The organism is Acidobacteriota bacterium (assembly GCA_028874215.1).
Taxonomy (GTDB): Bacteria; Acidobacteriota; UBA6911; order RPQK01; family JAJDTT01; genus JAJDTT01.
In genome coordinates this window covers 1-57,671 of record JAPPLF010000063.1, presented here as the reverse complement: position 1 = coordinate 57,671, position 57,671 = coordinate 1, and the positions used below count along the sequence as shown (strand labels likewise).

Sequence of the window (57,671 nt, the reverse complement as noted above, 5' to 3'; positions counted from 1 at the left end):
CGGCACTATGCAGAAAAGTACTTCGACGACCTTCCCCGGCACTACGCGAGGGCGGTCGAAGCGGGAGTCGACTGGGTGATCTTCCCGGAGGCTCAGAACCCCTACCTGTTTACGGCAGACTCGGAATTCCGGACGTTCTGGCAGCGTCAGGTCCAGGCGGCGGGGGTTCCCCTGGTGATGAACGTCACCTCCATCGAACGGCCTCCCTCGAACCGCTATTTCAACAGCGCCTACCTCCTGGAGGGCGGGGAAACGGTCTCCTACCGCTACGACAAGATCCACCTGGTTCCATTTGGGGAGTACGTTCCGATGGCGGAGTGGCTGGCATTCGCCTCACCTCTGGTTCGGGAGGTGGGCGGATTCCAACCAGGACAGGAACATGTCCTGGGTCAGGTCTCCGGGGTCCGGTTCGCGACGCTGATCTGCTTCGAGGGCATTTTCCCCGAGTTGGCCCGGGACTTCGTCCGAAACGGGGCCGAGATCCTGGTCAACATCACCAACGACACCTGGTACGGAAGGACGGCGGCTCCGATGCAACACTTCCAGTTCGGCGCATTTCGCGCCATCGAGCAGCGCCGTCCCCTGCTGCGTTGCGCCAACAGCGGCTATTCTTCCCACATCGACGCCACGGGCGCCGTTCGCAGCCGGACCGGCCTCTTCGAGGAGAGACTTCTGATCGACACGGTGCAGTCCAGTTCCTACCGGTCCGTTTACTCCCGGGTGGGCGAATGGATTAATATGTGTCTGGCCGGTTTGGCGCTTCTCGTCTGTCTGGTTTTTCCGCGCGGACGGCGATAAGGCGCCGCCGTGAATTCCGACCGAACCGCACCGTCGGGAAGGCGCCGGCACCGGAATCCGGACGCTGAATGTAGGGAGGCCGTCGTCATGGAGGATTTCCAGGAGCGCTACCGCGATCTGAGAAACAGGATCGGCAACCTGTGGGAGTATCTTTGACGTCGAGGCCAAGGAAAAGGAACTCGAACAGATCGAGAAGGTGATCTCGGACCCGTCCTTCTGGACCCGGGCCCGGGAGTCCCAACACGTTCTCCGCCGCCGCCGTTACCTGCACCGCAGCCTGGAGTTGTCCCGGGAGTGTGGGAACGGGCTGGAGGATCTGGAGGTGTTGATCGAGCTGGAGCGGGAAGGGGAGGACGTCCTCGACGATATCCGGCAACAGGTGCGAGACCTGGAGGATCGGCTCTCCAAAGCCGAGATGAACACGCTTCTCTCGGGCCGGCACGACGCCTGCAACGCCATCGTCACCATCCACCCCGGCGCCGGCGGCACCGAAAGCCAGGATTGGGCTCAGATGCTCCTGCGCATGTACCTGAGATGGACCGAAAAGCAGGGCTACAAGGCGGAGATCGTGGACTTTCAGGAGGGTGAGGAAGCCGGGATCAAATCGGCGACCTTCCTGGCTCAGGGAGACTACGGGTATGGGTACCTGTTGAGCGAGATCGGCGTCCATCGCCTGGTCCGCATCTCGCCTTACGATGCCGCCGCCAGGCGCCACACCTCGTTCGCCTCGGTCTTCGTCTCACCGGAGATCGACGACAGCGTCGAGATTGTCATCGACGAGAAGGATCTCAAGATCGACACTTACCGGTCCTCCGGCAGCGGCGGGCAGCACGTGAACGTCACCGATTCGGCCGTCCGCATCACCCATTTGCCGACGGGAATCGTCGTGCAATGCCAGAACGAACGGTCCCAGCACCGGAACAAGGACACGGCAATGAAAGTCCTCCGCGCCAAGCTCTACGACTATGAAATGGAGAAGCGGCGGAAGGAACTGGACGAGGTCGAGGATTCCAAGGCCGACATCGCATGGGGCAGCCAGATTCGTTCGTATGTGCTGCACCCGTATCGCCTGGTCAAGGACCACCGGACCCGGATCGAAATCGGAGACGTGGATTCGGTGCTGGACGGGGGAATCGGCCTCTTCATCGAAGCCTACTTGAAACGGCGCAGCCGGGAGAAGAGCCGGCGCGGGAGAATCTCAGGTACAGAATCCAATAATAACGATTTCAAAGCCGTTTAAGGATCATAGGTGAAAGAAGACTCTGAATCCCTGGAGAACGACTCTCCGGAGGAGATTGCGGATTCCGAAAGTCAGGCTCCGGCCGAAGAGCTGCAGGAACAGGCCCGGAGACTCCGGGTAGCGGTTCGACGGGACAGAACCGGTCCATCGGGTCCGTCGGGTCCGTCCTTCCTCGGCAAAATCCTCTATCTGGCGTTCTTCATGGGGGTGATGGGAAGCACCATCTATCTCCTCATGTTCCCCGCGGTTCGTCATGATCTGGTCCGCCAGGTATCGGAGGTGTGGATCGCCGCTTCCCGCGACGTCACCAGGTCCCACATCTATCGCCTGCCTCCCCCGCCTCCCAAACCCGCCGAGCAGAGGGTGGTCTTTCAGGCGCCGGTCCCAATCGTGTCCGGTTCCAACGTTCCGGAGACTGGAACGGCCTCTTCCGGGGAGGACCCGGACGGAGGTCCCCGCCAAGCCCCGGCTCTGAAGAAGACTCGAGACTCCGAGACCGCCTACCGGCTGCTGCTGGAGAAGTCGGCCGCTGCCAAAGATCTTACGGAGGGAAAGATCCCCGGCCAGGCGTTCAAGGAGTGGCGGTTGATGAAGGACGATGTTCCTGTCTTGTGGATCGATCTCGTGGTGGCCGGGGATGCCGGCCCGGAAGTCCACTTCATCTGGTCGGTGGACCTGGAGACACGAACCGTGACCGCATTGAGCCAGGCGGCGCGGGATCTGGACCAGCCCCGGTCCGATTGAACTCTGCTCAGTCGATGGATTGCAGACCGCCGGCGGGGCTCGTTCCCCCGTCGCCGAGGTAACGCCGCCGGAGTTCCCGGGCCAGAACCCGTCCCGCGACCCGGTTTCCCTCGCCGGTGAGATGAGCGAAATCGAAATAGAGTTCCGGTCCGCCGGCCTGCCGCAGGTCGTGAGACGGATCCAGATACGGAATCCGCCGGGATCGACATTGCTCGATGGCTCGGTCCATCAGCTTTCGGGCAAAGAGGGCATGCTCCGGTGCCTCTTTCCGGAACACGAAACGGGAGGGGATCAACAGGAGCAGAAACGGAATCCGCTCTCGCTCAAGAAGATCCCGGATGCCTCCCAAGGCTCCGAAGAGCCTTTTCCAACCGGCCTCGATCCGATCCCGGTCCAGAAGAAACTTTTCGTAACCCATGGCGTAGTAGGTCAGTCCCCGGGCGCTGCGGAACGGCTCGCTGGGAATGATCCGGTACAACGACTCAAGTGATTTACGAAGTAGGACCGTGTAAGTATAGGTCTTTTCGAAGAAATAAGGTCCTCGAGACCAGGTCCCCAGAAGCTGGCCGTCCCAACCCACCACGTACCGGCCGCCGCGGACCCGTTCCGGCAGGCTCGCTTGGACTCCCGACGGCCAGCCGAGCAGCGCCTCGTCGGTGACGTCGTTGCAGAGTTCGATCTGGACCAGCACCAGATCGGGGTTCAGTTCCAGACCCTCCTGATAGAGGTAGGCCGCGTAACTGGAGGGGCTGTAACCTTGCCCCGAAGCATTGACGACCCGGAAGCGGAAGGCCCCCGGCGGATGATTGAGTTCCCGCTGCAAAACCCTTCCGTAGCGGTCCCGGGACGGGACGCCGAGGCCGAATCCGATGGAGTCTCCCAGAGAGAGGATTCGGAATTCACCCTCCGGGGGAACGGGATCCAACGGGGGCTCGTCCCGGAAACCGTAGGCGTTGGTGACGAAGGGAATGTCCCAGAAGACCCCCTCGTAGTCTCCCTTCATGCGAACCGGCAGGTACCAGGTTTCTTCGGCGTGATCCCGGGGTTCCGCGGATTCCCCGAGAAAGGAATGGCGGAGCCAGAATTCGACCGCGAGGAGAATCAGGACGGCCAGAAGGCCGAAGAAGATCAATGCCAGGAGAAGGAGTCGACTCCGCAATTCGTTTCCTGCCCTCGCCGGTGGGATTTCAGGCCTGGAAGTCCACTTTCGCTTACGAATAGTCAAGATAGGGCTTCCCCGGGGACGATTCAAGGCAACCCGCCGGGCGTCCCGTCGGCGTCAGCAGACGCTGATAAGATCCGGCCATGCAACGCAGATGGACGCTGTGCGAGCCGGAGGCGGAGGCGGTTCGGACGCTGAGTTCCGAGCTGGACATTTCGTCGCTGACGGCTCGCCTGCTGGTCAACCGCGGCCTTCAGGATCCGGATAAGGCCCACCGTTTTCTCCATCCCCGCTATGAGGATCTCCACGACCCCTATCTGATGAAGGACATGGACCGGGCGGTCCCGCTCCTCTGGCAGGCGCTGCAAGATAAGAAACGTATTGTGGTCCACGGCGACTACGACGTGGACGGCATCACCTCAAGCCTGATCCTGAAACGGGGGCTTGAAATGCTGGGCGGCCGCGTCGGCATCCATATCCCCGGACGGCTCACCGACGGATATGGAATTCAGACCGATTTCGTGGAACGGTGCCACCGGGACGGGGTGGACCTGCTGGTGACCTCGGACTGTGGAATTCGGGCCTTCGAAGCTTGTGGCCGGGCGCGCGAGTTGGGCCTCGACGTTCTGATTTGCGACCATCACCTGCCCTCCGCGGAACTTCCGCCGGCGCGGGCCATCCTCAATCCGCACCGGGCGGACTGTGACTACCCGGCCCGGAACCTGTCGGCGGCTGGCGTCGTTTTCAAGCTGGTGCAGGGACTCTTCGAAACAGCCGGGCGCACCCGGGTGCTTCCCCATTTCCTGAAGGTCGTGGCCTTGGGAACGGCGGCCGACATGGTCCCCCTGACCGGAGAGAACCGGATCCTGGTCAAGCTGGGGTTGGAGGGCCTGGCCCAACCGCACAACGTGGGCCTGCGGGCCCTGCTCCACGGCGCCGGAGTCTCCGGAGAGGTGGAGATCGAGGACGTGGCTTTCAGGATCGCTCCACGCATCAATGCGGTGACCCGCATGGGGGGCGGACCCGAGGTATTGGATCTCTTCGATACCCGCGACAGGTCGCGGGCCCAGGCGATCGTCCGGGACATGAATGCGAGGAACCGGGAGCGGCGGCGGCAGGAGGAGGCCATTCTGGCGGAGATCCACGAGTGGGAGGAGAACCGGCCGGAACTGTTCCGGAAAGCCTTCATCGTCCTGGCTGGGAGAAACTGGCACCGGGGGGTCATCGGGATCATTGCCTCGAGGGTGGCCAGGCGTTTCTTTCGCCCCACGCTGGTGTTCTCGATGGGAGAATCCGACTGCCAGGGTTCGGGGAGGAGCATCCCCGGCTTCCATCTGCTGGAAGCCCTCGAGGGGTGCGGAGACCTCCTGGATCGATATGGCGGGCATGCTCAGGCGGTGGGTTGCGCCATGGAGGGCAGCGATTCTCTGGAAGACCGCCTCCGGACCCTTTCGGATCGTCTCGATTCCCACGCCCAATCTGTCCTGTCCACAGAGGATCTGACTCCCGTGGTCCCATTGGACTCCTATTTGAGTCCGGGCCGCCTTTCGTTGTCGCTGTACCGGGAGATTCAACAGTTGGCGCCATTCGGGGTAGGGAATCCGGTTCCCGTATTCGCCAGCCGCGGGTTGGATGTGACCGGCGGTCCCTGGGTATTGAAGAACCGGCATCTGAAGGTCCGTCTCGGCGCCAACGGAGCCGGCGTCGACGCCATCTGGTGGAAGAACGGGGATGCCGCTGATACCATACCGAGAGGATCGAAGATCGATGTGGCGTACACCTTGAACCGGAACCAGTACCGGGGCGTGGAGAGTCTGCTCATGACGGTCCAGGATCTGCGCACGCACCCGGTCTCGACCGATTCCTGACGGCCTTCGACACGCGTCGTCACAGACCCGTGAACGATCCTTTCCGGCTTTCCGTCCAATTGGGAGACGGGCCGGCCGGCCTTTCGTCTCGTTGACCGGGGCGATTCGATGACCCCTCGGGGACGGCCTCGAATCGCGGCCGGAGCCGGGTAGCCCGCCGGCGCATTTCGACGGGCCGAAAGGACTGCTGCAGACCGGACTCTCTATGCGTCCCCGTTCCCTCAAGCTCATCCGGCTGTTCCTGATCGTGGTCCTGGTGACGGCCCTGGGAGCCGTGGTCTGGAGCTTCCTGACCCGGCGGGACGCCCGGCCCCCCTTGGCGCGGGAACGCCTCCTCTCTCCCGAGTTGCTCCAGCAGAGCACCGAATTCGAGCATACCCATCACGAGGAAGGACGAACCGTCTACAAGGTGGAGGCCGGGACCAGCACCGAAACGGTCAAGAAAATCCATCGTCTTTTCGGCGTGAAACTGACCCACTTCGGTCCGGATGGGAGCTCCGTGGAGGAGATCTCGGGAGACGAAGCGATTTACCGGGTTGTCGACAACCGGATCGAGTTCACCGGCAAGGTTCGCATCGAGCTATCGGATGGAACGACCATTGACGCGGATCGGCTGAAGGCCGACCTGGCCCGGAACGTAGTGGCCATCGAGGAGGGTTTTCGCTTCGGAATGGAGAAGCTCTCCGGTCACGGCCGGTCTCTCAGCTACGAGATCCGGCAGAGCCGGCTTCGGGTCGACGACGAGTTCGAGCTGAACATCACCCAAGGCGCCGATCGCCTCCAGGTGACGGCGTCGCGGGCTTTGTACGATCTGGAGGACCGCAGGGTCGATCTGTTGGACGGGGCCCGGATTCAAGGTCCCCAGGGGGACCTCACCGCCGGGTACGTCCGTGTCTTTCTGACCGACGACCGGGCCGTGGAGAGGATGTTCACCTCGCGCGGCGTGCGACTGGTGCTGGATTCGGACCGGACCTTCACCGGTGAGTCCATCCATCTGTTCGCGGCTGCCGATGGAGGGAGGATCCAAAGCTTCTATGTCTACTCGGGCAAAGCCACTCCCGATTCTCCCGAACAGCGCGCTGTGTACGAAGACCCCGAGACCTATCTGGAAGCGGATCGCATCGATGGGTTGGCCGGATCTCCTGACGCGGATGAGACGCGGTTTCTGGCGCACCGGCGCGTCATCGTCCGTTCCCGGACTCTGGGTCTGGAAGAAGGACGCGCCGACGAGTTGACAGCTCATCTGAGTCTTGAACATCAGCGTCTCAAGTGGTTGGAAATGCGGGGAAAGACGAGACTGGTCGGTCGGCTTCGAGACCTCGAAGATTCTCGCGAGTCGATCCAAGGAGACCTGCTGGTTCTGGATCTTGGCGCTGACGGAGTCTTGGATCGTGCGACCGTTTCAGGAAACACCGTGGCCTGGACTCGAACCGGAGAGGGGACTTCAGCCCAGCTTCGAGCCGGACGAATGGACGCGTTTTACCGGGGTGGAATACTGAAGAGGCTCGTGGCCACGCACGACCCGGTTCTGCGCCAGCAAGTTCCCGAGGGGGAACGGACTGTGGAGTCGGACCGCATGGAGGCTGTTTTCGAGGATGGGGGCGTGCTGAGGGTTGCGGCGGTGGGCGGGGTCCGTTGGACCATGAATTCGGAAACCACGAAGCGGGACGGGGAAAGCGGGCGGCTCGATCTTGGATTCCTCGGCGAGCAAATCCACGAAGCCCGGGGGGAGGGCCAGGTGGTCTACCGGGAAGAAAGTTCTTCCGGACGCGTCACCCTGAAGGCGAGCAACGCTGAGTTCGACGCCGGACAAAACTTGTTTTCCTTTTCGGACCCGGACGGCGCCCACCTTTACTACTCCGAAGATACGATGGAAGGCGCAGGCGGGGTGGAGTCGCGGACCCGGGCGGACGGTTTTCAGGTGGACGCGGGCGGGGAAGAACTGTCTGCGGCCGGGAGAGTCCAGACCCTCTTCAGTCGTCCCGGAAAAGAACCGGTTCTGATCCAGGCCGATCGCCTGGTGTTGGATTCCGGTGCCAAATCCCTCTCCTATGCCGGCAATCCGCGGATCCTCCGGGATTCCCACCTGATCGCGGGAACGATGATTCGCTTGGACTCGGCCGGTGAACGGCTGGAGGTCCAGGACGTGGACAGCACCTTTTGGGACCCTGGGGAAGTGTCGGGCCGCCAATACCGGATCCAGGCGCCCCAGCTCGTCTACCAGCGGAGCTCCGGAAGGGCGGCCTACCGAGGCGGCGTCCGGATGCAGTCCGGTCACTTCCAGGTGAAATCCTCCCATGTGGACTTCCAGCTGGAGGATTCCCCTGCGAGCACCATTCAGAGCATTGCCGCGGGAGGAGAAGTCGAGATCCGGCAGGGAGATCGAAGGGCCCGGGGCGATCATGCCGTGTATCATCCCCGGGAGGGCCGAGTGGAGCTGACCGGAGAACTCGCCGAGGTGACGGAGCCGCTTCGCGGCAGCGCGTCCGGGCGGAGGGTGACGTTGTTCGTGGAAACCGACAAGATCGTCATCGATTAGCCGGCCCCGCCAACGGCGCCGTGACCCGTTGTCGCCGGGCCCGGAACCGGCGGTTGTGCCGGTCTGGCGTCGGTTACCGTCGTCCGCAGTCTTTTGCTTGACATGGGGAATCCCGGGCCGAGTTGGACACGGTCCGATACCGTCTTGTTTTCCCGTTTCAAATGAGCAAGGGGGACATTCTGGAGAAGGTTCTCGAGGCACGGAGCCTCTATAAATCATATCGGAGCAGGCAGGTGGTCGGTGACGTGAGCCTCACCATCTCATCGGGTGAGGTCGTTGGCCTGCTGGGTCCCAACGGCGCCGGAAAGACCACCACCTTCTACATGATCGTCGGTTTGCTGGATCCGGACAGGGGCGAGGTATTTCTGGACGGCGAGGACATCACTCCCCTGCCCATGTACGTTCGGGCGCGAAGAGGGATCAGCTACCTCTCCCAGGAACCTTCCGTGTTTCGCCGGCTCTCGGTGGAGGACAATCTGTACGCCATCGCCGAAACCCTGGATCTTCCCCACGGGGAATCGGACCAGTTGGTCAGCGAGCTGCTGGAGGAATTTGGGATCGCTGCCCTGAGGGACCGTCCGGCCTATACCCTTTCCGGCGGCGAGAGGCGGCGTCTGGAAATCGCACGCGCGCTGGTGATCCGGCCCGATTTCATCTTGCTGGACGAGCCGTTCGCCGGAATCGATCCCATTGCCGTCCTGGATATCCAACGCATGGTCACCCGGCTCCAGGCGCGGAATATCGGTGTGTTGATCACGGATCACAACGTTCGCGAAACTCTTCGGATCACGGATCGGGCCTACATCATCACCGAAGGCAGGATCTTTCGAGCAGGCACCCCGGACCTGCTCTCCGCCGATCCGGACGTCCGCAAAGTTTACCTGGGAGATCACTTCCAGCTATACTGAGTCCAGTGGGCGCCGGTTGGACTGGCCCGAAGCTTCCCGTCGTGCTGCAGGGATTCATCCGGACAAGACGGCGCCAGGAAGCATTCTCGTTCGGAGGGAAACGAGGGCCAGCGAAGTCCAACGGGATGCTGGCCGGGCCAAATCCGGACCAAATGACGTGCCGACTTTTGCTTCGGGCCGCCAAGGGACCCTGAACCGGAACACTCCGGAGTGCCATGAGTCGACGCGCTCAATTGAAACCCTCCCTGGTACTCGGCCTGTCGCAACGGCTGGCCATCACCCCCTCGCTCCTCCAGAAGATTGAACTCCTCTCCGTAAACCAGTTGGAACTCTCGGAGATTCTCCAACAGGAGCTGGAGGAGAACCCCTTGTTGGACGACGTTTCGGATCATTTCGAAGCCGGCCCGGAGGTTTCGGAACCGGCCCGGGAATCGGAGCAGGACGCGGACCCGCCGGAGGAGGGAAGCCACCTGGAAGACCTGGACTTCGATTATTTCTTCGGAGACTACCTGGGATCGAGTTACGAGCGCCAGGAATTCGAACCGGTGGAACAGAAGGCTACATTCGAGCAGTTCCTCTCATCCGCCGATACTTTGTGGGATTACCTGAATTGGCAGTTGAATCTGAACGGTATGGATCCGGACCTGCGGGAGATTGCCCATTTCATCGTGGGAAATCTGGACGAGGACGGTTACCTGACCCTCACCCCGAAGGAGATCTGCCGGCAGTTGCAGGTTCCTTCAGGTCGAGTCGACGATGCTCTGGCGGCGGTGCAGTCCCTCGATCCGGTGGGCGTCGCCTGCCGCGACCTGCGCGAATGCCTCTTGCTGCAGGCGAGAGCTGCGGGTCTGGAGGACTCTCTGGCCGGCGCACTGATTCGGGACTGCCTGCCGCTGATCGAAGGCAGGAAATATTCCAGGATTCTGAATCGCCTGGCATGCGATCCCAAGGATCTCTCCCGCGCTCTCGAACTGATTCGAGGCTTTTCGCCGCGCCCGGGGCAGAAATTTGCCTCCGCCCAACCGGTTTACGTCCGGCCGGACGTGCACATTCGAAAGGTCGAAGGCGAATACCAGGTCAGCCTCAATGACGATGGGTTGCCCAAGCTGAAAATCAACCGTGCCTACCGGAAGCTGCTTCGCAAGCACGGCGTCTCCAAGGAAACCAAGAGCTTCATCCGCGAGCGATTCCGGTCGGCCATCGAGTTGCTGCGAGGGGTGGATCAACGGCAGGAGACCATCTTTAGAGTCTGTCGCGTCATCGTCCGGCACCAGTACGACTTCATGGAATCGGGCATCCGGAAGTTGAAGCCGTTGTTGATCAAGGATGTGGCCGATGAACTGGGTGTTCATCCGTCCACCATCAGCCGCGTCGTCGCCAACAAGTATGCCCACACCCCGCAGGGCCTGATGGAGTTGCGCCGATTTTTCTCCGTGGGCGTGGGGCACGCCAATGGAGAGAACGTCTCCACCATGCAGGTGAAGGACCGGCTCAAGACCCTGATCCGGCGCGAGGATCCCAAAAAGCCCCTGTCCGACCAGAAACTCACCAACCTGTTGAACCGGGACGGGATCCGCATCACCCGTCGCACCGTCGCCAAGTATCGGGATCAGATGAGAATTCCCGGGTCGCTCGCCAGGAAGAAGGCGAACTTGTTGTAGCCCTCGCTCTGAGGGTCGCAGGCGAGGCGTGAACCATGCAGAATCATTCCATCCCCCCGGTGACGGTCCGGCAGTTCTACGAGTCCATGGACCCGGCCCTGAACCTGGCGCTAGCCTCCAGCGGGGCGGGTCTGGACAACTCCATCTCGTCTCCCAGAATTCAGAAGTTGGGCCTGGCCCTTTCGGGATACACGCGCTATCTGCACCGGGGTCGGGTGCAGTTCGTCGGCCGCACCGAGATCTACTACATGGAGGAGTTGTCTCCGGAACGTCGCCGCAAGGTTTTCGCCGATGCCTTCGACGTTGGACTCTGTTGCGTTCTGGTAACGACCGGCTTGGCGCCGCCGCCCGATTTTCTGGCCGAGGCGGAAAGGGCCGCGACTCCGGTCCTCACGACGACGGCGCTCAGCTCCAAGGCCATCGTCGAGGTCACGGCCAATCTGCAGGAACACCTGGCCCTGACCCACACCATCCATGGAGTCCTGGTGGAGCTCTTGGGGCTTGGGGTCCTGCTGGTTGGGGAATCGGGGATTGGCAAGAGCGAGTGCGCACTGGACCTGATCCTGAGGGGCCACCGCCTGGTGAGCGACGATCTGGTGGTATTGAAGAGGGTCTCGGGCGAGAGCCTGGTGGGGTCGGGTCTTCCGGATGCCCCCTTTCACATGGAATTGCGGGGGTTGGGCATCATCAACGTCAGGGATCTGTTCGGGATCTCGGTGTTGAGCCCCGCCCGGCCCGTCGATCTGGTGATCAAGCTGGAAGAATGGCCGGAGCGGGATACCCGGGACCGGTTGGGACTGGAGGAAGAGAAGTATCGCGTCCTGGGAGTCGATCTTCCGCTGATCACGATTCCGGTGGCGCCTGGACGAACCCTGGCGACCCTGGTGGAGGTGGCCGTCAGAATCCAGAAACTGAAGATGCAGGGCTATAATCCCGCGCTGGAGTCGATTCGCCTCCTGGAACGGCGGATTCAAGTACCGTGGGGTCAAGGAGAACAACCCCGGGCAGGGGATGGAGACAATGAATGAAACGACAACGGACCCAAATCGGTGGACTTGTCGTCACTCACGGGAGACTGGGCCATGAGCTGGTCGCCGCCGCGGAGATGATCGTCGGCGAAATTCCCCACGTGCTGCCGGTCTCCATCGGATGGCATGACGACGTGGAACGGTCCCGGCAGGGGATCGAAGAAGCCATCAGCACCCTGGACCGGGGCGGCGGCGTCATCATCCTGACGGACATGTTCGGAGGGACGCCGTCCAACCTGACTCTCGCTCTGCTGAAGAAGGGAGAAGTGGAAATCGTCACCGGAGTGAACCTTCCCATGATCATCAAGCTGGCCAATCAAACGGGCAAGGAGGACCTGAGCGAACTCGCGCAACGGGTCCTGGAACAGGGGCAGAAACACATCGCGTTGGCCAGCGGGTTGCTGGGGGAATGATCCGGCGGGTCGTTCAAATACGAAATCGTCTGGGGTTGCACGCCCGCGCGGCAGCCAAGCTGGTCAGAACGGCATCCCACTATGACAGCGACGTGAAACTTTCCAGGGCCGGCGGGTCCCAGGAGATTGACGGCAAGAGCATACTGGGGATTCTCCTGTTGGCTGCCTCTTGCGGAACCGAGCTCGAATTCACCATTCGCGGGTCCGACGAGATCGAAGCGGCCGAGGCCATCGAGACTCTGGTCAGGAACCGGTTTGGAGAAGAGAAATGATTTCGCGGGCTTGATGCCCGGCGTGATCGACACGATTCGGTCCTGATAGGAAGACCCGGGTCTTTGCTGTATTTTCGAGGTAAATGGTGGAGAAGCTGCAACGCAACGAATCCGGCCGGAGATTGGTGGGCACACCCCTGTCTCCAGGAATCGGGGCTGGAAGAGCGTATCGGATCGAGCAACACGCGCCGGACTTCCATCGACTGTACCTTTCGGCGGCTGAAGCGCCTCGGGAGCTGGAGAGGCTGCAGGAAGCCCTGGCCAAGTCCCGGGAGCAACTGGTCCGGATCAAGGAACGATTCGAGCAGCAACTGGGCAAGGAACACTCCTATATCATCGATGCCCATCGCCTGATCCTTGAAGATCGGGAGTTCCTGGACCAGATCCGATCCAAGATCAGGGATCATCTGTACGGTCCCGAGCGGGCCGTCTGGGAAGCCACTGAGGAGTGGCTGGCCGTGTACCGCACCTTGACCGACCCCTTTTTCCGGGACCGGGGATCGGACCTGGAAGAAGTGGCGCGGCGAATCGTTGCCAATCTGGGTGAGTCCGGACCGCCCCGCCAGGAGGAACAATCGTCCGAAGACCTGATCCTCGTGGGGCCGGAAATCGGCCTCTCGGACCTGGCCAGTTTCCCGCTGGCCCAGGTCAAGGGACTCGTTTCGACGCGTGGGGGACAGACCTCGCATATCACCATCATCGCCCGCGTGCACCGCATACCGGCTGTTTCCGGCGTCCGGGAGGTGGAGGGGAACATTCGCACCGGCGACGAAATGATCGTCGACGGTTCCGAAGGTGTGGTGCTGGTGCAGCCGTCGGCGGGAGAGCGCCGGGATTTCCAGGTGTTGCTGCGGGAGGAGCAACGTCGCAGCTCAGAGTTGGAAGGGGACTTCAGACCGTCGTCTACGGCTGACGGGAGGGTCGTTTCCGTACTCGCAAACACCGATATGGAGGACGAAGCCACGGTGGCGTTCGATTTGGGTGCGGAAGGAATCGGACTGTTTCGTTCCGAGTTCGTCTACATGGGCGAAATGAGTGGTCCCGTCCGCTTCGAAGAGCAGTTGAGCATCTATCGGCGGTTGGCCCGCCTGACGGGCCCGCGGCCCGCCGTCATTCGAACGCTGGACATGGGAACGGAAGATCACCCTTACTTCACGCGGCTGGCCGGCGAGGGACCCGTACTGGGCCTCCGGGGGATTCGCCTGAGTCTGGACCGTCCCCAACTGTTTCGGGACCAGGCGAGGGCCATCGTCAGTGCCCGCAGAGAGGGGAACCTGCGAATCCTCCTCCCCATGATCTCAAGCGCCGACGAACTGGTCACCGCCCGCGAGCTGATTCGGGAAGTGGAGCGGGAGGTGTCGGAAAAAACCGGATTTGAACCGGAATCACCGATCCAGGTGGGCGCCATGATCGAGGTTCCTTCCGCCGTACTGGTGCTGGACGGAATCTGCCGGCATGCCGATTTCGTTTCGGTGGGCAGCAATGATCTGATCCAGTTCACGCTGGCGGTCGACCGATCCAGCGACCTCCTGTCCCCCCTCTTCAATCCCCTCCATCCGGCTATCCTGAAGAGCCTGGAACGGGTGGCCAGAGTCGCGTCCCGGAATCGCATACCCGCCTATGTCTGCGGAGAGGTGGCCGCGCAGCCGCTTTACGCATACCTCCTCATCGGCATGGGTTTCCAGCGGCTTTCCATGAACCCGTTCGCCATTCCGACGGTGAAGAAAAGAATTCGGGAGATGGTCTACGAGGAGGCCCGGGAGAGGATCCGGGAACTGTTGCGATTCTCCACGATTCAGGAAGTCGAACGGTTCGTGAAGCGTGAGATGCCGTCGTGGGAAACGGTAGGTCAGGAATCGGGTTCCCGGTTCGTCAAGAGTTGACCTGTTGAAGGCTCGACCGGTGCCGGAGGGAAATGGAACCGACTGGCGGTGAGTAGCCATGACCTCAGCAAACCAGCTCACGGTGCTTCGGATCCTCGCCGTTCCGCTATTTGTGGGGCTGGTCGTTTCCGGGTTTGTCGGCGCCGCTCTGACAGTGTTCATTCTGGCCGGGTTCACGGATCTCTTGGACGGGCTGATCGCCCGGAAATTCGGCCAGCGGACTGCTTTGGGCAGGTTTCTGGATCCCTTGGCCGACAAGCTCCTGATGGTCGGCGCTCTGGTGGTGCTCTCCCTGGAGAACCCGGCTCTGGAGGTCCGGATACCGCATTGGTTGACTCTGTCGGTGGTGGGGCGGGACCTGATTCTTGGAATCGGCGCCCTCTGGTCCTACGTCTTCACCGGCACGAAGGCGTTTCCGCCGTCCATCCTGGGGAAGTTGTCCACACTTGCCCAGTTCACAACCATCCTGGCGGTCCTCGTGGACAACGTGATCCCGTGGCGGATACCGTTTCACGCAGGACTCTTCGGTCTCACGGCCGTTCTGGCCCTGGGCAGCGGTCTCCAGTACCTGGTCCGCGGCGTCCGTATCTTTGCGCCTGATCGGCGCTGAATCGCCTGCATTTCGGAAGGTGAGTCATGAAGTTCCGGAACCTGAGGCTGGAGATCGATTCGGGAGGGGTGGCCGAGCTCACCCTGGAAAGGCCGGAGGTCCTGAACGCCTTGAACGAGGAGACGATTCGGGAGTTGGACGCGGCCTTCCGGTCCCTGGAACGGGATGAGAATGTCCGGATCGTGCTCCTCTCAGGCGCCGGGAAGGCATTTTCCGCCGGGGCCGACATCCCTGAGGTCCACCGGTTGGACGCCGGGACCTCCCAGGCATTCTCCCGGCGTGGCCATGCCGTCCTGAATCGGATCGAGCGGGGGTCGAAACCGGTTCTGGCTGCGGTGCGGGGCTTCTGTCTTGGCGGGGGCTGCGAGCTGGCGTTGGCGTGTCACATCCGGATTGCCGGGTCGGATGCTCGAATCGGATTGCCTGAAGTGAAGCTGGGCATCATTCCCGGCTACGGCGGCACGCAACGCCTGGCACGAATCGTGGGACGCTCCAAGGCGCTCGAGTTGTTGCTTTGCGGGAGGACCATGACGGCCCGGGAGGCCCTGGCGGCCGGTCTGGTGGTCCGCGTCGTGGAGCCGGACGATCTTCTGTCCACCTGTCGAGAACTGGCGTCCCGGATCGCCGGCCAGGCCCCTTTGGCCGTCAGGTACTGTTTTGAGGCGGTCAATCGAGGTTACGACCTGCCCCTGCAAGCGGGACTCGACCTGGAAACGGCCCTCTTCGGGCTGGCTTCCGGCACGGATGACATGAAGGAGGGGACCCGGGCCTTCATGGAAAAGAGACGCCCCCATTTCAAGGGCAAATGATGCCGAAAGCCTCGCAGCCCGTGGCAAGAGTCACCACGGACTGCAAGTCGTAGTAGACTGGGGCCTGGGAGAAACGGACGTGAAGGAAATCACTGGACGTATGAATGGCGCGGATCTCAGGATCGGCGTCGTGGTCAGCCGGTTCAACGACTTGGTCACCGATCGGCTTTTGAAGGGCGCGCTGGGCGTGCTCCGACGGCTCGGAGTCCCGGATGATGGCGTGACCGTCGTTCATGTGCCCGGGAGCTTCGAAATCCCATTTGCCGCCCGGAAACTGGCGACGGCCGGGATTTGCGACGCGGTGGTCTGCCTCGGAACCCTGATTCGGGGAGAGACGGACCATTACGAATACCTGGCCTCGCATGTGACGGGGGCCCTGTCACGATTGGCATTGGAGCAGGACGTCCCCATCACCTACGGCCTGATCACGGCGGAGACCACCGAGCAGGCCATCAATCGCGCCGGCTTGAAACATGGCAACAAGGGGGCGGAGGCAGCGTCCGCCGCTGTGGAAATGGCCGACTTGGCGCGTCAGAAGCTGGCGGACGGCTGATGGGCCGGGTGAAGGGTCGGAAGGGATGCACTCGCCGGCGTCCCGTGCCGGTGTTCAGACCGGAAATGACCTCCTTCCGGGTGCAAGACGATCGATCCCACCGGCTGGACGGACCTCTCTTCGGGCGCAGTAGTTCGGTATGAGCCGAAGGAGGGCGCGCGAATATGCCCTGCAGATGCTCTATCAGCAGGAAGTGACCCGGGACCCGGGCGCCGTCGTCGAACGGTCCTTCTGGAACGCCCATGCCGCGGCGGCAGTGGATGCCCGTGCCTTCGCGGGCCGCTTGTTCGGGAAATCACTGCAGGACAGGAGCAGGATCGACGACCTGATCCAACGTCATTGCGACAACTGGAAATTGAGGAGGATTTCGGCCGTCGATCGAAACGTGCTGCGCATGGGGATCGCCGAGTTCCTCTTTCTGGACACGCCCAAGGTGGTGGTCATCAGTGAGGCCATCGAGATCGCGCGAAAATTCGGGACCGAGCGGTCGGCGGACTTTGTCAACGGTATCCTGGATGCCATCCGCAAGGAACTGGACACCGAACGGGAGGCCGATTGAGGCAAGAGCAATGACGGGCGCCGGATGCCACGCGGGGAGGACCCGGCGGCAGGGAACGGAACGATGACTTCCGGAAACGAGCTGATCGACCGGCGGATGGAGAAGCTGCGGCGCATACGGGCCGGCGGCCATGATCCCTATCCCGCCAACTACGACCTGACGCACGAGATTCCCCGGATTTTGGAGAACTTCTCCCAGCTGGAGGCGCCGGAGCTGGAGTCCGCACGGAACAGGGTTCGAACCGCAGGCCGCATCGTTTCGATCCGCGGCCACGGCAAGGTCAGCTTCGCCCACCTGAGCCAGGGCGGAGGCCGGCTCCAGATCTACGTGCGCCGGGACCGGGTGGGACCGGAGGATCACGATCTGTTCCGGTTGCTGGACATCGGGGACTTTCTGGGAGTGGAAGGCGAGTTGCTGCGGACCCGTACGGGAGAACTGACCGTCTTCGCCGACTCGGTGCAGTTGTTGTCCAAGTCGATGCGGCCCCTTCCCGAGAAGTGGCACGGCCTGGCCGACGTCGAGGTGCGATACCGTCAACGCTATCTGGACCTGATGGCCAATCCGCGCGTGCGGTCCGTATTCGTCCGCCGCAACCGGATCATCTCGTTCCTCCGCCGGTTTCTGGAGGACAGGGGGTTCCTGGAGGTGGAAACCCCCATGATGCAGACGTTGGCGGGGGGCGCGACGGCGCGGCCCTTCAAGACCTATCACGAAGCGCTGGGAATGCCGTTGTTCCTGAGGATCGCGCCGGAGCTCTACCTCAAACGCCTGGTCGTGGGCGGGTTGGATCGAGTGTACGAGATCAACCGGAATTTTCGAAACGAGGGCGTGTCCACCCGGCACAATCCCGAGTTCACCATGTTGGAGTTCTACCAGGCCTACAGCGACTACGGCGATCTGATGGATCTGACGGAAGAGATGTTGAAAGGGCTGGTCCGGGAGGTCTGCCAAGGGTTGGAGGTGGAGTACGGACCGTCGACCATCGACTTCTCCGCGTTTCGGCGCTACAGCATGGTGGAATCGATTCGCGAATTCTGGCCCGGTCCGCGGATCCCTTCGCCCGAGAGCCTGACGGACCCGACGGCGCTCGAAACCCTGCTTCGGGACCGGAACCTGGAAATGCCTCCGGGAACGAGCTGGGATCGGATGCTTGGACTGCTGTTCGAGACGGTGGCCGAGAAGCACTTGATCCAGCCCACCTTCATCTATGATTTTCCGGCGCAGTTGTCTCCGCTGTCCAAGCGGAAAGCCGGCGACCCCCGGTTCACCGAGCGGTTTGAGCTCTTCGCCGGAGGTCTGGAACTGGCCAACGCCTACAGCGAGCTGAACGACCCGGACGAGCAGAGGGAGCGATTTCGGGAGCAGCTCATCGACCGGGAGCAGGGAAACGAAGAAGCCCACGAGATGGACGAGGACTACGTTCGGGCCCTTGAATACGGCATGCCGCCGGTGGCCGGCGAGGGAATCGGCATCGATCGCCTCGCCATGCTGCTGACCAACTCTCCCTCCATCCGGGAAGTGATTCTCTTTCCTCATCTCCGCCCGTCACGGCGGGAAAGGGACTCGCGGAACACGGAGTGAGCGGCAACAATTCAGCCGGTCTGTCCGCACACGGAGTCAGTTCCGGGCTGCGAAAAGAGGGACGGTGTTGCGTTTCGAGCTGTTTGTCGCCCTCCGTTATCTTCGAGCACGGCGCAAACAAGCCGTCATCTCGGTCATCAGCATCATCTCGGTGGTGGGCGTCGCGGCCGGCGTCATGGCCCTCACCATAGCCCTGGCTCTGAACAACGGCCTGCAGCGCGAATTCCAGGCCCGGATTCTGGGCGCCACCTCACATCTCAATCTCCTGCCCGCCCGGGAGGGGGCCATCTCGGGCTATCAGGGAATCGCCAACGCCCTGAGCGGGATGCCCCGGATCAAGAGCGTGGTGCCGACGGTCTACGGTCAGACCCTGTTGCAGTCCGGTTCAAGACAGAATGCGGCAATCCTGAAGGGGATCGGGGGCGACCCGGGCCGGCCTTCAAGTATGAGCGTCTCCATCATCGAGGGGACCACGGCGGGATTCCATGACGGCGGCAAGCCCTTTCCCATCATTCTCGGGAAGGACCTGGCGGGATCCCTGGGAGCGTTGGTTGGAGAACCGGTTCGGGCTTACGGGCTGAAGGGCGAGCTTTCACCCTTCGGCCCCAGTCCGCGGATCGGGAGTTTCCGGGTCGTGGCTCTCTTCGAGTCCGGTCTGTGGGAATACGATGCCAATTGGGCTCTGGTGCCGCTGGCCGCGGCGCAGTCCTTTTTCGGGCTTTCGGAGGACCAGGCCTCGGCGCTGGAAATGCGTGTCGAGGACATCTACGCCGTCGAGAGCCAGGCCAGGACCGTGCAGGAGGCACTGGGCGACGGATTCGCAACGAACACCTGGATCGAACTGAACCGGCCGCTGTTCGCCGCTCTGGAGTTGGAGAAACTGGCCCTGTTCGTCGCCATCGGACTCATCGTTCTGGTCGCCGCCCTGAACATCGTCAGCACCCTGACCCTCATGGTCATGGACAAGAATCGGGATATTTCCATCATCACCGCCATGGGAGGGACCCCCCGGACGGTCACCGCGGTGTTTATGCTCCAGGGCCTCATCATCGGGTTGGTCGGCACGAGTCTGGGAGGCATCTTGGGAGCGGTCACGGCCTGGTACCTGGACGCCTACCAGGTCATCGAACTGGAGGCTCGCGTCTATTCGATTCCGTACGTCCCCTTCCAGTTGAATCCGTGGGATCTGGTGGTGGTTTCGCTGCTGGCGGTTCTCATCAGTTTCGCCGCCACCCTGTATCCGGCCCGCGCCGCTTCCGGTCTGGATCCGCTGGAGGGGCTCCGCCATGAGTGAGCTTCTCAAGATCGGCGGGCTGTCCAAGTCCTATCGTTCGGGGCAGGAGCGGCTGCGCATTCTGGTGGATCTGAATCTGTCCGTTGAGGCGGGGCAAATGGTGGCCATCACGGGAGCCAGCGGCTCGGGCAAGAGCACCTTTCTGCATCTGGTGGGCGGAATGGAGAGACCGGATTCGGGAAGCATTCGGTTCCAGGATCTTGAGATCACCGGATTGCAGGGGAGGGAGCTGGCCGCCTACCGGAACCGGACCGTCGGCTTCGTGTTTCAGTTCCATTATCTTCTGCCCGAGTTCAACGCCCGGGAGAACGCCATGTTCCCCCTGCTGCTGCGGGGAACCTCCCACCACGAGGCCTCCGAGCGGGCTGAAGCCCTTCTGGAAGAGGTGGGATTGGCGGACCGGATGCGCCACCGGCCGGGCGAACTTTCAGGGGGTGAGCAGCAGCGTGTCGCCATCGCGCGCGCCCTGGCGGGGGAGCCCAGGTTGCTGTTGGCCGACGAACCCACGGGCAATCTGGATCCGGCGACCTCCGAGCGAATCTACGAGCTGCTGGATCAGGTGCATCGAAGCCACGGACTCACTTCACTCATCGCGACCCACAATGCCTCCCTGGCGGATCTTTGCAGCGTCCGCAAGGAGGTGGTTCAGGGGAAACTGGTCTAGTCGGCCGACGGTGTTCCGCTGTTTCGCCTGGCTCCGGAAATTCAGTCATCAGCAGGCGTGATCCCGGATCCCGGAGCGGTTGTGCCGACTCCGCTTCCCCGCTTGTTCACTATGCGTGTGTATAATCGACGGGTCCGGCAAGCCGTTTGCCCGAGCATTTTCGGTTTGCTTAAATCTAGGCGGAAATCGCCTCATGTTTGAGAAGTACACGGAAAAGGCGAGGCGGGTCATCTTCTTTGCCCGCTATGAGGCCAGCCAGCTCGGTTCCCGGTCCATCGAAACGGAACATATCCTGCTGGGCCTGCTCCGGGAGGACAAGGGGCTGACCAGCCGTTTCTTCCGCAGGAGCGAAGCCACGCTGGAGGCGATTCGCAAGGAAATCGAGGGCCGTTCGGGGGTTCGGGAGAAGGTTTCGACTTCGGTGGAACTCCCTCTCAGCGACGAATCGAAGCGGGTCCTCACATTTGCCGCCGAAGAAGCGGAGCGCCTTCTTTGCAGCTATATCGGGACCGAGCACATTCTGCTGGGCCTGCTCCGGGAAGAGAAGTCGGCGGCCTCCGCGATCCTGAGCGAAAAAGGGCTGCACCTGGCGCGGGTTCGGGATGAGCTCTCCGGAAATCCGGGGCGTCCGACCCCGCACAAGGTGAAGGAGTCGCTGATCCTGACCGAGTTCAGCCGGGATCTGACCGAAGCGGCGACTCGCGGCGAATTGGACCCCCTCATCGGCCGCGAGGCCGAGATCGAGCGGGTCACCCAGATTCTCTGCCGCCGGACCAAGAACAATCCGGCTCTGATCGGTGAGCCGGGTGTGGGCAAGACGGCGATCGTCGAGGGCTTGGCCCAGAGAATCGTCAACGGCGACGCTCCCGCCATGCTCCTGGACAAACGAATTCTGGCTCTGGATATTTCCTTGATCGTGGCCGGCACCAAGTACCGGGGGCAGTTCGAGGAGCGGTTGAAGTCCATCATGAAGGAGATCATCGAGAACCCCCAGTTCGTGATCTTCGTCGACGAATTGCACACACTGGTGGGCGCCGGGTCGGCGGAGGGCTCCCTGGACGCGGCCAACATCCTGAAACCGGCCCTGTCGCGTGGGGATCTCCAGTGCGTTGGGGCGACGACGCCTTACGAATACCGCCGATTCATCGAGAAGGACCGGGCGTTGGAACGTCGTTTCCAGTCCGTAAAGGTGGCGGCGACGAGCGAAGAAGAGACGATCCGGATCATCCACGGCATCAAGGAACGTTACGAGAGTTTCCACCGGGTCGAGTACGACGACGATTCCATCAAGGCTGCGGTCAGCCATTCCAATCGCTACATTCCCGATCGGTTTCTGCCGGACAAGGCCATCGACGTCCTGGATGAGGCTGGAGCCCGGGTGAAGCTCAACTACACCTCCTTTCCGGACGAGGTGACGGTTCTCCAACAGAAGATCCGGGTGACCGTCCGCGAAGTGGACGACGCCATATCCGCCAAGGAATTCGACCGGGCGGCCCAGCTCAAGGACCGCGAGGTGGTGGAGCGCGAGAACCTGAAGATCGTCAAGGACCGCTGGAAGCTCAAGAATCGCGTCACCCCGATAGTGGGTCGAAAACATATCGAAGAGGTCATCTCCCGTTGGACCGGAATTCCGGTGAGCGCCTTGCGCGAGGAGGAGACGCAGAAGCTGCTGCGCATGGAGGTGGACCTGCACCGCCGCGTGATCAGCCAGGACACGGCGGTTTCGGCGCTCGCCCGCGCCATTCGCCGGAGCCGTGCCGGGATGAAGCATCCCAACCGGCCCGTCGGATCGTTCCTGTTTCTGGGGCCCACGGGAGTGGGCAAGACCGAGTTGGCCAAATCGCTAGCCGAGTTCCTCTTCGGAAGCGAGAAGTCCCTGATCCGTTTCGACATGTCCGAGTACATGGAGAAACATTCGGTCTCCAAGCTCATCGGATCGCCGCCCGGATACGTGGGACACGAAGAGGGTGGCCAGTTGACGGAACGGGTCCGGCGCAATCCTTACTGCGTGGTCCTTCTCGATGAAGTCGAAAAGGCCCACTTCGACATCTTCAACTTGTTGCTGCAGGTCTTCGAGGACGGCCAGTTGACCGACTCCCACGGGAATACGGTCGACTTCAAGAACAGCATCATCATCATGACCTCCAACATCGGAGCCCGGTACCTGATGAACAAACCCCAGATGGGGTTCGCCAGCGGGACGGACCAGGGAACGGAGAGGGTGGAAGAGGTCATCATGGAAGAGGTGAAGCGGGTCTTCAATCCCGAGTTCCTGAATCGGGTGGACGACCTCATCCTGTTCGATTCCCTCACCGAAGAGGATCTGGGCAAGATCGTCGACCTGCTCATGGAAAAGGGCAATGAGAACCTCTCCCAGAAGCAGATCCGAATATCATTGGGCAAGAGCGCGAAGAAGTGGATCATCGACAAGACTTGCCGGGACCGTTCCTATGGCGCCCGTCCCCTGAGGCGAGCCATCCAGAAATATATTGAAGATCCGGTCTCGGAGTTGATTATTCAGGGGAAATTGAAAGAAAAGGAAACTCTCTCCATCTTTATCAAGGGTGGAGCATTGTACTATCGGGCCAAGGGATCCAAGAGTGCAGGCGTTCCCCTGTCATTCGGGATCGCGTAACGGTCCGGGGTGTAAGTCCCGCGGAGGACCTGAAGCGGCGAGCGGTTCGCCGGGCAAGACGTGACGAGGAAGCATACGGGGAGTATGTGACCGAGGAGCAGCATCTTCCGCCGGGAGGCGACTCTGGTCAGATGTCACGGAGACTTATGCCGCGGGCTGCCGAGCCGCCGGTCTCCCAATCCAGGTCAGAGGTCGGGATGCTTCGTCGAGCGAAAATTGTTCTGGCGAGGGGCATCTGGATAGAATCTTGATGATGGGCCAAACGTTTCGTGCCGCTCACAGACTGAACACCGCCCGGATCTACCGGAACGTGCTGCTGGTTCTGGCGCTTTCCTTGGGAAGCTCCGAGCTTCTCGATGCCCAAGCCCGCCAGTCGGCCGGGCGCCTGGAGGAAGTGCGCATCCTCGGGAACCGGCGCATCAGCGAAGACACCATTCGTTTCTACATCCAGAGCCGGCAGGGGGACGTCTACAACGAAGGCCAGATCCTCCGCGATTACCGGAGTCTCCTCAACACCAACTTCTTCGTCGATGCCAAGGTGAAGAAGATGGAGGGAGAGACGGGAACCATCGTCCTGTTCGAGGTCAAGGAACGTCCCCTCATTCGGACCATCGAATACGAGGGCATGAAGTCCTTCAAGGAATCGGACGTGCTGGAGCAGTTCCGGGAACTCAAGGTCGGAATGACCGTCGACAACCCCTTCGACGGCGCCAAGCTGCCCAAGGCCCGGCGGGCCCTGCGGACCTTGCTGGACACCAACGGGCGCCCGCTGGGCCGAGTCGAGGTCACCGTCGAACCGATCACCTCCTCCGCCGTCAAGGTGGTCTTCAACATCGACGAAGGCCCCAAAGTGCGTATCGGCAAGATTCAGTTCGAGGGCAACACCGTCTTTTCCGACAAGGAATTGCGGGGAGGCCTGGAGCTGACCAAGGAGCGGGGGCCCATCACCCTCTTCAAGGGTCTCGACAAGTACATCAAGGAGAAGGTGGAGCACGATCTCCACGTCAACATGATGGACAAGTACCGGGAGCGGGGGTATATGGAGGCCCGGCTCGGCGAGCCCAAGGTGGAGATCGTGGAGGCGGGCAGAGGCATTCTGTTCGGTTTCCGCAAGACCAAGCAGCAGTACTTCATCACCGTGCCCATCGACGAGGGACCTCAGTTCCGATTCGGGGACTTCAAGCTGGAGGGCATCAAGAACTTCGACTCCGAAGTCCTGACTCGCGCCTACAACATTGAGAAGGGCGAAATCTTCAACTGGGTCCAACTGCAGAAGGCGAATGAGGACCTGAAAAAGCTCTACGCCCGTTACGGCTACCTGGACATGGAGGCGATTCCCGAGATCGACAAGGGCGAAAACGAAAATGTCATGAACGTCGCGATCCGCGTCGAGGAGGGGAAGCAGTACCTGGTGAAGCGGATCAACTTCCTGGGAAATACCAAGACCCGGGACAAGGTCCTCCGGCGGGAGTTTCTGCTGGAGGAGCAGCGTCAGTTCAATGGCGACCTGTTGGATATCTCCGTCATTCGTCTCAATCAGTTGGGGTTCTTCGACAAGATCGAGGAGAAGGATTACGAGGTCGTCAAGCGTCCGGATCTGGCCGAGGTGGACGTCCTGGTCACGGTCAAGGAGCAGAGTCAGCAGTCCATCGGCCTGACCGGGGGCGTGAGCGGAATCAGCGGCAAGTTCATCGGAATCAGTTATTCGACCAACAACTTTCGGGGATTGGGCCAACAGATCTACGTCCAGGCGGTCACCGGCACTCGAACCCAGCAGTACAATTTCTCCTTCCAGGAACCCTATTTTCTGGACACGCGCCTGTCCCTGGGGTTCTCCGTCTTCAGCCAGCGTTTCCGTTACGACACCTTCACGGCTTTCTGGGGCCTGCTTCTGCCGGAGAACAACGTCAACCTGTTTACCCGAAGCAGCACCGGCTTCAGCGTGCAGACCGCCTATCCTCTCTGGCGGTGGGTGCGGGTGGGACTGTCGTACCAGCTCCAGAGAATCAGCATCACCGACGTCGCGGAAAACTTCAGCGACTTTGCCTTGAGCCAGTTGACCGGATTCACTCCCGGAGGCGGCCGGGAAGATGCGCAAGAGGGCATCATCCGGAGCGAGGTCACGCCCAGTTGGACGTACAACAGCAAGAACGCATTTTTCGGCGCCACCCGGGGAACCATGTTGCGACTCTCGGTTCCGTTTGCCGGCGGTCCCTTGGGAGGGACCTACAACGTCATCTCGCCCATACTCGAATATCAAAAATTCATGGAAGACCGCTGGATGAGCGGGGGCCGCAACAGTCTGGGTTTCCGGGCTCAGATCCTGCACCTGTATCCGTATGGAGAGTTGCCTAATGGCGGCCCCATGACGGTGCCCTTTTTCGAACGGATCTACCGGGGCGGAGAGTTCGACTTCCGTGGTTTCGACCTGAGGTCGGTGACCCCGTGGGCCAAGACACGTTCGCCTCTGAGGGACGAATCGGGGAATCCCATCATCGACAAACGGACGGGACTTCCGGCGCTGAGCGAGAATCTGGTTCCGGCCGGCGGCGACACCTCATTGCTGCTGACGGGCGAGTATCGAATACCCGTGGCCGGCCCCATCCATTTGGCGGCATTCGCGGATTTCGGAATCAATACGGTGCTGAACAGGAACAAGCTGGTACTCTTCGGGCCGAATACGGCCATTGACCTGTTGGAGAACACCAACAACGTTTGGCGGCTGTCGACGGGAATGGAGTTTCAGTTCGTCATGCCCATGCTCAACCAGCCGTTTCGTCTCATATTCGCCTACAATCCTCTGGTCATGGATACCACGGTTACGGTGAACGGCATCCGCTATCCGATGCAGGAACGTCGCAGGAACATTCGATTTACGGTAGGATATACCTTCTAGTAAGGAAATTGGGGGGGATCATGTTCACGAGATCTCGGATAATTTTGGTCTTGGTTGCCGGCCTTGCGGGTCTGATGGCTGCAGCACCCTGGGGCATGTCGCAGGGTCTGGCCGGAAGCGGGCTCAAGGTTGGATTCGTCAATTCGGTCGAGGTCCTGCAAGGGACCGACGAGGGCCGGCAAAAGATGGGCGAGTTTCAGCAGTGGGCCGAGGCAAGACAGCAGGAACTGCAGCAGGACAAAACCGAATTGGACCGGTTGCGCGAACAGTTTGCCGCCCAGGAACGGACGCTCAATCCGGATACTCGAACCGAAATGATGAGGACCATCGAAGATCGGGACCGGAGGCTGCGCCGGAAGCAGGAAGACAGCCAGTTGGAGTCCGAGGCCAGGAATCGTCAGTTGCTGGAACAGATCGGAACCAAGATACAGACCATCATTAACGAGTATGCCCAGCAGAATGGTTACTCGGTCATCTTCTTGCGCAACGAGTCCCAAAGTTACGTGGATCCCTCCTTGGACATCACCAAGGAACTCGTCTCCATCTATAACCAGCGTCACCCGGGGCCTTCCTCCGCTTCGTCCGCTCCGGCCCAGCCCTAGCGCGAACTTTTCGCCAGGTCGCTGAGCGTTTCGGGCCGTCGCTGGGGCGTGCCTGCCCGGAAGGGAACGACGGTGGTCTATCCTCTGCGCCGACTCGCGGAATACGTGGGTGGAGAGGTCGCCGGAGATCCAGACACTCCCATCAGGCGCTTGAGGCCCTTTGAGACGGCTGGTCCGGGGGATCTGACTCTTGCGGTCCGCAAGCGATACGAGGAGCGGATTCCCGAGTCCGGCGCGTCGGCCGTCATCGTTTCCAGGAAGGCGCCGTTTCACAACCGTCCCCTGCTCCGCGTCGACAACCCGAAGCTGGCCTTCGCACGGCTCTTGCAATTCATCCACCAGGCGCCCTTTGTGGCCACCGGCGTATCGCCTGGCGCTACCGTGGGCCGGGACTGCTCCATTCCCGAAAGGGTGTCCATTTATCCCCATGCCTACGTCGGCGACCGCGTCACTCTGGGCGAAGAGGTGACCCTCCATTCCGGGGTTCATGTCGGGAACGGCTGCTCCATCGGTCCAGCCAGTGTGCTGCATCCGAATGTGACCATCTACGATGGCATTCGCATCGGCGCGCGCGTGATCCTGCACAGCGGAACCGTGATCGGAGCCGATGGGTTCGGCTATGTTTTCGACGGGACACGTCAGGTCAAGATTCCCCAACGGGGAACGGTCGTGATCGAGGACGACGTGGAGATCGGCGCCAACAGTTGCGTGGATCGGGCCACCTTCGGCCGGACCACGATTTGCCGAGGCGTCAAGTTGGACGATCACGTCCACATCGGGCACAACTGCACCATCGGCGAGAACACGGTCATCGTCGGCCAGGTGGGTGTATCAGGCAGTGTCACGATCGGCCGCAACTGCGTTCTGGCGGGACACTCGGGTGTCGTCGATCATGTGCGAATCGGCGACGGTGTCAAGGTCCTGGCCAAGACGGCAGTGACCAAGGACATCCCGGACGGGATGACCGTGTCCGGCCAGCCGGCCAGAGACCACCGCACGACGGTGAAGATTCAGGCCCTGACCCGGCGCCTCCCTCAACTCATGGCGGAATGGCGGGCCTGGAAGAAGAGGCGGCCGTGAATGTCGCACCTTGAATCCCCTTTCCGGTGGTGGGTAGGATACTCCTCTTGAAGGAAGGGCGGGAACCCGGCATGTTCGACATTCAGGAGATCATGGATCTCCTCCCTCATCGCTATCCCATGCTCCTGGTGGACCGGATCGTCGAATTCCACGAGGGCGAACGGATCGTGGCCATCAAGAACGTCACCTTCAACGAGCCGTTCTTTCAAGGCCATTTTTCCGGAGCGCCCATCATGCCGGGAGTCCTGATCATCGAATCCATGGCGCAAGCCGGTGGCTTTCTGGTGTTCAAATCCCTTCCGAACCGGGAAACAAAGCTGGTTTTTCTCATGGGTATCGAGAAGGCCCGGTTTCGCCGCCCGGTCAGGCCGGGAGATCAGCTCAGGCTTGAAATGGTGGTCGTCCGGGTCAGGGGCCGGGCAGGCAAGCTGCGGGGCCAAGCTTTTGTCGGAGACCAGCGTGCGGCGGAAGCGGAGATCCTGTTCTCTCTGGTGGACCGTGCCTCGGTCGTTTCCGGCTGAGGTCGACGCCATGCCCGCCGCCGATAGCGCTCAGATTCATCCCACGGCACAGGTGTCCTCCGGCGCAAAACTGGGGCATGGAGTGACCGTCGGTCCCTTTGCCGTCGTCGGGAACGGCGTCGTGATCGGTGAGGAGACCTCGGTCGGTCCTCACACCATCCTGAAAGGCCCCACCCGCTTGGGCAAGCGGAACCGAATCGTGGGGCAATCGGCCATCGGGACCGATCCCCAGGATCTGAAGTACGGAGGAGAGAAGACCTCGCTGCAGGTGGGTGACGACAACATCATCCGCGAGTTCGTCACCATCAACCGGGGTACCGCTCAGGGTGGAGGCAAGACTACCATCGGGAGTCGCAACCTGTTCATGACGGGAGTGCATGTGGCGCACGATTGCCACCTGGGGCACGACGGAATTTTCGCGAACGCGGCGACGTTGGCGGGTCATGTGGAGATCGATAACGGGGCAACGGTCGGTGCGTTCACCGGTGTGCACCAGTTCTGCCGGGTGGGACGGCACGCCTTCATCGGCGGTTACTCCGTGATCACCCGGGACGCTCCGCCTTTCATCAAGGTTGTGGGACATCGCAGTCAGGCCCGGACCTACGGGATCAACGGCATCGGCCTCTCCCGCAAGGGATTCTCGGAGGAACGGATTCTTTCCCTGAGAAGAGCCTACCGGTGGATCTTCCGAAAGGGTCTCACCCTGCCCGACGCTCGCGAAGGCATCCGGCAGGAAGAGTTGGCAACGCCCGACGTCGAAACGCTGCTGCAATTCCTGGAGGCCTCGACGCGGGGTTTTGTGCGTTAGCCGCCCCTGTCCGGGTGCTCCGGTAGCTCGCGTGGGCCGGGTTGAGCGAAACCCGCTCGGGTTTCTCCTCGAGCGCTCCTCGGGAACGGGGAGGGGAATCGGTGGAAATGAAAAATCTCGGAATGATCGCCGGCAACGGACGCTTCCCGTTCCTGGTGCTGAATGAAGCCCGGAATCGGCGGTTGCCGGTGGTTGTGGCAGCCATTCGGGAAGAAGCGGATCCCCGGTTGGAGAAGATAACGGGCCGGCTCTCCAGTGGATCGTCGTTTCACTGGATCGGATTGGGCCAGTTGGGGAAGCTGGTTCGCGTGTTCAAGAGCGAGGGCATACGGCACGCGGTCATGGCCGGCCAGGTAAAACATGTCCGGATATTCGCATCCGGCGTTCGGACGCCGGCGGGAATTCTGTCCGCGTTGCCCGACGGCAGGATGTTGCGCATGTTGGCATCCCTGCGGCGGCGCAATACGCGGTCGCTGATCGAGGGCGTCATCGGAGTCCTGAGGGACGAGGGAATCGAGGTCCTGGACTCGACCTGGCTGCTTTCAGGCCTCATCCCGGACCCGGGGGTGCTCACTCGCCGCAAGCCCAACGACCGGGAAAAACGGGACATGGAATACGGCCGGGAGGTGGCCAGGGAGTTGTCCAGGCTCGACCTGGGTCAGACCGTGGTCGTCAAGGATCAGGCCGTCGTGGCAGTGGAGGCCATGGAAGGGACGGATGCGACCATTCGGAGAGCGGCTGAATTGGTTGCAGGGAGCCGTCTCACGGTGGTGAAGGCCGGGCGTGCCCGCAATGAAATGAGATTCGACGTTCCGGTCGTCGGGTCGGAGACACTGAAGGTTTTGAAAGAGTGCCGCGTCTCAGCCCTCTCCATCGATTCCGGACGGACTCTGATCCTGGACCGCGACCAGTTCGTCCGGGGCGCTGACGAGTCGAGAATAGCGGTGGTCTGCCAATGAGCGCCCAAGACCGGATCCGGGTAGGAGTCGTCGGCGTTGGGGTTTTGGGGAGTCACCATACCCGTATCTACAGCAGCCTCCCCCAAGTGAAGCTCGTGGGAGTCGCGGACCCGATTCCGGAGAGGCGGCGGGAGCTGGCTTCCCGGTACGACTGCCGATCCTGGCCCGATCACGACCCTCTGTTGGATCGGGTCGACGCCGTCAGCGTGGCGGTTCCCACCTCACTGCATGCCGAGGTCGCCCTTCCGTTCTTGAAACGGGGAATCCACGTCCTGGTGGAGAAACCCATCGCCGAAGACGTGGAATCCGCGACGCGCATGGTGGACGAGGCCCGCGGGGCCGTTCTCCACGTGGGTCATTCCGAGCGCTTCAATCCCGCGGTGCTGGCAATTCGGCCCTTCATCAAGACTCCCCGGTTTTTCGAGGTCCACCGGCTCAGCGTGCTGACGCCTCGCAGTCTGGATGTGGACGTCGTGTTGGACCTGATGATTCACGATCTGGATCTCATCACGCAGATGGTGCGGAGTCCGATCCGGGAGATTCGCGCGGTCGGGATTCCGGTGCTCACTCCACGGATCGACATCGCCAACGCCCGTCTTGAATTCGAGGACGGATGCGTCGCCAATCTCACCTCGAGCCGGGTCTCGAAACAGAAGATGAGAAAGTTGAGGTTCTTCCAGGCGGACGACTACATCTCCCTCGACCTGGACCGCCAGGTGGCGGAAGTCTCGAGCATGGTGGAGGTGCACGGGTCCAAGCGAATCGTCAACCGGTCTCCTCAGGTGACGCAGGAAGAACCATTGAAAATGGAGATTACCGCGTTCCTGGAAGAGATCGCGGGCCGGCACGGCCAGGGGCGGGAAATCGGGCGTGGGTGCAGCGGCGGGGAGGGCGTCCGGGTCTTGGATCTGGCTCTGGAGATTCTGGATCGGATGACCGTGGCCGGCCGGCACGGGTCGTCCATCTCCGGAAGAAACAGGTGACCTCCGTCGAGTGGGAACGTTTGCGTTGAAGACGCTTTCGCCGCCCGAAGATCCCCTCCTGATCGCCGTCGCCGGCCCGACGGCCTCGGGCAAGAGCGCCCTCGCGGTCGAGGCGGCCCTCCGGCTGGACGGGGAGATCATCAACTGCGATTCGCTCCAACTTTATCGGGAACTCCAAATCGGGACCGGAAAACCGTCGGCCCGGGAAACCGGGGCCGTGCCCCATCACCTTTACGATTTCCTGGATCCCGACCAGTTCTACAGCGCAGGCCGATACATGGTGGAGGCCAGGAGAGTCTGTCGACAGGTCCGGGATCGGGGAAAGACGCCGTTTGTGGTGGGGGGCACGGGACTTTATCTCCGGGCTCTTCTGGCGGGAGTCTTCGAAGGACCTTCACGGTGTGATGCCGTTCGGGATCGCTTGGAGAAGATGGTGCAACGCCGAGGTCAGGAGAGATTGCATCGTCTGCTGGCTCGAAAGGACCCCGCGACGGCCCGGAAGATCGGCGGGGGAGACCGGCGGCGCCTGATACGGGCACTGGAGGTCTACTTCCTGACGGGGACTCCCATCAGCCGGCTTCAGGAGCAGCGAATACCGCTCGCCGGATACCGCATTCTGAAGATCGGACTGAACCTGCCCCGGCCTCTCCTCTATCAGAGGATCGATTCCCGAGCCCGTGAAATGTTTCGGAATGGCCTGCTGGACGAAGTGGATCGACTTCTGCGGAAGGGGTACGATGAGCGATGCAAGGCCTTCGAGGCGTTGGGTTACCGGTACGCCTTGCAGACCCTTCGGGGTGAGTTGAGCATGGAGGACGCCATCGAGCTGACGATCCGGGACACCCGTCGCTACGCCAAACGGCAGATGACCTGGTTTCGCCGGGAGGACGGCATGCAGTGGATCCCATGGCCCGGGGAGTCGGAGCCGGCATTGAAGCAGCTTCTGGAGTTGGTCCGATGCAGTACGAGCCGGTAATCGGTCTGGAGGTCCACGCCCAACTGCGCACCCGGAGCAAGGTGTTCTGCGGTTGCAGCACCCGGTTCGGAGCTCCCCCGAATTCCCAGACCTGTCCGGTCTGCCTCGGTCTTCCCGGATCGCTTCCGGTGGTCAACGTCCAAGCGGTGGAGATGGCGGCCATCGCCGGAATGGCCCTGGAGTGCCGCATCAACCGGCGTTCGCTCCTCGCTCGAAAGAACTATTTCTACCCTGATCTTCCCAAGGGTTATCAGATCTCCCAGTTTGAAGAGCCGCTGGCGGTCGATGGGCGGGTGCGGCTTCTGACCCTGGATCGCCTGGCTCGGGGGACGCCCGGAACAGTGCGTGAACTCAGCGTGGGGATCATCCGAGTCCATCTGGAGGAGGACGCCGGCAAGTCGATTCATGCCGCGAGGCAGGACACGCAGGTCAACTTGAATCGATGCGGAGTCCCGTTGATGGAGATCGTCACCCATCCCGATCTGAGGTCGGGCAAGGAGGCCAGCGAGTTCCTGGACTACCTGAGACGAGTCCTGCTTTTTCTGTCGCTGTGTGACGGCAACATGGAGGAAGGGAGTCTTCGCTGCGATGCCAATGTCTCGGTCCGTCCACGGGGGGAGACTTCGCTGGGAACCAAGACTGAAATCAAGAATCTGAACTCTTTCCGATTTTTGAACAAGGCTCTTGACTACGAGATCCGGAGGCAGATTCAAGTCTTGGAGTCGGGGCGGCAAGTCGTTCAGGAGACGCGGCTGTGGGATGAGGACCTGGAAGTGACGCGTCCCATGAGAAGCAAGGAAGAGGCCCACGACTACAGGTACTTTCCCGATCCGGATCTCCTTCCGGTCGTGATCTCGGCTGAGCGGTTGGATGAGATCAGGAATCAGATGCCGGAGCTTCCTGGAGACCGCGCGCGCCGGTTCGGTTCCCAGTACGGTCTCGATCCCGGTGACGCCCTCGTGGCTACCCGGACCCCCGAGTTTGCCGAATACTTCGAAGCATCCGCCGAGAGGGCCGGAAATCCAAAGTCGGTTCTGAACTGGATGGTGGGGGATGTGACCCACCGGCTGAGAAAAGACGGGCGCGGCCTCGAAGATTCTCCTGTCAAGGCTGCGGATCTCGGCGAGCTGATCCGTCTCCTGGACGACGGAACCATCAGCGGCAAGATGGCCAAGGGTGTCTTCGACCGGATGTATGAGACGGGCAAGTCTCCAGGGAAGATCGTCAGGGAGCAAAACCTGGCCCAGATCAGTGATCGGAGCGAATTGGAATCCGTCGTTTCCGGGATTTTGGAGTCGCATGCCGGTGCCGTCGAACGTTATAGGAATGGGAAGCGGGGCCTGCTGGGATTCTTCGTGGGACAGGTGATGCGGCAGACCCGCGGGCAAGCCAACCCGAAAATGGTCAACGAGCTGCTCAGAAGGATGTTGGACCGGTGAGGCGCCGCCGTCCGCGTGCCCCGACTGTCGAGTCGAAACGGTTGGCGGTGATCGAAGAGAAGACCGACGACATCTACTCGATTCAATTCGTCTTGCAGAGCCTCGGCTTTCGCACGCAGTCGTTCTCGCCCCGGTCCTCCTTGGCGGACCTGATGGGTTTCAGACCCGACTTGATCATCGTGGACATGATGATCTCCGGAGGAGGAGGATTCCGGGTCATCCGTCAGATTCGCCGGGCCGGAAACCTGGATCGGGTTCCGATCCTGGCCATCGGCGCCGCGGCCATGGAGGGAAGTTCCGAAGAAATCCTGGCTGCGGGGGGGCAGGAGGTGGTGATCAAGCCTTACAGCATGACGGAGCTGCGGGAAAAGTTGGACCGGCTCGTTCCGAAGGCGAAGTAAAGGGCGTCGTTTCCCGGCAACTTCTCCGCTGTGGGCACAATGGGCGAAAGGACGCCCACCAGGCGCGCCCCCAAACCACGACATTGCAAAATGGATTTGGTGCCGGAGGGGAGACTCGAACTCCCACGGGCGTCTAGCCCACTGCGTCCTGAACGCAGCGCGTCTGCCAATTCCACCACTCCGGCGACCTGCCGGTGAGTTTACACCACAACCGGTGGCCGGTGCAGCAACGGACAAGCGGGAAATTGCAAGGAAAAATCCGGATCCGGGACGCCATTGGGACGGGGCTCGGAGGTTTGTGTTATCAGGGGTGGTAGGTTAGACTTTGCGGCGTCGAATTGAAGGGAAATCCGGAATGTCCCAGCTCCACCGGCGAGCGTTTCTCAAGTCCATTCCAGCAGGAGCTGTGACGCTGATGTCCACGGGTCGGGCCGCCGCTTCCGGGCACAAACCGAAACTGGCCATCGGCCTCGGGTGGAGTCTCTACAACAATCGAACCCTCCGCACGCCGGACGCCATGCGCATGGCCAGCGAGGTGGGGTACGACGATGTGGAGCCGGCCATCTATCCCGGTTGGCAGGACGATCCCAAGATTCTCACCCGGTCGGCCCGGCGTGAATTGGCCAGTCTATTCGGTGAGTTGGGACTGGGGCTGAGCGGGTTGGACGAGGACCTGAGGCTGCTGGTGGGTCCCGAGGCCCACCGGGAGAACCTGGAGCGGATCAAACGGGCGGCGCAACTCTGGCGCGACATCTATCCCTTCAACGTGAGGACCCCCGGGCGGCGGCACCGGCGCCCCGTACTGGTCTTGACGCTGGGAGGGAAGACCTCCGAGTGGGACCAGGCGAAGGAGCCCATGGCCGAGAAGCTCCGGGAATGGGCGGAGGTTGGCCGCTCCCAAGAGATCCTGCTGGCCATCAAGCCGCACGTGGGGAGCGCCCTGCACAGTCCCGATGGTGCTCTCTGGTTGATGCGGCAGGCCGACAGCCCGTGGGTTCGGGTGACGTATGATTACAGTCATTTCAGAGCCATGAATTTCGACATGGTGGACTCGATTCGCCTGCTTGGTTCCCATGCGGTCTTCGCACATGCCAAGGACGCGACGATCAACGACCAGGGCAAGACGCAATTCCTGCTGCCGGGGGATGGCGATACGGACTACGTGAGCTATCTCAAAGAACTTCAGGCCCAGGGTTATCGGGGATCGATCGTTCTCGAGGTCAGTGGACAGATTCACAGAAAACCGGGTTACGACCCGTTGGCGGCAGCCAGGTATTGTTATCGGCAGATGTCCCGGGCTTTTGAAAAGGCGGGTGTTTCCAGGGGTTGAGCCCTCTGGAGGACGGCCCGGGTAGCGGAACTTGTCCGGAGTGACCAATACGTAAGGAGATCAGGAAATGACCAAGGAATTGAATCGTCGCAGCTTCATGGGGGCCACCGCAGGGGCGGGCGCGGTCATGACCGGACTGTCGGGGTCCCTCCTGGCCAGGGGCCGCAGCCTCAACGACACCCTCCAGGTGGCGGTGCTGGGTCCCGGCGGCCGGGGCATGTACTTGTTGCGGAAGTGCCTGGAACATGCCGATGCGTACAACGCACGGGTCACCGCGGTCTGCGAAATCTGGAAGCGGAACCAGAAAATCGCCACCAATCACCTCCGTGAGCACTATGGCAGCGAGACCACGCTCTATCACCATATCGACGACCTTCTGGCCGATGACGGGATCGATGCGGTCATCATCGCCACGGCCGACCACCAGCACGGCAAGATGCTGAAGATGGTGGCGGAAGCGGGAAAGGATGCCTATTGCGAAAAGCCCATGGCCAACGTGCTGTCCGAGGCCAACGACGCCTTGGACGCCTGCAGGAAGGCCGGCACCGTGGTTCAGATCGGCACCCAGGGAAGAAGCCATCCCAAGTGCATCGCCGCTCGCCGGATCATGCAGGACCAACTCATCGGCGATGTGGTTCGAGTCAGTCTGGTGGAGAACGAATACAGTCCTTACCGTTGGCGCCGCAGCCCGGAGCAACTGGCCGAGTGCCGGGAAGAGGATCTGAACTGGAAAGAGTTTCTGCTGGGTAAGCCCGATCGTCCCTTCGATCCCCGGATCTACCGGTCTTTTCGGCTGTTCAAGGACTTCTCCAGCGGAATCTACGACCAGTGGATGAGCCACGACATCGACACTCTCCACTACCTCACCGGGGAACCCTACCCCCTGAGCGCCCGGGCCGAAGGCGGCATCTACCGCTACAAGGATTACCGCGAGAATCCGGACACCACCGAGGCCGTCTTCGAATACGGAACGGGAGACAAGAAATTCCTGGCCAGCTACGGCTGCTGCCTGATCAACGGCGCCGGGACCGGCTACATCTTTCAGGGAACCAAGGGAACCCTCTCGTTTGAAAAGTCGCCGCTCTTCAACGAAGTGCCCTGGCGGGTTTCCGGGGACGGGATTCGCGGCGATGAAGCTCTGAAGCCGGGAGCGAAGCAGATGCAGGGCGAGTATATCGCCGGTGAGCCGGGAGCCATGCCGAACCATCGCTTCCCTCACATGGCCAACTGGCTCGACTGCGTCCGCCGCCGCGACGTCGATGGAATCTCCTGCCCGCCGGAAGCAGGATACGGACACTCCATCGCCTGCATCATGGCCACGGACTCCTTGTGGAGCGGCCGCAAGATGATTTTCGACCCTGACAAGCGGACGATCACTCCTGCATAGATCAGCGTCCTGAACAGCGAGGGGAACCGGCCATGGCAGAAACCGAAATGACCGCTGCAGCCACTGCGAGTATCTCGGCTGCGGATACGGCATGGTTGCTGGTTTCTTGTGCTCTGGTCCTCCTCATGACTCCGGGACTCGCCTTCTTCTACGGCGGACTCGTCCGGTCCAAGAACATCCTCAACACCATGATGATGAGCTTTGCCTCCCTGGGCGTGACCGCCCTGGTCTGGGTCCTGGCCGGTTACAGCCTGGCCTTCGCCCCGGCCAGCGAGGGCATGCAACCCTGGTTGGGCGGCTTGGGACATCTCTTTTTCCAGGGCGTGAACCTGGAAGCCAACGGCAGCATTCCACACCTCCTCTTCGCGGCGTATCAGGGAGCTTTCGCCATCATTACGGCGGCGCTCATTTCCGGAGCCGTGGTCGAGCGGATCCGCTTCGGGCCTTATCTGGCCTTCATCGCCGGCTGGGTGCTGCTCGTGTACGGCCCGGTCTGCCATTGGGTCTGGGGCGGCGGATGGCTGGGCGAGATGGGTGCCCTGGATTTTGCGGGAGGCACGGTGGTCCACGTCACGGCGGGAACGGCGGCCGTCGTCGCCGCCTGGCAGGTGGGACCCCGGAGCGACTACGGGCGGCAGGCGATCATTCCCCACAACGTGCCGTTCGTCCTCCTGGGCGCCGGACTGCTCTGGTTCGGCTGGTTCGGCTTCAATGGCGGCAGCGCTCTGGCGGCCGACGGTACGGCGTCTCTGGCCTTCGTCAACACCCTGCTGGCTCCAGCCGCCGCGTTGACCGTCTGGATGATTCTGGATGCCGTCCGGGACCGGATGGCGACGGCAGTGGGAGCCGCCACCGGTATCGTCGTCGGGCTCGTGGCCGTGACCCCGGCGGCAGGTTTCGTCAGTCCCATGGGAGCCATTGCCATCGGCGCCATCGCCACGTTCCCCTGCTATTACGCGATTCTCTTTCGATCCCGATCCGGATTGGATGATTCCCTGGACGTGGCGGCCGCCCACGGAATGGGTGGATTGAGCGGTGCGGTGCTGACCGGAGTCTTCGCTCACGCGGCCTGGGGTGGATCCGATGGCCTGCTGAATGGAAACGCGATGCAGGTCGTGATCCAGGCTGTGGGCGTCCTCGCCACCATCGTCTATTGCGGCGTCGTCACCTGGGTGCTTCTGAAGGTCATTTCGCTGTTTGGGACCCTGAGGCCGGCTCAAGTCGATGAAAGGACCGGCTTGGATATCCTGGAGCATGGCGAAGACGCGTATGGCCGTGGCGAAGGCACGACCATGATTCCGCCCGGTTCCGCAGTCTGACCGCCTTCACGCCTCCACTCTCTCCCGTCCGGGAGGTTGAATTCAGGTCATCGAAGCTGTGGGCTCCTTCGGGTGGACAGTCGGCTGCGCCTGTCCAATTCCCGGGGCCCGCAATTCATCGATTTCGGGCAGCCAACTGAACCCTGACGCGGAAGCGATCCAAGATGGGACCCTACACCCACCAGATCGATCCGATCCTCTTCGACGTCGGCGGAGTGCACCTGTGGTGGTACGGACTCGGCTTCGCCCTCGGGTTCCTGCATCTGCACCTCTCGGTCCGGCGGTCCAAGCGGCAGTTGGGGTTGTCGGACCGGGAGGTCTGGAGCCTGAGCCTGTTCATCGTCATCGGGGTTCTGGCCGGAGGCCGCGCCGTAGAGATCGCTTTCGACGAATGGCCCTTCTACAGCCGGAATCCAGGTCTGATCCCGGCCTTCTGGCTAGGCGGCATGGCCACCCACGGCGTCATGTCGGGCGCCGGACTCAGCCTGCTGCTCTTTGCGCGCCTGTACCGGAAACCGTTCCTGCCCCTTGCCGACACTCTGGTGATACCGGCGGCGTTTCTCATGGGTACTGCGCGGATCGGGAACTTCATCGACGGCCAGATCGTCGGCAGCGTCACCGATGCCTGGTGGGGCGTGAAGTTCCCCGACGCGGAGGGTTTTCGCCATCCGGTCGTCCTCTACGACGGGGCCAAGAATCTGCTGTTGATGGGGTACCTGCTCCGGGTCGGACGGACCAACAGGACCGCCGGCGCCGTCGCGGCCCGCTTCGTCTTCTGGTATGCGCTTCCCCGGTTCGTCATCGATATCTTCCGCGACTATCCGACCCACCGTCTCCCCATCGGGACGGGTCAGACCCTGAACATCCTGATGGTCCTGCTGGGGGCGATCCTGCTCTATCGCTCCCGTCTGCGGAGGCAGGGACGTCTCCGGAGTGATCCGGGACCCGCCCCCCGGGCCGCGGCCCCGAAGCGGCCTCTGGCCGCCCAGCGAGTCGTCTTCGCCTGCCTGTTGCTGTTCTGCCTGACCATCCCCAGCAACTGGACCCAGGATGTGCCTTCCCGCTACGGCAAGCGTCACCCGGGGATGACCCACTCGTGGCTGTATCCCAGGATAGATACCGATCCGCCTACCGAAACGGCGCGGCCCCGGTGAGGGCGGGCGATCCGTTCCATTCGAGCGCGACATCCGCTTCACCCCACTCCCCAGTCTGGATCATTCAACGAGAACCCTGTAATTTGAACTCAGGCATAGCGAAGGCGGCGCCGCTCGATTCGAGTCGATACCGGCCGGTCTCGCGTCGGCGGCTGGATCATCCTATGAAGCTGCTGTTCACAACCGCCAGGAATCGGCTTGTCCAACATCTGTCCCAGGCTCTGGCCGTGCGGCACCGGGTCGTTCTCACCGACACTCTGCCGGTCAGGAGCCGTCACCCTTTCGTTCCCTGCAATCTGAACCACGATACCGAAACACGGCGGTTGGTCGAGGGAATGGAAGCCATCATCTGGACCGGCTGGACCGACCCTGCAGAGGATGTCTCCTTTCGCCTGGATCGACAGACGCGCTGCCTGTACAACCTGCTCCGGGCGGCGTCGGAGGCCGGTGTTCCCCGCGTGGTTCAATTGAGTTCCCTCGAAATCATGGACCGGTATCCCGCCGGTCTCCGGGTCACCGAGAGATGGTTGCCCTGGCCGGCCGAGGAACCGCCGGCTCTCGCCTACCGCCTGGGAGAGATCGTGTGCCGCGAGTTCGCGAGGGAGGGAAAACTCCAGGCCGTCTGTCTCAGGCTGGGGTCGATCCTGTGGGACACGGAGCATTCCTGCCCCGACGGGGTCACCGTCCAGGACACGGTCGAGGCGGTCAGACGGTCGCTGACGGCGGAGTTGCCTGGATATTCGGTGTTCCACATCCAGTCCGGACTTCCCGGACAGCGATACGGTACGGAACGGGCACAACGGATCCTGGGATTCAAGTCGACCTGGAGGCCGGCGTGAAGGTCCTGATTCTGGGCGCCGCCGGATACCTGGGCCCCCACGTGGTCCGGGCGTTGGAGGGCCGGCACGAGCTGAGGCTGACCGACGTCAAGGAGTCCGCCGAAGGGCCCCACGAGTACCGGCGGGTCGACGTCGCCGAATCGGACCAGGTGGCGGACGCCGCGGAGGGGATGGACGCCATCATCAACCTGTCCGTGCTGCGGCATGACCGGCGCCTGGCTTTCGACGTCAACACCCGGGGCGCCTACAATGCGTTGGCGGCGGCCTGCAGGCACGGGATCCGACGGTTCATCCAGACCGGTCCCTTCTATGCCGTCACGGGACCCGCCACCTGCGAACCCTATGACTTCGCCATGCATCCGGACGTCACGCCCCGGCCGGGAACTCACCTGTATGCCCTGACCAAGGGACTGGCCGAGGAGGTCTGCCGGATCTTCACTCGCAATCAGGATCTCTATGTCACCTCCTTCCTCTTCTACCACTTCCGGGACACTCGGCCGCGCCCGGACGACGAGCCCACGTTCGTTCCGTTCACCGTCACCTGGAAGGACGCCGCGGCCCTGTTTCCCTTGGCCCTGGACGTTCCATTGGAACAGTTGCCGTCGCGGTACGAAGCCTACTTCGTCTCTGCTGATTTTCCTCACGGCCAGTTTTCCAATGAGAAGGTCAAGCGAGTCTTTGGGTGGCGGCCGACCTTCGGTTTCGAGGACTTTTGGAAACGGTGACGTCCCCAGAGGATGGATGCTGGTAGGGTGGGTTGGATGAGGCGCCAAGCGAGCCGCGCAACTTCCGGATGGAGGACATCCGCGTGAAGCTCCGATTGCCATCGGCACGGCTGGCGGGGAAGCGGGCGTTGGTCACCGGCGCCGCCGCCGGTCTCGGAGAGGCCATCGCCCGCCGTTTCGCCGCGGAGGGGGCGCGTGTCGCCGTCGTGGATATCCAGGAGCAGGCTTCGCACCGGGTCGTCGAATCGATTCGCCAAGAGGGCGGGGAAGCTCACGTCGTGGCGGGTGACGTGGGTTCGTCGCGCCAGGTGGAACGCATCGTTTCCACGGCCTGCTCTCTGTTGGAGGGCATCGACATCCTGGTCAACAATGCCGGAGTCATCCCGTCCCGGGAAACCGTGCTCGACACCCGGGAGGAGGACTGGGACAAGACCCTCCGCGTCAATGCCAAAGGCGTCTTCCTCATGAGCCGGGCCGTGATCCCCGGAATGATCCGCCAGGGCGGGGGCGCCATCGTCAACATGTCTTCGGTGGCCGGACTGGTCGGGTTGCCGATCCGGCCGGCCTACGGAGCCTCCAAGGGAGCCGTGTCCGTCCTGACCCGGCAAATGGCCGTCGATTTCGGCGAGCACAACATCCGCGTCAATGCCATCAATCCCTCCTTCGTGATCACCGACATCAACCGGGAGATGTTTCGCCGTCTCAAGAAGGACCCGGACGCGTGGACCGAAATGATTCGCAACCATCCGCTGGGACGGCTGGGCGAACCGGAAGACATCGCCGCCGCCGCCGTCTACCTCGCTTCAGACGAAGCCCGCTGGGTCACCGGCGTCCTGCTCCCGGTGGACGGAGGATTCACCGCGCGCTGACCCGGAACCATTCAGGCGCCAATGAGGAGAAGCACCAATGCAAGTCGTCGATGTGGAAAGGAAGCTGGAGAGCTACCGGCGTTCCTGCCGGAGGGGCACCGATTGGATGTTGGAACGCATCAATCCGGATGGGTCCCTGGGAAACGTCACGGAGCGAAACTACTACTATCGCGTTCCCTGGGCCTTCGCCCTCATGGGTGAAACGGAAGCGGGCCACCGGTTGCTGGATTGGGCCGATCGCAACCGGATCACCTCCGAAGGCGCCTTGGACGAGAGCGCCACCACGGCGGGACCGCAGCTCCGCTACGGCTCGTACCCTCTGGCGTGCCTGATCTACGGCGCCAGCCTGTTGGGCCGATTGGACCTGGTCCGGCGTTGCACCCGGAGTCTCCTCATCTGGCAGGACCCGGAGACCGGGGGCTTCTACGCCAACTCGCAGGAGGGCGTCGAAGGGGACCAGGAGCTGTTCCCCACGGCCCAGGCCGCCATGACTCTCTCCCTCGTGGGCCGCGTTCCCGAAGCGGTCCGGGCCGGTCGTTGGCTACAGCGCCTCTGGGAACTGCAGCCCGATCCCGAGCACTGTCTCTACGCCGTCTACAGGCGTTCCCAGGGACTGGTTCGCGACTACGATCCCCAGGAGGCGGCGTTCTACGTCACCCTCAAGGACGAGCCCTGGCAACATCACTTCAACGGAGGAATCGCTGCCGCAGGGCTGCTCCACATCCACGAAGCCACGGGGGAGGACCGCTGGCTGCGGCTGGCCCGGCATTACGAACGATTCTCCATGAGCACGGACGACATCCAGTTCCGGTCCAAGCAGGTGTGCAAGTCGGGCTGGGGTTCAGGCCTGTTGTACGTCGCGACCCGGGAGGAAGCGTACCGGGCCTGGACCCGGCGCATGGGAGACTGGTTCGTGGAGCACCAGTTCGAGGACGGTCACTGGGAGAACACCAGGTTTTGGACTCCGAAGCCGACGCTGGGCGACAAGATCGTGATCACGGCCGAGTTCGTCATGCATCTGGCCAATATCATCGCCTACCTCTCCGTCAGTCCCGAGCCGTGACGACGGCATTGCCGGTGCCTTTTGCGTGGTCACGGATTCCGAAACTGAAAACCGTAGAGGTCCAGGTCGCGCAGCTCGAAATGGAGCCGGACCGGACTTCCGGCGAGCGAACCGAGGTCCGATGTTCCGTTCCAGGAAACCCGCCGCTCGATCCGGTTGGTGGTATGGATCCGGTCACACTCCTGCAAGGAATATCCGTCCAGGGGCCTGAAATCCGAATCGAGAACCGCCACGCGCGCGATTCCGCCGGCAGAGGTGTTCACGTTCAGGACCAGCTCGCTGCCGCGGAAACTCAGTAACGGCGTCGTGAATTCGCCTCCCGAGTAATCGGCACGGACAGAGATGAACCCGTCCCGGCGCAGCACCAGCCGGCTGATGGCGGCCTCCTCGCGATGGGGAGCCAGGTCCGCCTTTCGGATCAGACGATTCCTCCGGTCGTCCCAACCCCAGGCGTGCAGCATGTCCTTGCCCGAGTAGTACAGGTACATCTCCCGGCCGTTGAGCGCCGGCACGACGCCGTGGACCATGTAGCTGTCCCGCGTGTCGAACTCTCCATCCATTCCCAGTTCCACAAAAGGGCGCCGGTCGTAACGGTGCCAGGCGATCCCGTCCCGGCTGGCGGCAAATCGGATGTCGTTGGTCCCGGTGTTGTGCGGGGTTTCCTCCCTGAACTCGTGCAGGAAACGGCCGTCGTAGTGATAGTAGAGCGAAGGGAAAGCGTAGTAGGCGTCCTGCGCCCAAGGGTATTTCACGACGATGCTGGTGTAGAAATCGGCCACCGGGACCCGGGTCCTGGAGATGGGATCGAAGTGGTGCAGATCCAGCCGGTCGGGGGACAGCGAGAGGGCCGAATCCTCGATATCGGGAAACCGGTCGAGGCGGCGGGATTCGCTGCGGGCGTTGGTCCGGTGTTGGCCGGGCCCCGGGGCGTTCCGTCTCACATAGGCGACGTACTTTCGGATTCGGTCGTCCCAGAAGATGATGTTATAGGTGTCCAAATGGTGCCTGCGGTGGTCCCGGTAGCTCAGGACCCGCTCGTAGGTCGGCCGAAAGTGGATCCCATCGGGGGCCGAGTAGACGTTGAGCTGGTTGCGTCCGTCGCCCCGTAGCCGCACGACCAGGCGGAACCGTTCTTCGGGCGGAGCGTTGGGGTCCAGGAAGACCATCCCATAAGCCTGCTTCTCGATTCCGGCGGCACCATGGCCCGCCACGATGTTGTTCTTCCGGCTGCCTTCGAACTCCACCAGCCCCAGGTTCGGCTTCTCCCAGGTGATCCCGTCGCGTGAGCGCGCGTAGCACATGTAGCGGCGCCAACCGCTCCGGTCCCTCTCCACCTTCAGGGTGTGGCTCCCCGCCTCGTCGCGGTCGAAATTGGCCAGGGACTCGTACCACATGTGGTAGGTCCCGCCCACTTTCAGCACCGTCCCGTACAGGCCCACTCTCCGGCTCTCCCACGGGTGTTCCTGGGGGATGGTCAACTCGCCCGTCTTGCGAGGAGGATGAACGTGCAACCGGACTCCCTGGGAGGTTGCCAGAAACCGACGGTCGATGAAGACCTGGCGGCGGTCGCCGATGTCGAGCGGGGATGCGGACTCTCCCCAAGCCGGCGGCATCATGAGCAGGAGCAACGTCAGACAGGCGAGCGGGTGTCGCGAACCGGATGTCAGGAGACGCTCGAATCTTGTCATAGGGGTCCTTTCCGCCGGACTCGCGGATCAATTCAACGACGTGGCGCTCAGGATGCGCCATCGGCCATTCGCGTCACAGGCCTCGTAGAAGAGCCGGAAGCGCCCGTCGTCCAAGTCGATGACGCACGGCTCGGAGGCGTGGGTCTGGTCCCAGGGACCGCCGATGTCGAGACAGGGCTCGGGATTCTTCTTCCAGCGCAGCCCGTCGCGTGAGACCGCCGCAAATATCCGTCCGTGCATGGGATCGTGGGTCCAGGCAGCGAAGTACATTCGATAGGTGCCGTCGGCCAGACGGATCACTTCCGGCGCATACACGGCATAGTCCTCGTAACGGGTCTCCTGGGGAATGCGCACTCCCGGTTCCAGTTCGAAGTGGAGCCCATCTTTCGAGGCGGCGCTCACGATATGGTTTTGCGACGCCAGGCCCGGCTTCAGAGGATGAGAATAGTGGTGGCAGTAGATCCGGTACCGGAGTCCGCCGTTCGCGCCCCGGAAGTAGAGGCACCGGGGCGATCCGTAGGACCACCGGCCGTCGGCGACTCGAATCCCGGGCTCCGGCTCCCAGTCGAGCCCGTTTTCCGAGACGGCGCTCAGCACACTGGTGGGAGCCGACGCCGTCCTGGCTTCATAGTACATGCGATACCGTCCGTCGGGCAGCGGGATGACGTCCGGACAGAGCACCCTACGGTCCGCATGAGGCGAGTGGACATCCAATCGAATCCCCGGATCCTTGACCCACACCACGGCGTCCTCGGACCTGGCGCTCAGAACGTACCCTTCCGACTCGACTGTGGGACGGCCGAGGCCAAGTCCCGTGTAGTACATGCGGTAGGTCCCATCCGGAAGACGAATCACATTGGGGGTGAGGATCTTGGTGGAATCCAAGGGCGTGTCCTGATCCACCGCAATGCGCGCATCCTTGACCCAGTTGCGCCCCGGATCACGCTCCGCAAAATGCACTGAACGAATGATTTCGGATATCTGCACCGTGCGTGCCTCTGGACAAGCCGTATGCGATGGCGCGTGGCAGCGATCGCCACGAACGGTCTCCGGGAGGCTACTGAAGCGGGAGCCGTTCTTCAAGGCTGCCGTGAGCCGTGCCCAATCGGGACTACCGTCTGGCGCGGCGCCAGAGCCAGAGACGCCACAAGCCGCCGGGAACCAGCGTCAGGACGCACATCCCCGCCAGGATTTCCGACACCTTCAGAGAAGAGTCCAGAGCAAATCCTATCGCCGTCACGCCGAACGTGGACAGCAGGGTGAAGATGGCGTACTCGGTGGCGAAGACTCGTCCCCGCACTTGTCCCGGCACCGATTGGAGCAGGAGCTGAGTGGAAAAGACCCAGATGATTCCGCCGCCGATCCCCGCCCACAAGCTTCCCAGAAGCACGGTTTCCAGGTTGATGAGAAGAGACGAGATCCCCAAACCCAGAGCGCACAGGAAATATCCAACAACCAGGGCCAGGCGGAGCCGGTCGGGCCGGTCCCCGGTCCACAGGCGGGCGGCAATGGGACCGATGCCCGTCCCCAATCCGGCAGCGGAGAACAGCAGGCCGAGGCTGATTCCTCCGGCTTCCCCCACGGGAAAAAGATTGCGGCCGACGACCACCTTGACGACCTGGTATCCCTGGGAGAAGACCAGAGCGGTCACTCCCTTGTGGAGGGCCGTCACCAGGATGTCCCGGTTGTTCCGGAGGTAGCCGAGACCCTCGAGATATTGAACCACTGCCGTCTCGAACAGGCCCCGGCCGGACGCGGCGGAGGTCTCGGGTGTCTTCCGGTACCGAACCCCCAAGAGGATGACGGCCGATACCACGAAGCTGAGGGCATCGATGATGAAGGCCGGATAGATCCCCCAGGTGCCGGCGGCGAATCCTCCCAGCGCCGCCCCGAACGCCAGCATCACCGACCAGGTGGTGGCGTTGATGGCGTTGGCCGTTCCCAGTTCCCGCGGCGAGACGATGTCGGGGAGAATGGCGTTGCGGGCCGGGAAGAAGAAACCTCCCAGGGCCAACTGGACGGCCGTGAGTGCATACAGCAGCCAGACGTCCTGCGGGTCACGGACCAGCAGAAAGCCCAACACGGTGACGGCGCGAAACAGGTCGCTGAGGATGAGAATGTACTTGCGATTGCAGCGGTCGGCGATGACGCCCGCCAGCGGGCTGATGAGAAACGGAGCGAGCATCCGAACCGCAAACAGGCCCCCGATAGCGAATCCGGAACCGGTGAGCTGGGCCAGGAGGGCGGCGGAGGCGATGAGGTTGAACCAGTCGCCCAGCAGGCTCGCGATCTGCCCGAACCAGAGATACCGGAAATTGGCGTTGCCCCGAACCAGTTCCCAATAACCCGTCGGCGCTTCCTCGGGGCCAGCCCCGGTCTTCACTCGCTCGGGCATGGCTCGCACCCGAACAACTCTCGACGGCTTCGTTCCAGATCCGCTCGAATGGAGTCGATTTCCTGGTTCTGAGACCGGCTCTGCGTCCAACCCGCTTCCCGCATCTTGTCGAGAATCTGCTCGGCGGCGTGGGCGTGCCCGTTCTGATTGAAATGGCTGTCGGTGAGAAAGAATTCCTTGATCGGCGTCGAGCTGGCTTCGAAGCTCCTTCGGATCGAGATCACGGTGGCCCCCAGATCGCTCAGGATGCCTTCGACCCGGTTCGTTCCATACCGGGGATCCATTCCTTCCGGTTTCCCCTGCTTGTATTGAACCCAAAGTTCCGACAGCGTCCATTTGTAGGGAATGACCAGGGCGATCAGCGGAATCCGGTGTTTGTCGAGCAGACCTTTGACCCCTTTCAGGGCCGATCCCGTGTCATTCCACGCTCGACGCAATGGTGGCGGTTGGTGCTCTTCGGGGAGAAGGGAAGCAAGCGCTCCGGTGACGGAGAGTCCGGCTCGCCGTGCGTGCTTCAGGAAATACCGCTGAGTCGATCTGCCGTCGCCCGCTCTGATCCCCTGGTACCAGAACGAGGCCCGCACCGCAGGTTCCTCGACCAAGCCGAAGATCCGGAAACGGCGGCGCAACCCGGCTCTGACCGGATCCAGGAACACAGGTTCCAGGTCCGGAACGGTCGGGTTCAGATAGGGGCGGAACAGGTCCTGCATGCTGCAGGTATGGGCGAGTTCAACGCTGTTGTTGCAGAGGTCGTTGAAGGGGAACACCTGGAGCACCACCACGTCCGGTTTCAGGTCCAACCCCAGAGTCTCCAATGCGATCAACTGCTGGTTGGTTCCCCAGTCTCCGACGGCCAGGTTGACGACTTCCCAGGACTCGCCGTTTTGGTTGAGCCGGTGGGCGAGCAGTCCCGGGTAGGTCTCCCCGTAGGGGACGTTCATCCCCGCGGAGAACGAATCGCCCAGGTTCAACAGCCGGCGGGTCCCCTCCGGCTTGGTCCGGCTCACCTCAGGCGAACGGAAACCGCGGGAGTTGAGCCCGGGGACGCGGCGGTGAACCGGATCCAACGTCCATCCGAGATCGGGGTCGAAGCGATACCAGGGGCTGGTGTTGGGATCGTAGTCGGAGAGACGCAATCCCACCTCGACGATGGTCAAGATCACCAGTGTGGAAGCCAGACCCAGCAGGGGCTTGATCATTGCGCTCTTCATTGGAACAGGTATCCGGAGCCGATCCCCCGGATCAGGGTTCGCACTCCAGGACCACCTCGGTGAGGATCGGTGAATTGCCGCCGTCGGGGGAGACCAGCACGACCCGGTACTGGAGCCAGGAATGGCCATCCGGGATCTCCTGCAGGGGGTCTCCGGACGTGGAATAGAAAGAGCCGGAACCCTCGGGGCCTCTCCATGGGGCCGTTTCCAGGCCGTCCTGCCCGGCAGCAGTGCGCACCTGGAACTGGAGTTCCGTGCCCAGTGGCGTCTCGCCCGACCAGGCCAAGCGCTTGAAACGGGTTCCCCCAGGCGCCTCGACCGGGGCGGAAATGAAGTCCCACGCCGGTTCCCGGGTGTAGACGTTCCCGGCATCGACCATGGCGTCCAGATGGACTCCCACGGTCGGCAGATGGGTTCGACGGGAATCGTCGAAGCCCGCCGCCGAGCCCCAGTAGATGTTGGTCCCCGCCGCATGGTCGAAGAAGGTCTGGTGGTTGGAGACCACCAGGTCCACCCAACCGTCCCGGTCCAGATCCAGAGCATCCACCGCCGCTGAAGAGGCGGCTTTCACCAGGGTCCGCCGGGCCATCGAGTAGTTTCGGCTCCCGTCTCCCCAATAGACGAAGGCGGGGATTTCCCGCGTGGTGACCGACTTGTAGTTGGTCATCGCGATATCCAGATGGCCGTCCTCGTTGAAATCGGCAATGGAGGCGTCCAGGCTCGTGAATCCCTCCAGTGGAGTGGGAGGGGCGGCAGTGAATCCCTCGGGACTCCCCCAGTAGATGAGAGCCGGTCCGTCCATGTCGCGGTACCTGGGACTGGCGCTGCTGGTGAAGAGCAGGTCCAGCCATCCGTCCCGGTCCAGGTCGGCCGGCACGGCATGGGGGGCGCCGTAGGCCTCCAAAAGGAGATGGTTCTCTTGCCGGTAACCGTCGGGGCTTCCCCAGAAGATCTGCGACTCGTCACCGTAGCTCATGGGAAAGACCAGGTCCAGGTGGCCGTCCCGGTCCAGATCGGCGATGGCGTTGGCTTCCAGCAACTTGTCGTGAAGATCCCACTGGGTCGTGCGAGGCGATTCGAACCGTCCGGCGCCGCCCCAGACGATGGTGGCCACTGCGGCATCCTTGCGGCCGGAAACGCCGGAGCCGGCAAAGAGGAGGTCCAGGTAACCGTCCCGGTTCAAATCCGCAATGTTGTTGGTGATGGGCCGTGGGACATTCAGCCGGGTGCGCCGGTCGGCGCTGTACCCTTTCGTCCCGCCCCACCAGATGGCCGGTCCTTCGCGATGAGCCATAAGCAGGTCGGGATAGTCGTCGTCGTCCAGATCGGCGATGCTGTATTCCATCGTTCCGCCCGGTCTCAACAACGTCAGCGAGGAATCTCCGTATTGGCGTTGGGATTCGCCCCAGAAGATGGCCGTGGGCAGGATATCGGTGTCACTGCTCAGGTGGTTGATCAGAAGGACGTCCGGCCAACCGTTCCCGTCCAGGTCCGCAATCCCCGAACCGTCGACACCGAAGCCCAAGAGCTGGGTGCGCCGGAACTGCGAAAACCCCCGGTCGCTGTTCCAGTAGATGTAGGAGGGTGCGTCGACAGTGGTTTCCCCCCGACTGTTGCCGAAAAGGAGATCGAGGGATCCGTCAAGGTTCAGATCGGCAGCCTGCACCGTCGTGGCCGCCAGGGTGGGGAGGGGTGTGCGTTGTTCGGGACTGAATCCTTTTTCCGTGCCCCAGAAAATCTCCGACGGCGGCCGCGAACCCCGCCGCGCTCCCTGGTTGGCAAAAACCAGATCGACGTGTCCGTCCTGGTTCAGGTCGGCGGCGGCGAGCCCCTTGCAGGAATCTGCCGGGAGCCGGATCGAGTTCCGGGTGTCGAGACCCTTGGAAGATCCGAAAAACACGACGCCGTTGGAACTGCCGGCGGCGACCAGGTCATGGATCCCGTCCCCATTGAGATCCGTGGCCAGCAGTGTGCCCATGCCGTCGTGCATCCGCTTTCCCGGTTTCACTCCAGCATCGAGATGGAGGTCCTTGGCATCGAGAATCTGACGCCGCCCGGGTCCGAATCCTCCCTTGCCGTCTCCCCAATAGACGAAACAGCTCTGAACCTCGCTGTTGTGGTTGGCAAAGGCCAGGTCCAGGAAGCCGTCGCCATTGAAGTCCCCAATGGCCGCGTCCTGTGCCGTGACACTGGGGACCGTACTCCGGCGTTCGGGATGGAAGCCGGTGACGCTTCCCCAGTAGATGTACGACTCCAAGTGCAACCGAAAACCCAGGGATTCGCCCAGCTCATCCCCCCGGTTGGCGACGACCAGGTCGGGGAAGCCGTCGCCGTTCAGGTCATCTGCCGCGACTCCGCCGGCCCGATAGGCGGGAAGCTGCGTGTGGTTGCCGAGACCGTATCCGGACGGTCCGCCCCAGTAGATGTAGACGTCCTGGTCCGGCCGGTAGTTGTGCATGAAATTGGCGATGACGATGTCCGGGAACCCGTCCAGATTCAGGTCCGAGATCAACCCGCGGCCGCCACCTTGGGTCGGCAGCCGGGTGATGCGGGAGGCAGCGTCGTCCAGGTACTTCAAGATGGAGAACGGGGCTCGGAGTTCCCACAAATCGGGCATCAGCGACCGGAAGCCGTCGGGACCGCCCCAGTAGATGATGGAGTCGGGGTTGTAGACGCTGTTGTGATCCTGGGTGAAGACCAGATCCAACTCTCCATCCCGATTCAGATCGAGCCGGTTGATGGTCTGAAGCCTTCCTTTTCGGGAAACGTAGGTGTTGGCCCCGGCATCGCCCAAACGCCCCTTGCTCAGGCTTTCGAAGCCGCTGTGGCGGATCCGGTGGGTTGCGGACTGGGGATGGAGGTTCGAGGAGACCGCTGCCGTCAGGGTCAGCGCCAGAAGAAATCCTGAAACTGATGAGAAGTCTTTTCGGCAGTACTGCATCGGCCGCAATCCCATGGTCTCTCTCCCCATCGTCAGGTTCGGCGATAGTTCCACACTTGTTTATCAGATCACGGTGAGCGGGGGAACGAGAACTGCGAATTAGTAGGAGGATCAGTTGGTGGGAGCGGCACAGAGGACTGGAAGGATTTACGGGGCCGGTCGGATAACCGGCCCCGTAGTGGGATTCGAACTATCTACACTAGTTCATGCAGGACCTATATTGTCGATTGCAAATCCTCTTCTGGAATTCAAGGACAATCTGGCATTGCATTTCTTCCCCGAATCGTTGACACCTCCGATAGGCCTCATAAGCCGCTGATGTACACCACTCGTAACGAGCCCAACAGACCGTTTTACAGGCCCATGTGTCCGCATTTGCGGGTACGGTTGCAACCGATGCTTGTAGAATGAACAAGGTGATCATGAGTGTGGCAATGAGTTTCATTTATTCTCCTTCTTATCTTTCTTCAGATTGTTGCCCGCGGATCCTGGAGATGAATTCCGGTCCCACCGACGCCTCCAGCAATGTCCTCCGGATTTGCGCGTCCACGAGATGATGCTCCATGAATCTGTCCAGACTCTCCTGTTCTCGCGGATGGGCGGCCAGGTAGTCATCCACGGAAACGCCCAATTCATCTGCTGCTCGGGCAATGTCGTTATAGGTGTCGAGATGGGAGGTTGCTACCGTGGATCGGAGCCGGACGAACTTCCATGGCGGCAGGCCTTTCTCGGTTTCCGCTTGGAGGTCGGCTCCAGCTTCCAACAGCATTTCGACGATCTCTAGGTTCTCGGCAGTGGGCCGGGCGGGAATGCTTTGCAGATGCAATGGCGTGGCGCCAAAATCATCCGCTGCATTGACGTCCGCTCCCGCGTCCAGCAGTCCTCGTACCTGATCTGGTGTGTTGGCCATGTGAAGAGGCGTCGCACCTTCACAGCCCCCAAACTGGCTCGTATCCGGCTTGGGATTGCCATCAAGTGCCGCCTTGTACAGCAGGCCGTAACATCCCCCAATCTCGTCTGCGATGGAATAGAACACGTTCTTCATCTGTTCAGCGATATCTTCGTCCTCTCCGCCGCGTTTCAGACTCTCCAATTCCGGAAGGTCGGGACAGGCCGCGCATTCCTCGACCGGCAAGGGGATGTGTCTCCGCTTGGGTGGGATGGAAGGCGCGGAACTCTTGGACTGCCCCGTTACGGGTTGTTGCGGAGGCTCACTTACCTTTACCGGCTCGGTGTCCTCCCAACCCCACCAGAGAATCAACAGCAGGGGAATGACCAGAATCACTCCCAGTTTCCAATGCTTTTCGCTCATGGATCGGATCTCCTTTCGTTAGGAAGGGCGCCCTGCGCAGACAAGCCTGAAGCCGAACGATTATAATTTCGCAAGATTGACTCCTCCTCCTACGCAGGACGAGTTGATTTAGAGCCTGTCGAATGTAGCCCCATTCGACAGGCTCGGATCAGGAGCGGCAGACCCTGGCACGACGAGTGCAGACTCGCGGCACCTTTTTGAGCCTCATCCGCTTCCCACAAGTTCAAAAAACCATCCCCATGCAGCCATGAGGACGAGGCCGCCGGGCTTCCCCGGAATGGCCTTGCCGGGGAACCCTTCGGCGATCGCTCGGGATTTTCCGAGCGTCATATACGAAATAACGAGCAAGCAGAAAAATGCGCGAGAGAAGTTGGAGCGGAGTCGCTCCAACTGACGTATTCAGGAAAGGGACGGAGAGGTTGGGGAACGGCTGCCCGGCTACGGGCGCCAGATTGCCGTGGGCATCGAATGCCATGTCGTCGGAACTTGAGACGACTTCCAGATCGGAGCGTTCCCGGACTTCGGGCGAGTACTTCTCGCTGGCCAGGACCTCGCCCAGCTTGAGCATGTTGACGATCTGGATTATCCGCGAGTCAACCGGATCGACGAGGGCTACGATCTCCAGGGCGGAGAGCATGGCTTCGCGCTACGTGTCGAAGGCGACGGAGACTGTAGCGGACGGGTTTCTTTCGGTGAAAACGTCGATCCGGGGCTATGGTGTTATTCACGATGGTCAGCCCGCGGCAATGCGGCAGTTGGCCACGTTAACGTCGGCGACGGTCAGGATGAACTCCAGGAAGCTGAAGTCCTTGATGGCTTGATGGTAGATCTTGGCGCCCTGATGCTTTCCCAGGCCGATGAGCATCATCTTGTAAGGGCCGAACTAGAGGGGTCCGACAAAACCGGTACGAAGCTTGATCCGGCCATGGACCATGGAGCGGTCGGCCTCGTAGTCGGGGCCGGTCGGATCACCGGCCCCGTGAAATGCGATTCGAATTAGCGGCACCCGGCCCTACAGTAATAGTATTCCCGGTCGCAAATCCTCATCCCGAAGTTGTAGGCATACCGGCATTGTGCTTCCTCCCCGTATCGTCTACACCTCTCATAGGCTGCTTCAACCGCCGCTGCACAGTACTGGTACCTGATCCAGCAACTCGCTCTACATCTCCAATAGTTCGAGCTTGCGGATAGGGTTGCAGCCGGTCCTTGTAGCATGACCAAAGTGATCATGAGTGTGGCAATGAGTTTCATTGATTCTCCATCATTATGTTATTAAGATTGCTTGCTCAGGAAGTCGGAGACGAATTCCGGTCCCATAGTCGCCTCCAGCAGTGTCGCGCGGATCTGGGCATCCACGAGGTATTGCTCCATGAAACTGTCAAGCCGCTCCTTAGCCTTGGATGAGCGGTCAGATAGTCATCCACCGAGACGCCCGAATCGTTCGCTGCGCGGGCAATGTCGTTATAGGTTCCGAGATGGGAGGTTGCTACCGTGGAATGGACAAGAACATGCTTCCAAGGTGGTAGCCCATCTTCGGTTTTTGCTTGGAGGTCGGCTCCAGCTTCCAGGAGCATCTTGACGATCTCCAGGTTCTCGGCAGAGGGTCGGGGCGCGATACTCTGTCGGTGCAATGGCGTCCTGCCGTATTCATCCGCGGCACTGACGTCCGCTCCCGCGTCCAGCAGTCCCCGTACCTGATCCGGCTTGTTGGCCATGTGAAGAGGCGTCTGGCCTTTGCAGCCCCCGAGCTGGCTCGTATCCGGATTGGGATTGCCTTCAAGCGCCGCCTTGTACAGCAGGCCGTAACATCCCCGGATCTCCCCGGCGACGGAATAGAGCACGTTCTTCATCTGCTCAGCGATATCTTCGTCCTCTCCGTCGCGTTTCAGACTCTCCAGTTCCGGAAGGTCGGGGCAAACCGCGCATTCCTCGACCGGCAAGGGGATGTGTCTCCGCTTGGGTGGGATGGAAAACGCGGAACTCTCGGACTGCCCCGTTACGGGTTGTTGCGGAGGCTCACTCACCTTTACCGGCTCGGTATCCTCCCAACCCCACCAGAGAATCAACAGCAGGGGAATGACCAGTATCACTCCCAGTTTCCAATGCTTTTCGCTCATGGATCGGACCTCCTTTCGTAAGGAAGGGCGCCCTGCGCAGACAAGCCTGAAGCCGAACGACTACAATCTCGCAAGATTGACTCCTCCTCCTACGCAGGACGAGTTGATTTAGAGCCTGTCGAATGTAGCCCCATTCGACAGGCTCGGATCAGGAGCGGCAGACCCTGGCACGACGAGTGCAGACTCGCGGCACCTTTTTGAGCCTCATCCGCTTCCCACAAGTTCAAAAAACCATCCCCATGCAGCCATGAGGACGAGGCCGCCGGGCTTCCCCGGAATGGCCTTGCCGGGGAACCCTTCGGCGATCGCTCGGGATTTTCCGAGCGTCATATACGAAATAACGAGCAAGCAGAAAAATGCGCGAGAGAAGTTGGAGCGGAGTCGCTCCGACCGGCTAATTTAGAAATGGGAGTGGGGAAGTTACGGAACGGTTACACGGCCACGGGCGCCAGGTTGCCCTGGGCGTCGAACGCCATGGCGTCGGGACCGGAGACGACTTCCAGATCGGAGCGTTCCCGGACCTCGGGCGAGTACTTCTCGCTGACCAAGACCTCGCGCAGCTTGAGCGTGTTGGCGATCTGGATGATCCCCGAGTCCGCCGGATCGACCAGGCCCACGGTCTCCAGGATGGCGAGCATGGCTTCCTGATCCGTCTCGAAGGCGATGGGGACCGCGGCCGCGGACGGATGTCCTCCGGTGAGGGCGTTGATCCGGGTGGCCACCAGGTTCGCCTGATCCACGGTCCTCTGGTTGGTCACCTCGGCCATGCCGATTCCGCAGGCGTTGCCATGGGTCTCGCGGGTCAGTCCGCGCACGAAGATGCGCTTGCAGTCGACCGTATCGTCTTCGGTGGCTCCGTGATCGTTGAACTTGCGCCCCACGACGTTCGTGTCCATGCCGGAGCCCGAGATGTTCTTGCCGATCTCATCGACGACCAGGAGATCCACCTCGGGGAAGGGAAGGCGGGGCATCCAGAGTTGGGCCAGCTTGAGAAGCTCCTTTTCCCGTTCGAAGAACCGGTCGGGGGCCACCGCCTCGATGAGCGCGGTCTCATCGTAGGCGTTCTCCACGACGGCCAGCCCCGCGGCGACGCGGCACTTGGACAGGATGACGTCGGCGACGGCCAGGATGATCTCCAGGAAACTGAAGTCCTTGATGGCCCGATGGTAGATCTTGGCGCCCTTATGCTTGCCCAGGCCGATGAGCATCATCTTGTGAAGGCCCGACTCGATGGGACCGACGAAACCGGTATGGGGCTTGACCCGGCCGCAGACGATGACGTGATCCGCCTCGTAGGCATGGCGGTCAAAATGGACGGGAATCCCCTGGGGAGTTGTGTCCACGATGACCGTCTCCATAGAGGAGCGGATCGGCGCTCCGGTGTATTCCTCGGTGACGCCGTAGCTGTGAAGGATCTCCTGCTGTCCCTCGGCGGTGCCGCCGCCATGGCTGCCCATGGCCGGAACCACGAAGGGTTCCGCCCCGATATCCTTGAGATGCCGGGAAGCCGCCTTGATGATGGAGGCGATATTGGCGATGCCGCGGCTGCCGGCCGTGATGGCGACGCTCTCCCCGGGCCGAATCTTGTTGCCGAGCTCAAGCGCGGCCAACTGCGAGCCGGTCTCATGCTCCACGTCGGTGAGTTCCGGCCCTTCGAACTTCTGATTCAAACGCAACATTCTGGGAAACGACATCCTGGAACTCCCTTCCGAACCACGGCTCCGGTCCCGAATGCGGGACGGCCGTGTCCCCCCTGATATATCACTCCCGACCCCATTTTCATACCACCACGCTAACGGACGAATTGAAAGGCGTAGAGCTTGGAATTCCTGAGCCTGATGTGCAATCGGACTTCCCGGCCCGCCAGCGTCGACACGTCGCCTTGCCCCTTCCACGAAACCGGGAAGGCGACGTTGTTCCCGTTCATGGGGTCGGCATCCTCCAATGCGAAACCAGGAATGGGCCGGCCCTGAGGGTCCTGGATCTCCACCAGCGCTTCGCCACCGGCGCTGGTATCCAGGTTCAACTCCAGCCTGCTGCCGGCAAACCGGATGAGTGGCGTCGCCAGCCAGCCGCCCCGGTAGCCGGCGTCGGCAGATACGAACCCATCGAGCCGGAGGACGGCTCGGGAGACGGCGGACCGCCGCCCGCCGGGGACGGGGTCGACGCGGTCGGCGTGGTCCCAGTTGGTCCCCACGTAGTAGATCCAGATCTCGTTGCCCATGCGGATGGGGCGGGGCATTCCCCAGACCCACTTGGACCCGAAGCTGCCGGCGTGACCCAGGCGCAGAAACGACTGGCGCTCTCCCAGGCGCAGAAAATTCCGGCCGTCCCGGCTGGCCGCCAACTGGACATCGGCCGTGGTGGGATGGAGATGCCGGTAGTGATAGTAGATGGGAATCATGGCGAAGTAGGCGTCCTGGGCCTCGGCGTAGCGGAAGACGCCCGTTCCGTAGAAATCCAACGACAACGGACCGACAACGGTATAGCCGGGTCCGAAGACGGTCTCGACCTGGTGGGCCCTCTCGGAGGCGCGCGACTGCTGGCGCCGGGGCAGGAAATCGACCAGGGGCGCCAGGTCCCGGGCATCGGGCAGGAGGACGATCTCGAATTTCTCCCAGTGGGTCATGTCGTCCGATTCGTTGTACCCCACCATGCGCGGATGGACTTCCCGGCTGTAGCCCCGATAGCGTCCGATGGTGGGGTCCCAGAACCAGCTGGGTTGCGTGTCGGCGGCCCGTAGCCCGGTGGGGAGCGTCTCCTCCAGGTGCCACCGGAGCCCGTCCTCCGAGTACCAGAAGGCGTTTCCCCCCTTGCGCGTTCCCGGGACGGTGTAGAGCTTGGACCAGGACCGGTACCGCTTTTCGGCCGGCGCGGCGGGATTTTCGTCCCTGGCCACGGAACCGCCGCCCACGGTCATCACCGAGAGGTCGGTGGGCATCACCAGGTTGTTCTCCCGCGATCCGTCCTTCTCCACCAACCCCAAGATCGGTTTTCGGAATCGGATGCCGTCCTCCGACTCGGCGTAGCACAGGGCCCGAAAACCCTGCCCGGGCCGGCCGGCCCCGGTATACAGGTCGTACCAGAGGCGGATTCGGACCCCTTCGGGACCTTCCTCCTTCAGCACGCTGCAATAGACGTGGATCTTCGCACCCTCTTCCCACGGCTGGTCCACCACGATCAGAGGTTCACCCGTCTGGTGCGGCGGGTTCATGCGGAGGGTGATTCCGTCGCTGGATTCGATGAAGCGATGGTCGATGAACAACTGCTTCCGGTCTCCCACCACCAGCGCTTGAGCCGCCAGGGGCTGGAGGAGAGGTGCGGCCAAAAGCAGCAGGACATTGAGAACGGCGATGGGGTTGGTCATGATACGGCTCTCGCTAGTGTGATGTCCCGCAAATACGTGTAGCAAGGCGCTCCACTTTGTCGATGATC

The 57,671-nt window shown here is 62.0% G+C and carries 49 protein-coding genes and 1 tRNA gene (1 of these 50 running past the window's edge); 37 read left to right on the top strand and 13 right to left on the bottom strand.

All coding sequences use genetic code 11. The features are described 5' to 3' along the window. From lnt to OXT71_12170, 3 genes are all read left to right on the top strand, one after another. Positions 1-798 carry the 3' portion of an apolipoprotein N-acyltransferase gene (lnt, locus tag OXT71_12180; GenBank protein MDE2927147.1) on the top strand. The gene continues 696 nt to the left of window position 1, outside the view, so only the last 798 of its 1,494 coding nucleotides appear in the window; its start codon lies off the left edge, out of view; its stop codon occupies positions 796-798. Between the two features lie 87 nt (positions 799-885). Then, positions 886-2,038 (top strand): peptide chain release factor 2 gene (prfB, locus tag OXT71_12175; GenBank protein ID MDE2927146.1). Its coding sequence is split into 2 segments (ribosomal slippage): positions 886-951 and positions 953-2,038, totalling 1,152 coding nucleotides; the frame shifts between segments, so codons are not numbered across the junction. A 9-nt stretch (positions 2,039-2,047) separates the two neighbouring features. Further along, positions 2,048-2,782 carry a hypothetical protein gene (locus tag OXT71_12170; protein ID MDE2927145.1) on the top strand — a complete coding sequence of 245 codons (735 nt, stop codon included), beginning with the start codon at positions 2,048-2,050 and terminating at the stop codon, positions 2,780-2,782. Between the two features lie 7 nt (positions 2,783-2,789). Here OXT71_12170 and OXT71_12165 read toward each other — a convergent pair whose 3' ends face one another. Further along, a complete protein-coding gene (locus OXT71_12165) occupies positions 2,790-3,941 on the bottom strand; it encodes a hypothetical protein (protein ID MDE2927144.1) in 1,152 nt (383 codons plus the stop codon). A gap of 146 nt (positions 3,942-4,087) precedes the next feature. Between OXT71_12165 and recJ the strand changes: the two genes are divergently transcribed. The 26 genes from recJ to OXT71_12035 all read left to right on the top strand — a co-directional run bounded on the left by recJ (position 4,088) and on the right by OXT71_12035 (position 33,886). Beyond that, complete coding sequence (recJ, locus tag OXT71_12160) at positions 4,088-5,812, top strand: single-stranded-DNA-specific exonuclease RecJ (GenBank protein ID MDE2927143.1); 1,725 nt, start codon at positions 4,088-4,090, stop codon at positions 5,810-5,812. A gap of 205 nt (positions 5,813-6,017) precedes the next feature. Further along, complete coding sequence (locus OXT71_12155) at positions 6,018-8,351, top strand: hypothetical protein (protein ID MDE2927142.1); 2,334 nt, start codon at positions 6,018-6,020, stop codon at positions 8,349-8,351. Between the two features lie 179 nt (positions 8,352-8,530). Beyond that, positions 8,531-9,259: an LPS export ABC transporter ATP-binding protein gene (gene lptB / locus OXT71_12150; protein ID MDE2927141.1), complete on the top strand. Its 729-nt coding sequence runs from the start codon at positions 8,531-8,533 to the stop codon at positions 9,257-9,259. A gap of 215 nt (positions 9,260-9,474) precedes the next feature. Beyond that, positions 9,475-10,920 carry an RNA polymerase factor sigma-54 gene (rpoN, locus tag OXT71_12145; GenBank protein ID MDE2927140.1) on the top strand — a complete coding sequence of 482 codons (1,446 nt, stop codon included), beginning with the start codon at positions 9,475-9,477 and terminating at the stop codon, positions 10,918-10,920. 35 nt (positions 10,921-10,955) lie between these two features. Next, entirely contained in the window at positions 10,956-11,948 is a 993-nt protein-coding gene (gene hprK, locus OXT71_12140) for an HPr(Ser) kinase/phosphatase (protein MDE2927139.1), read from the top strand. Beyond that, positions 11,945-12,361: a PTS sugar transporter subunit IIA gene (locus tag OXT71_12135; GenBank protein ID MDE2927138.1), complete on the top strand. Its 417-nt coding sequence runs from the start codon at positions 11,945-11,947 to the stop codon at positions 12,359-12,361. The genes hprK and OXT71_12135 overlap by 4 nt, the downstream gene beginning before the upstream one ends. Beyond that, entirely contained in the window at positions 12,358-12,633 is a 276-nt protein-coding gene (locus tag OXT71_12130) for an HPr family phosphocarrier protein (protein MDE2927137.1), read from the top strand. The genes OXT71_12135 and OXT71_12130 overlap by 4 nt, the downstream gene beginning before the upstream one ends. 83 nt (positions 12,634-12,716) lie before the next feature. After that, a complete protein-coding gene (gene ptsP / locus OXT71_12125; protein ID MDE2927136.1) occupies positions 12,717-14,516 on the top strand; it encodes a phosphoenolpyruvate--protein phosphotransferase in 1,800 nt (599 codons plus the stop codon). Positions 14,517-14,574: 58 nt separating this feature from the next. Beyond that, the gene (locus OXT71_12120) at positions 14,575-15,126 is read left to right on the top strand and encodes a CDP-alcohol phosphatidyltransferase family protein (GenBank protein ID MDE2927135.1); all 552 of its coding nucleotides are present in this window, start codon (positions 14,575-14,577) and stop codon (positions 15,124-15,126) included. Positions 15,127-15,152: 26 nt separating this feature from the next. Further along, positions 15,153-15,935, top strand: coding sequence for an enoyl-CoA hydratase-related protein (locus OXT71_12115; GenBank protein MDE2927134.1), 783 nt, complete (start codon positions 15,153-15,155; stop codon positions 15,933-15,935). 100 nt (positions 15,936-16,035) lie between these two features. Beyond that, entirely contained in the window at positions 16,036-16,488 is a 453-nt protein-coding gene (gene ribH / locus OXT71_12110; protein ID MDE2927133.1) for a 6,7-dimethyl-8-ribityllumazine synthase, read from the top strand. 139 nt (positions 16,489-16,627) lie between these two features. Next, positions 16,628-17,047, top strand: a complete 420-nt coding sequence (nusB, locus tag OXT71_12105; protein ID MDE2927132.1) for a transcription antitermination factor NusB — start codon at positions 16,628-16,630, stop codon at positions 17,045-17,047. Between the two features lie 63 nt (positions 17,048-17,110). After that, positions 17,111-18,628, top strand: a complete 1,518-nt coding sequence (lysS, locus tag OXT71_12100) for a lysine--tRNA ligase (protein ID MDE2927131.1) — start codon at positions 17,111-17,113, stop codon at positions 18,626-18,628. A 64-nt stretch (positions 18,629-18,692) separates the two neighbouring features. Next, positions 18,693-19,922 (top strand): ABC transporter permease, encoded by a 1,230-nt coding sequence (locus OXT71_12095; protein ID MDE2927130.1) that lies wholly within the window; start codon positions 18,693-18,695, stop codon positions 19,920-19,922. Beyond that, positions 19,915-20,586, top strand: coding sequence for an ABC transporter ATP-binding protein (locus OXT71_12090; GenBank protein ID MDE2927129.1), 672 nt, complete (start codon positions 19,915-19,917; stop codon positions 20,584-20,586). The genes OXT71_12095 and OXT71_12090 overlap by 8 nt, the downstream gene beginning before the upstream one ends. A 193-nt stretch (positions 20,587-20,779) precedes the next feature. Further along, positions 20,780-23,221 (top strand): ATP-dependent Clp protease ATP-binding subunit, encoded by a 2,442-nt coding sequence (locus OXT71_12085; GenBank protein ID MDE2927128.1) that lies wholly within the window; start codon positions 20,780-20,782, stop codon positions 23,219-23,221. Positions 23,222-23,471: 250 nt separating this feature from the next. Continuing rightward, the gene (gene bamA, locus OXT71_12080; GenBank protein MDE2927127.1) at positions 23,472-26,117 is read left to right on the top strand and encodes an outer membrane protein assembly factor BamA; all 2,646 of its coding nucleotides are present in this window, start codon (positions 23,472-23,474) and stop codon (positions 26,115-26,117) included. Positions 26,118-26,137: 20 nt separating this feature from the next. Next, positions 26,138-26,719, top strand: a complete 582-nt coding sequence (locus tag OXT71_12075) for an OmpH family outer membrane protein (protein ID MDE2927126.1) — start codon at positions 26,138-26,140, stop codon at positions 26,717-26,719. A gap of 72 nt (positions 26,720-26,791) precedes the next feature. Further along, positions 26,792-27,799 carry a UDP-3-O-(3-hydroxymyristoyl)glucosamine N-acyltransferase gene (gene lpxD, locus OXT71_12070; GenBank protein MDE2927125.1) on the top strand — a complete coding sequence of 336 codons (1,008 nt, stop codon included), beginning with the start codon at positions 26,792-26,794 and terminating at the stop codon, positions 27,797-27,799. Between the two features lie 71 nt (positions 27,800-27,870). Beyond that, entirely contained in the window at positions 27,871-28,320 is a 450-nt protein-coding gene (fabZ, locus tag OXT71_12065; protein ID MDE2927124.1) for a 3-hydroxyacyl-ACP dehydratase FabZ, read from the top strand. A 10-nt stretch (positions 28,321-28,330) separates the two neighbouring features. After that, a complete protein-coding gene (lpxA, locus tag OXT71_12060; protein ID MDE2927123.1) occupies positions 28,331-29,128 on the top strand; it encodes an acyl-ACP--UDP-N-acetylglucosamine O-acyltransferase in 798 nt (265 codons plus the stop codon). Between the two features lie 107 nt (positions 29,129-29,235). Next, on the top strand, positions 29,236-30,087 hold the full coding sequence (lpxI, locus tag OXT71_12055) for a UDP-2,3-diacylglucosamine diphosphatase LpxI (GenBank protein ID MDE2927122.1): 852 nt from the start codon (positions 29,236-29,238) through the stop codon (positions 30,085-30,087). Then, on the top strand, positions 30,084-31,070 hold the full coding sequence (locus OXT71_12050; protein ID MDE2927121.1) for a Gfo/Idh/MocA family oxidoreductase: 987 nt from the start codon (positions 30,084-30,086) through the stop codon (positions 31,068-31,070). The genes lpxI and OXT71_12050 overlap by 4 nt, the downstream gene beginning before the upstream one ends. A gap of 25 nt (positions 31,071-31,095) precedes the next feature. Beyond that, complete coding sequence (gene miaA / locus OXT71_12045; protein MDE2927120.1) at positions 31,096-32,046, top strand: tRNA (adenosine(37)-N6)-dimethylallyltransferase MiaA; 951 nt, start codon at positions 31,096-31,098, stop codon at positions 32,044-32,046. Further along, positions 32,028-33,485: an Asp-tRNA(Asn)/Glu-tRNA(Gln) amidotransferase subunit GatB gene (gene gatB, locus OXT71_12040; protein MDE2927119.1), complete on the top strand. Its 1,458-nt coding sequence runs from the start codon at positions 32,028-32,030 to the stop codon at positions 33,483-33,485. Before miaA ends, gatB begins: the two co-directional genes overlap by 19 nt. After that, positions 33,482-33,886, top strand: coding sequence for a response regulator (locus OXT71_12035; protein ID MDE2927118.1), 405 nt, complete (start codon positions 33,482-33,484; stop codon positions 33,884-33,886). The genes gatB and OXT71_12035 overlap by 4 nt, the downstream gene beginning before the upstream one ends. A 97-nt stretch (positions 33,887-33,983) precedes the next feature. Here the strand turns inward: OXT71_12035 and OXT71_12030 are convergent. After that, a tRNA-Leu gene (locus OXT71_12030) sits at positions 33,984-34,071 on the bottom strand. 230 nt (positions 34,072-34,301) lie between these two features. Here OXT71_12030 and OXT71_12025 point away from each other — a divergent pair. The 8 genes from OXT71_12025 to OXT71_11990 all read left to right on the top strand — a co-directional run bounded on the left by OXT71_12025 (position 34,302) and on the right by OXT71_11990 (position 42,572). Then, complete coding sequence (locus OXT71_12025) at positions 34,302-35,216, top strand: sugar phosphate isomerase/epimerase (GenBank protein ID MDE2927117.1); 915 nt, start codon at positions 34,302-34,304, stop codon at positions 35,214-35,216. A 67-nt stretch (positions 35,217-35,283) separates the two neighbouring features. Next, positions 35,284-36,603: a Gfo/Idh/MocA family oxidoreductase gene (locus tag OXT71_12020; GenBank protein MDE2927116.1), complete on the top strand. Its 1,320-nt coding sequence runs from the start codon at positions 35,284-35,286 to the stop codon at positions 36,601-36,603. A gap of 32 nt (positions 36,604-36,635) precedes the next feature. Next, on the top strand, positions 36,636-37,922 hold the full coding sequence (locus OXT71_12015; protein MDE2927115.1) for an ammonium transporter: 1,287 nt from the start codon (positions 36,636-36,638) through the stop codon (positions 37,920-37,922). A gap of 164 nt (positions 37,923-38,086) precedes the next feature. Continuing rightward, positions 38,087-39,076 (top strand): prolipoprotein diacylglyceryl transferase, encoded by a 990-nt coding sequence (locus OXT71_12010; protein MDE2927114.1) that lies wholly within the window; start codon positions 38,087-38,089, stop codon positions 39,074-39,076. A 164-nt stretch (positions 39,077-39,240) separates the two neighbouring features. Further along, positions 39,241-39,915, top strand: a complete 675-nt coding sequence (locus OXT71_12005; protein ID MDE2927113.1) for an NAD(P)-dependent oxidoreductase — start codon at positions 39,241-39,243, stop codon at positions 39,913-39,915. Continuing rightward, entirely contained in the window at positions 39,912-40,640 is a 729-nt protein-coding gene (locus OXT71_12000) for an NAD(P)-dependent oxidoreductase (GenBank protein ID MDE2927112.1), read from the top strand. The genes OXT71_12005 and OXT71_12000 overlap by 4 nt, the downstream gene beginning before the upstream one ends. Before the next feature lie 83 nt (positions 40,641-40,723). Then, positions 40,724-41,509, top strand: a complete 786-nt coding sequence (locus OXT71_11995; protein ID MDE2927111.1) for an SDR family oxidoreductase — start codon at positions 40,724-40,726, stop codon at positions 41,507-41,509. Between the two features lie 37 nt (positions 41,510-41,546). Further along, positions 41,547-42,572: a hypothetical protein gene (locus OXT71_11990; protein ID MDE2927110.1), complete on the top strand. Its 1,026-nt coding sequence runs from the start codon at positions 41,547-41,549 to the stop codon at positions 42,570-42,572. Between the two features lie 29 nt (positions 42,573-42,601). Here OXT71_11990 and OXT71_11985 read toward each other — a convergent pair whose 3' ends face one another. From OXT71_11985 to OXT71_11935, 11 genes are all read right to left on the bottom strand, one after another. Further along, positions 42,602-44,260, bottom strand: a complete 1,659-nt coding sequence (locus OXT71_11985) for a hypothetical protein (GenBank protein MDE2927109.1) — start codon at positions 44,258-44,260, stop codon at positions 42,602-42,604. Positions 44,261-44,287: 27 nt separating this feature from the next. After that, the gene (locus tag OXT71_11980) at positions 44,288-45,247 is read right to left on the bottom strand and encodes a hypothetical protein (GenBank protein MDE2927108.1); all 960 of its coding nucleotides are present in this window, start codon (positions 45,245-45,247) and stop codon (positions 44,288-44,290) included. 124 nt (positions 45,248-45,371) lie between these two features. After that, positions 45,372-46,655 carry an MFS transporter gene (locus tag OXT71_11975; protein ID MDE2927107.1) on the bottom strand — a complete coding sequence of 428 codons (1,284 nt, stop codon included), beginning with the start codon at positions 46,653-46,655 and terminating at the stop codon, positions 45,372-45,374. Beyond that, positions 46,640-47,866, bottom strand: coding sequence for a hypothetical protein (locus OXT71_11970; protein ID MDE2927106.1), 1,227 nt, complete (start codon positions 47,864-47,866; stop codon positions 46,640-46,642). Before OXT71_11970 ends, OXT71_11975 begins: the two co-directional genes overlap by 16 nt. Positions 47,867-47,897: 31 nt before the next feature. Beyond that, complete coding sequence (locus tag OXT71_11965) at positions 47,898-50,822, bottom strand: VCBS repeat-containing protein (protein ID MDE2927105.1); 2,925 nt, start codon at positions 50,820-50,822, stop codon at positions 47,898-47,900. Between the two features lie 442 nt (positions 50,823-51,264). Continuing rightward, on the bottom strand, positions 51,265-51,942 hold the full coding sequence (locus OXT71_11960; protein MDE2927104.1) for a hypothetical protein: 678 nt from the start codon (positions 51,940-51,942) through the stop codon (positions 51,265-51,267). Positions 51,943-52,342: 400 nt separating this feature from the next. Further along, positions 52,343-52,756, bottom strand: coding sequence for a hypothetical protein (locus OXT71_11955; GenBank protein ID MDE2927103.1), 414 nt, complete (start codon positions 52,754-52,756; stop codon positions 52,343-52,345). Positions 52,757-52,852: 96 nt separating this feature from the next. Further along, on the bottom strand, positions 52,853-52,987 hold the full coding sequence (locus OXT71_11950; GenBank protein MDE2927102.1) for a hypothetical protein: 135 nt from the start codon (positions 52,985-52,987) through the stop codon (positions 52,853-52,855). A 418-nt stretch (positions 52,988-53,405) separates the two neighbouring features. Further along, a complete protein-coding gene (locus OXT71_11945) occupies positions 53,406-54,236 on the bottom strand; it encodes an ankyrin repeat domain-containing protein (GenBank protein MDE2927101.1) in 831 nt (276 codons plus the stop codon). Positions 54,237-54,667: 431 nt separating this feature from the next. Then, complete coding sequence (locus OXT71_11940; protein ID MDE2927100.1) at positions 54,668-55,930, bottom strand: lactate racemase domain-containing protein; 1,263 nt, start codon at positions 55,928-55,930, stop codon at positions 54,668-54,670. 98 nt (positions 55,931-56,028) lie between these two features. Beyond that, complete coding sequence (locus OXT71_11935) at positions 56,029-57,603, bottom strand: hypothetical protein (protein MDE2927099.1); 1,575 nt, start codon at positions 57,601-57,603, stop codon at positions 56,029-56,031. Between the last annotated feature and the right edge of the window lie 68 nt (positions 57,604-57,671).

Coding starts and splice junctions, on each gene's coding strand:
- recJ (MDE2927143.1), top strand. CDS start 4,088: ATGCAACGCAGATGGACGCTGTGCGAGCCGGAGGCGGAGGCGGTTCGG.
- OXT71_12155 (MDE2927142.1), top strand. CDS start 6,018: ATGCGTCCCCGTTCCCTCAAGCTCATCCGGCTGTTCCTGATCGTGGTC.
- rpoN (MDE2927140.1), top strand. CDS start 9,475: ATGAGTCGACGCGCTCAATTGAAACCCTCCCTGGTACTCGGCCTGTCG.
- hprK (MDE2927139.1), top strand. CDS start 10,956: ATGCAGAATCATTCCATCCCCCCGGTGACGGTCCGGCAGTTCTACGAG.
- OXT71_12135 (MDE2927138.1), top strand. CDS start 11,945: ATGAAACGACAACGGACCCAAATCGGTGGACTTGTCGTCACTCACGGG.
- OXT71_12130 (MDE2927137.1), top strand. CDS start 12,358: ATGATCCGGCGGGTCGTTCAAATACGAAATCGTCTGGGGTTGCACGCC.
- ptsP (MDE2927136.1), top strand. CDS start 12,717: ATGGTGGAGAAGCTGCAACGCAACGAATCCGGCCGGAGATTGGTGGGC.
- OXT71_12120 (MDE2927135.1), top strand. CDS start 14,575: ATGACCTCAGCAAACCAGCTCACGGTGCTTCGGATCCTCGCCGTTCCG.
- OXT71_12115 (MDE2927134.1), top strand. CDS start 15,153: ATGAAGTTCCGGAACCTGAGGCTGGAGATCGATTCGGGAGGGGTGGCC.
- ribH (MDE2927133.1), top strand. CDS start 16,036: ATGAATGGCGCGGATCTCAGGATCGGCGTCGTGGTCAGCCGGTTCAAC.
- nusB (MDE2927132.1), top strand. CDS start 16,628: ATGAGCCGAAGGAGGGCGCGCGAATATGCCCTGCAGATGCTCTATCAG.
- lysS (MDE2927131.1), top strand. CDS start 17,111: ATGACTTCCGGAAACGAGCTGATCGACCGGCGGATGGAGAAGCTGCGG.
- OXT71_12090 (MDE2927129.1), top strand. CDS start 19,915: ATGAGTGAGCTTCTCAAGATCGGCGGGCTGTCCAAGTCCTATCGTTCG.
- OXT71_12085 (MDE2927128.1), top strand. CDS start 20,780: ATGTTTGAGAAGTACACGGAAAAGGCGAGGCGGGTCATCTTCTTTGCC.
- bamA (MDE2927127.1), top strand. CDS start 23,472: ATGATGGGCCAAACGTTTCGTGCCGCTCACAGACTGAACACCGCCCGG.
- OXT71_12075 (MDE2927126.1), top strand. CDS start 26,138: ATGTTCACGAGATCTCGGATAATTTTGGTCTTGGTTGCCGGCCTTGCG.
- fabZ (MDE2927124.1), top strand. CDS start 27,871: ATGTTCGACATTCAGGAGATCATGGATCTCCTCCCTCATCGCTATCCC.
- lpxA (MDE2927123.1), top strand. CDS start 28,331: ATGCCCGCCGCCGATAGCGCTCAGATTCATCCCACGGCACAGGTGTCC.
- lpxI (MDE2927122.1), top strand. CDS start 29,236: ATGAAAAATCTCGGAATGATCGCCGGCAACGGACGCTTCCCGTTCCTG.
- OXT71_12050 (MDE2927121.1), top strand. CDS start 30,084: ATGAGCGCCCAAGACCGGATCCGGGTAGGAGTCGTCGGCGTTGGGGTT.
- gatB (MDE2927119.1), top strand. CDS start 32,028: ATGCAGTACGAGCCGGTAATCGGTCTGGAGGTCCACGCCCAACTGCGC.
- OXT71_12025 (MDE2927117.1), top strand. CDS start 34,302: ATGTCCACGGGTCGGGCCGCCGCTTCCGGGCACAAACCGAAACTGGCC.
- OXT71_12020 (MDE2927116.1), top strand. CDS start 35,284: ATGACCAAGGAATTGAATCGTCGCAGCTTCATGGGGGCCACCGCAGGG.
- OXT71_12015 (MDE2927115.1), top strand. CDS start 36,636: ATGGCAGAAACCGAAATGACCGCTGCAGCCACTGCGAGTATCTCGGCT.
- OXT71_12010 (MDE2927114.1), top strand. CDS start 38,087: ATGGGACCCTACACCCACCAGATCGATCCGATCCTCTTCGACGTCGGC.
- OXT71_12005 (MDE2927113.1), top strand. CDS start 39,241: ATGAAGCTGCTGTTCACAACCGCCAGGAATCGGCTTGTCCAACATCTG.
- OXT71_11990 (MDE2927110.1), top strand. CDS start 41,547: ATGCAAGTCGTCGATGTGGAAAGGAAGCTGGAGAGCTACCGGCGTTCC.
- OXT71_11985 (MDE2927109.1), bottom strand. CDS start 44,260: ATGACAAGATTCGAGCGTCTCCTGACATCCGGTTCGCGACACCCGCTC.
- OXT71_11975 (MDE2927107.1), bottom strand. CDS start 46,655: ATGCCCGAGCGAGTGAAGACCGGGGCTGGCCCCGAGGAAGCGCCGACG.
- OXT71_11970 (MDE2927106.1), bottom strand. CDS start 47,866: ATGAAGAGCGCAATGATCAAGCCCCTGCTGGGTCTGGCTTCCACACTG.
- OXT71_11965 (MDE2927105.1), bottom strand. CDS start 50,822: ATGGGATTGCGGCCGATGCAGTACTGCCGAAAAGACTTCTCATCAGTT.
- OXT71_11955 (MDE2927103.1), bottom strand. CDS start 52,756: ATGCTCTCCGCCCTGGAGATCGTAGCCCTCGTCGATCCGGTTGACTCG.
- OXT71_11950 (MDE2927102.1), bottom strand. CDS start 52,987: ATGATGCTCATCGGCCTGGGAAAGCATCAGGGCGCCAAGATCTACCAT.
- OXT71_11945 (MDE2927101.1), bottom strand. CDS start 54,236: ATGAGCGAAAAGCATTGGAAACTGGGAGTGATACTGGTCATTCCCCTG.
- OXT71_11940 (MDE2927100.1), bottom strand. CDS start 55,930: ATGTCGTTTCCCAGAATGTTGCGTTTGAATCAGAAGTTCGAAGGGCCG.
- OXT71_11935 (MDE2927099.1), bottom strand. CDS start 57,603: ATGACCAACCCCATCGCCGTTCTCAATGTCCTGCTGCTTTTGGCCGCA.